The organism is Streptomyces sp. NBC_01197, from assembly GCF_036010505.1.
Taxonomy (GTDB): Bacteria; Actinomycetota; Actinomycetes; order Streptomycetales; family Streptomycetaceae; genus Streptomyces.
This window is the reverse complement of sequence record NZ_CP108569.1, coordinates 689,226-746,393: the sequence shown is the minus strand read 5'-3', so window position 1 is coordinate 746,393 and position 57,168 is coordinate 689,226. Positions and strand designations below refer to the sequence as shown.

50 protein-coding genes and 2 pseudogenes are annotated in these 57,168 nt (G+C 69.8%); 30 read left to right on the top strand and 22 right to left on the bottom strand.

The features are described from left to right. Nucleotides 1-59 precede the first annotated feature (59 nt). A complete protein-coding gene (locus OG452_RS03410) occupies nt 60-1,058 on the top strand; it encodes a LacI family DNA-binding transcriptional regulator (protein WP_327294106.1) in 999 nt (332 codons plus the stop codon). A gap of 72 nt (nt 1,059-1,130) precedes the next feature. On the opposite strand, the gene hisD is transcribed toward OG452_RS03410, so the two are convergent. Further along, a complete protein-coding gene (hisD, locus tag OG452_RS03405) occupies nt 1,131-2,492 on the bottom strand; it encodes a histidinol dehydrogenase (RefSeq protein ID WP_327294105.1) in 1,362 nt (453 codons plus the stop codon). A gap of 109 nt (nt 2,493-2,601) precedes the next feature. After that, nucleotides 2,602-3,513, bottom strand: coding sequence for a LysR family transcriptional regulator (locus OG452_RS03400; RefSeq protein ID WP_327294104.1), 912 nt, complete (start codon nt 3,511-3,513; stop codon nt 2,602-2,604). A 237-nt stretch (nt 3,514-3,750) separates the two neighbouring features. Here OG452_RS03400 and OG452_RS03395 point away from each other — a divergent pair, with 237 nt between their 5' ends. From OG452_RS03395 to OG452_RS03380, 3 genes are all read left to right on the top strand, one after another. Beyond that, the gene (locus OG452_RS03395) at nt 3,751-4,626 is read left to right on the top strand and encodes a carbon-nitrogen hydrolase family protein (RefSeq protein WP_327294103.1); all 876 of its coding nucleotides are present in this window, start codon (nt 3,751-3,753) and stop codon (nt 4,624-4,626) included. A gap of 445 nt (nt 4,627-5,071) precedes the next feature. Next, nucleotides 5,072-5,305, top strand: a complete 234-nt coding sequence (locus OG452_RS03385; protein ID WP_327294102.1) for a hypothetical protein — start codon at nt 5,072-5,074, stop codon at nt 5,303-5,305. Between the two features lie 328 nt (nt 5,306-5,633). Continuing rightward, on the top strand, nt 5,634-6,650 hold the full coding sequence (locus OG452_RS03380; protein WP_327294101.1) for a YihY/virulence factor BrkB family protein: 1,017 nt from the start codon (nt 5,634-5,636) through the stop codon (nt 6,648-6,650). Nucleotides 6,651-6,831: 181 nt separating this feature from the next. Here OG452_RS03380 and OG452_RS03375 read toward each other — a convergent pair whose 3' ends face one another. Together OG452_RS03375 and OG452_RS35330 are read right to left on the bottom strand one after the other, a co-directional pair. Continuing rightward, entirely contained in the window at nt 6,832-8,025 is a 1,194-nt protein-coding gene (locus OG452_RS03375; RefSeq protein ID WP_327294100.1) for an FUSC family protein, read from the bottom strand. Nucleotides 8,026-8,127: 102 nt separating this feature from the next. Further along, nucleotides 8,128-9,194, bottom strand: a protein-coding gene (locus tag OG452_RS35330; protein WP_442809945.1) for an IS630 family transposase whose coding sequence is annotated in 2 segments (ribosomal slippage) — nt 8,128-8,745 and nt 8,748-9,194 — 1,065 coding nt in all. Because the reading frame shifts where the segments join, the coding sequence is not laid out codon by codon here. Nucleotides 9,195-9,445: 251 nt separating this feature from the next. Between OG452_RS35330 and OG452_RS03360 the strand changes: the two genes are divergently transcribed. Together OG452_RS03360 and OG452_RS03355 are read left to right on the top strand one after the other, a co-directional pair. Beyond that, entirely contained in the window at nt 9,446-10,012 is a 567-nt protein-coding gene (locus tag OG452_RS03360) for a type 1 glutamine amidotransferase domain-containing protein (RefSeq protein ID WP_327294098.1), read from the top strand. A gap of 244 nt (nt 10,013-10,256) precedes the next feature. Continuing rightward, on the top strand, nt 10,257-10,706 hold the full coding sequence (locus OG452_RS03355; protein ID WP_327294097.1) for a spore-associated protein: 450 nt from the start codon (nt 10,257-10,259) through the stop codon (nt 10,704-10,706). Between the two features lie 342 nt (nt 10,707-11,048). On the opposite strand, the gene OG452_RS03350 is transcribed toward OG452_RS03355, so the two are convergent. Then, nucleotides 11,049-12,224: an epoxide hydrolase family protein gene (locus OG452_RS03350; protein ID WP_327294096.1), complete on the bottom strand. Its 1,176-nt coding sequence runs from the start codon at nt 12,222-12,224 to the stop codon at nt 11,049-11,051. A gap of 105 nt (nt 12,225-12,329) precedes the next feature. Here OG452_RS03350 and OG452_RS03345 point away from each other — a divergent pair, with 105 nt between their 5' ends. After that, a complete protein-coding gene (locus OG452_RS03345; RefSeq protein WP_327294095.1) occupies nt 12,330-12,905 on the top strand; it encodes a CGNR zinc finger domain-containing protein in 576 nt (191 codons plus the stop codon). Nucleotides 12,906-13,093: 188 nt separating this feature from the next. On the opposite strand, the gene efeB is transcribed toward OG452_RS03345, so the two are convergent. The 5 genes from efeB to OG452_RS03320 form a co-directional block, all read right to left on the bottom strand. After that, a complete protein-coding gene (gene efeB / locus OG452_RS03340) occupies nt 13,094-14,326 on the bottom strand; it encodes an iron uptake transporter deferrochelatase/peroxidase subunit (RefSeq protein WP_327294094.1) in 1,233 nt (410 codons plus the stop codon). A 96-nt stretch (nt 14,327-14,422) separates the two neighbouring features. Beyond that, complete coding sequence (efeU, locus tag OG452_RS03335) at nt 14,423-16,573, bottom strand: iron uptake transporter permease EfeU (RefSeq protein ID WP_327294093.1); 2,151 nt, start codon at nt 16,571-16,573, stop codon at nt 14,423-14,425. 82 nt (nt 16,574-16,655) lie between these two features. Continuing rightward, a complete protein-coding gene (locus OG452_RS03330; RefSeq protein ID WP_327294092.1) occupies nt 16,656-17,738 on the bottom strand; it encodes a phosphotriesterase family protein in 1,083 nt (360 codons plus the stop codon). Continuing rightward, on the bottom strand, nt 17,735-18,748 hold the full coding sequence (locus OG452_RS03325) for a DMT family transporter (RefSeq protein ID WP_327294091.1): 1,014 nt from the start codon (nt 18,746-18,748) through the stop codon (nt 17,735-17,737). Before OG452_RS03325 ends, OG452_RS03330 begins: the two co-directional genes overlap by 4 nt. A 142-nt stretch (nt 18,749-18,890) precedes the next feature. Continuing rightward, on the bottom strand, nt 18,891-19,643 hold the full coding sequence (locus tag OG452_RS03320) for a glutamine amidotransferase (RefSeq protein ID WP_327294090.1): 753 nt from the start codon (nt 19,641-19,643) through the stop codon (nt 18,891-18,893). Between the two features lie 144 nt (nt 19,644-19,787). Between OG452_RS03320 and OG452_RS03315 the strand changes: the two genes are divergently transcribed. From OG452_RS03315 to OG452_RS03275, 9 genes and pseudogenes are all read left to right on the top strand, one after another. Continuing rightward, nucleotides 19,788-20,795, top strand: coding sequence for a LacI family DNA-binding transcriptional regulator (locus OG452_RS03315; protein WP_327294089.1), 1,008 nt, complete (start codon nt 19,788-19,790; stop codon nt 20,793-20,795). 40 nt (nt 20,796-20,835) lie between these two features. Then, a complete protein-coding gene (locus OG452_RS03310) occupies nt 20,836-21,927 on the top strand; it encodes a M20 family metallopeptidase (protein WP_327294088.1) in 1,092 nt (363 codons plus the stop codon). A gap of 260 nt (nt 21,928-22,187) precedes the next feature. After that, on the top strand, nt 22,188-24,176 hold the full coding sequence (locus tag OG452_RS03305) for a choice-of-anchor P family protein (RefSeq protein ID WP_327294087.1): 1,989 nt from the start codon (nt 22,188-22,190) through the stop codon (nt 24,174-24,176). 11 nt (nt 24,177-24,187) lie between these two features. Continuing rightward, the gene (locus OG452_RS03300; RefSeq protein ID WP_327294086.1) at nt 24,188-24,517 is read left to right on the top strand and encodes a hypothetical protein; all 330 of its coding nucleotides are present in this window, start codon (nt 24,188-24,190) and stop codon (nt 24,515-24,517) included. A gap of 344 nt (nt 24,518-24,861) precedes the next feature. After that, a pseudogene (locus OG452_RS03295) lies at nt 24,862-24,975 on the top strand (carboxymuconolactone decarboxylase family protein); the annotation flags it as partial. 267 nt (nt 24,976-25,242) lie between these two features. Further along, nucleotides 25,243-26,457 carry an IS110 family transposase gene (locus OG452_RS03290; RefSeq protein ID WP_327294085.1) on the top strand — a complete coding sequence of 405 codons (1,215 nt, stop codon included), beginning with the start codon at nt 25,243-25,245 and terminating at the stop codon, nt 26,455-26,457. 60 nt (nt 26,458-26,517) lie between these two features. Next, nucleotides 26,518-26,730 (top strand): annotated as a pseudogene (locus tag OG452_RS03285) (carboxymuconolactone decarboxylase family protein); the annotation flags it as partial. Nucleotides 26,731-26,779: 49 nt separating this feature from the next. Continuing rightward, a complete protein-coding gene (locus OG452_RS03280) occupies nt 26,780-27,193 on the top strand; it encodes a (R)-mandelonitrile lyase (RefSeq protein WP_327294084.1) in 414 nt (137 codons plus the stop codon). Between the two features lie 185 nt (nt 27,194-27,378). Further along, complete coding sequence (locus OG452_RS03275) at nt 27,379-27,663, top strand: cupin domain-containing protein (protein ID WP_327294083.1); 285 nt, start codon at nt 27,379-27,381, stop codon at nt 27,661-27,663. A gap of 51 nt (nt 27,664-27,714) precedes the next feature. On the opposite strand, the gene OG452_RS03270 is transcribed toward OG452_RS03275, so the two are convergent. Both OG452_RS03270 and OG452_RS03265 read right to left on the bottom strand, forming a co-directional pair. After that, nucleotides 27,715-27,984 (bottom strand): hypothetical protein, encoded by a 270-nt coding sequence (locus tag OG452_RS03270; RefSeq protein ID WP_327294082.1) that lies wholly within the window; start codon nt 27,982-27,984, stop codon nt 27,715-27,717. A gap of 4 nt (nt 27,985-27,988) precedes the next feature. After that, nucleotides 27,989-28,549 (bottom strand): cysteine hydrolase family protein, encoded by a 561-nt coding sequence (locus OG452_RS03265; RefSeq protein ID WP_327294081.1) that lies wholly within the window; start codon nt 28,547-28,549, stop codon nt 27,989-27,991. A 266-nt stretch (nt 28,550-28,815) separates the two neighbouring features. Here OG452_RS03265 and OG452_RS03260 point away from each other — a divergent pair, with 266 nt between their 5' ends. From OG452_RS03260 to OG452_RS03235, 6 genes are all read left to right on the top strand, one after another. Then, nucleotides 28,816-29,136, top strand: a complete 321-nt coding sequence (locus tag OG452_RS03260; RefSeq protein ID WP_327299492.1) for a hypothetical protein — start codon at nt 28,816-28,818, stop codon at nt 29,134-29,136. A 169-nt stretch (nt 29,137-29,305) separates the two neighbouring features. Next, nucleotides 29,306-31,330 carry a CocE/NonD family hydrolase gene (locus OG452_RS03255; protein WP_327294080.1) on the top strand — a complete coding sequence of 675 codons (2,025 nt, stop codon included), beginning with the start codon at nt 29,306-29,308 and terminating at the stop codon, nt 31,328-31,330. Nucleotides 31,331-31,523: 193 nt separating this feature from the next. Further along, nucleotides 31,524-32,324, top strand: coding sequence for an ABC transporter substrate-binding protein (locus tag OG452_RS03250; RefSeq protein WP_327294079.1), 801 nt, complete (start codon nt 31,524-31,526; stop codon nt 32,322-32,324). A gap of 86 nt (nt 32,325-32,410) precedes the next feature. Then, nucleotides 32,411-33,403, top strand: a complete 993-nt coding sequence (locus OG452_RS03245; RefSeq protein ID WP_327294078.1) for an ABC transporter ATP-binding protein — start codon at nt 32,411-32,413, stop codon at nt 33,401-33,403. Further along, nucleotides 33,400-34,110, top strand: coding sequence for an ABC transporter permease (locus OG452_RS03240; RefSeq protein ID WP_327294077.1), 711 nt, complete (start codon nt 33,400-33,402; stop codon nt 34,108-34,110). Before OG452_RS03245 ends, OG452_RS03240 begins: the two co-directional genes overlap by 4 nt. Further along, on the top strand, nt 34,111-34,764 hold the full coding sequence (locus tag OG452_RS03235; protein WP_327294076.1) for an ABC transporter permease: 654 nt from the start codon (nt 34,111-34,113) through the stop codon (nt 34,762-34,764). It abuts the gene before it with no gap. Nucleotides 34,765-34,861: 97 nt separating this feature from the next. On the opposite strand, the gene OG452_RS03230 is transcribed toward OG452_RS03235, so the two are convergent. The 3 genes from OG452_RS03230 to OG452_RS03220 form a co-directional block, all read right to left on the bottom strand. After that, nucleotides 34,862-35,110, bottom strand: coding sequence for a hypothetical protein (locus tag OG452_RS03230; protein ID WP_327294075.1), 249 nt, complete (start codon nt 35,108-35,110; stop codon nt 34,862-34,864). A 232-nt stretch (nt 35,111-35,342) separates the two neighbouring features. Then, nucleotides 35,343-35,951, bottom strand: coding sequence for a hypothetical protein (locus OG452_RS03225; protein WP_327294074.1), 609 nt, complete (start codon nt 35,949-35,951; stop codon nt 35,343-35,345). Nucleotides 35,952-36,028: 77 nt separating this feature from the next. Further along, on the bottom strand, nt 36,029-36,955 hold the full coding sequence (locus OG452_RS03220; RefSeq protein ID WP_327294073.1) for an SGNH/GDSL hydrolase family protein: 927 nt from the start codon (nt 36,953-36,955) through the stop codon (nt 36,029-36,031). A gap of 250 nt (nt 36,956-37,205) precedes the next feature. Between OG452_RS03220 and OG452_RS03215 the strand changes: the two genes are divergently transcribed. After that, complete coding sequence (locus tag OG452_RS03215; RefSeq protein WP_327294072.1) at nt 37,206-37,928, top strand: CDP-alcohol phosphatidyltransferase family protein; 723 nt, start codon at nt 37,206-37,208, stop codon at nt 37,926-37,928. Here the strand turns inward: OG452_RS03215 and OG452_RS03210 are convergent. Continuing rightward, complete coding sequence (locus tag OG452_RS03210; RefSeq protein WP_327294071.1) at nt 37,888-38,373, bottom strand: adenylyltransferase/cytidyltransferase family protein; 486 nt, start codon at nt 38,371-38,373, stop codon at nt 37,888-37,890. The genes OG452_RS03215 and OG452_RS03210 overlap by 41 nt on opposite strands. A 185-nt stretch (nt 38,374-38,558) precedes the next feature. Here OG452_RS03210 and OG452_RS03205 point away from each other — a divergent pair, with 185 nt between their 5' ends. The 3 genes from OG452_RS03205 to OG452_RS03195 are packed head-to-tail and all read left to right on the top strand — an operon-like array spanning nt 38,559 to nt 42,711. After that, nucleotides 38,559-39,764 carry a glycosyltransferase family 4 protein gene (locus tag OG452_RS03205; protein ID WP_327299491.1) on the top strand — a complete coding sequence of 402 codons (1,206 nt, stop codon included), beginning with the start codon at nt 38,559-38,561 and terminating at the stop codon, nt 39,762-39,764. Next, nucleotides 39,761-41,470, top strand: coding sequence for a lipopolysaccharide biosynthesis protein (locus OG452_RS03200; protein WP_327294070.1), 1,710 nt, complete (start codon nt 39,761-39,763; stop codon nt 41,468-41,470). Before OG452_RS03205 ends, OG452_RS03200 begins: the two co-directional genes overlap by 4 nt. Beyond that, nucleotides 41,467-42,711 (top strand): hypothetical protein, encoded by a 1,245-nt coding sequence (locus OG452_RS03195; RefSeq protein ID WP_327294069.1) that lies wholly within the window; start codon nt 41,467-41,469, stop codon nt 42,709-42,711. Before OG452_RS03200 ends, OG452_RS03195 begins: the two co-directional genes overlap by 4 nt. Here the strand turns inward: OG452_RS03195 and OG452_RS03190 are convergent. Continuing rightward, on the bottom strand, nt 42,684-44,225 hold the full coding sequence (locus OG452_RS03190) for a hypothetical protein (RefSeq protein WP_327294068.1): 1,542 nt from the start codon (nt 44,223-44,225) through the stop codon (nt 42,684-42,686). The two genes, OG452_RS03195 and OG452_RS03190, sit on opposite strands and share 28 nt — an antisense overlap. A 176-nt stretch (nt 44,226-44,401) precedes the next feature. On the opposite strand from OG452_RS03190, the gene OG452_RS03185 reads away from it, so the two are divergent. Continuing rightward, entirely contained in the window at nt 44,402-44,938 is a 537-nt protein-coding gene (locus tag OG452_RS03185) for a WcaF family extracellular polysaccharide biosynthesis acetyltransferase (protein WP_327294067.1), read from the top strand. Beyond that, on the top strand, nt 44,935-46,068 hold the full coding sequence (locus OG452_RS03180) for a glycosyltransferase (protein WP_327294066.1): 1,134 nt from the start codon (nt 44,935-44,937) through the stop codon (nt 46,066-46,068). The genes OG452_RS03185 and OG452_RS03180 overlap by 4 nt, the downstream gene beginning before the upstream one ends. Here the strand turns inward: OG452_RS03180 and OG452_RS03175 are convergent. The 3 genes from OG452_RS03175 to gmd all read right to left on the bottom strand — a co-directional run bounded on the left by OG452_RS03175 (nt 46,047) and on the right by gmd (nt 50,570). After that, a complete protein-coding gene (locus tag OG452_RS03175) occupies nt 46,047-46,721 on the bottom strand; it encodes a hypothetical protein (RefSeq protein ID WP_327294065.1) in 675 nt (224 codons plus the stop codon). The two genes, OG452_RS03180 and OG452_RS03175, sit on opposite strands and share 22 nt — an antisense overlap. An 83-nt stretch (nt 46,722-46,804) precedes the next feature. Further along, the gene (locus OG452_RS03170) at nt 46,805-49,525 is read right to left on the bottom strand and encodes a CBM96 family carbohydrate-binding protein (protein WP_327294064.1); all 2,721 of its coding nucleotides are present in this window, start codon (nt 49,523-49,525) and stop codon (nt 46,805-46,807) included. Between the two features lie 31 nt (nt 49,526-49,556). Beyond that, a complete protein-coding gene (gene gmd / locus OG452_RS03165; RefSeq protein ID WP_327294063.1) occupies nt 49,557-50,570 on the bottom strand; it encodes a GDP-mannose 4,6-dehydratase in 1,014 nt (337 codons plus the stop codon). Between the two features lie 125 nt (nt 50,571-50,695). On the opposite strand from gmd, the gene OG452_RS03160 reads away from it, so the two are divergent. Then, nucleotides 50,696-51,634, top strand: coding sequence for a GDP-L-fucose synthase family protein (locus OG452_RS03160; protein WP_327294062.1), 939 nt, complete (start codon nt 50,696-50,698; stop codon nt 51,632-51,634). Between the two features lie 43 nt (nt 51,635-51,677). On the opposite strand, the gene OG452_RS03155 is transcribed toward OG452_RS03160, so the two are convergent. Beyond that, entirely contained in the window at nt 51,678-53,081 is a 1,404-nt protein-coding gene (locus OG452_RS03155) for a sugar transferase (RefSeq protein ID WP_327294061.1), read from the bottom strand. Between the two features lie 383 nt (nt 53,082-53,464). Between OG452_RS03155 and OG452_RS03150 the strand changes: the two genes are divergently transcribed. Further along, nucleotides 53,465-55,075 (top strand): endo-1,3-alpha-glucanase family glycosylhydrolase, encoded by a 1,611-nt coding sequence (locus tag OG452_RS03150; protein ID WP_327294060.1) that lies wholly within the window; start codon nt 53,465-53,467, stop codon nt 55,073-55,075. Between the two features lie 10 nt (nt 55,076-55,085). On the opposite strand, the gene OG452_RS03145 is transcribed toward OG452_RS03150, so the two are convergent. After that, nucleotides 55,086-56,840 carry a coagulation factor 5/8 type domain-containing protein gene (locus OG452_RS03145; protein ID WP_405564547.1) on the bottom strand — a complete coding sequence of 585 codons (1,755 nt, stop codon included), beginning with the start codon at nt 56,838-56,840 and terminating at the stop codon, nt 55,086-55,088. Between the last annotated feature and the right edge of the window lie 328 nt (nt 56,841-57,168).

Sequence of the window (57,168 nt, the reverse complement as noted above, 5' to 3'; positions counted from 1 at the left end):
GTATACTGATCAGGGGTGCGCCATCGGGGGGTGCCGACGGCGACGAGAAGAGAGCGCTGATGGGGATCACCAGTCACGACGTGGCCAGACTGGCCGGGGTCTCGCAGCCCACGGTCTCCCGCGCGTTGCGCGACGACCCCCGCGTCTCCCAGGTCACTCGCGAGAAGGTCAAGCGCGCCGCCCAGGTGCTGAACTACGTGCCGAGCGAGGCCGGACGCACCCTCTCGACGAGTGCCACGCGGCGGGTCGGAGTCATCGTCACCGACCTGACGAACCCGTTCTACCCGCACATCATCGCCCCGCTCCACGACGAACTGAGCAGCCTCGGCTACCGCATGATGCTGATCATGGAGCGGTCTGACGAGGCAGTCGCCGAGGAGAGGCTGCTGGACCAGTCGATGGACGGCGTTGTCCTCGCGACGGCAACCACCGACTCCCGTCTGCCCGCCCAGCTGGAGCGGCGCGGCATGCCTTACGTCTTCCTCAACCGCGACACCGGCCGGGCCGGCGACTTCGCCTCCGTCGTCGACAACGAGGGCGGCGGGCGGCTCGTCGCACGGGAGCTCGTCGCCCTCGGGCACCGGCATATCGCCGGCGTCTTCGGCGCCGCCAACACCACCACGGGGCGCGAGCGCGAAATGGGCTTTCGGCTGGCTCTCGCCGAGAGTGGCATCGGACTGCGGGAGGACCAGGTGGTGCGCGGAGCGTTCGAGTACGACACCGGCTACCGGGCGCTGCCCGCCCTGCTCGAGGCGGACAGGCCACCCACGGCGGTGTTCTGCGGCAACGACGTCGTCGCCATCGGAGTCCTGAACGCGGCGCTCGCGGCCGGCGTCAAGGTCCCCGACGACCTCACCGTCATCGGCTTCGACGACCTTCCGATGGCCGCCTGGGAGGTGTTCCGGCTCACCACCGTCCGGCACGATCTGCGGGAGCTGTCTCGTCAGGCAGCGCGCATCCTGGTCCGGCGGATCGCCAAGGACGTCGACCCGGCGGGGGAACGCGTGGTCATCGGGACCGAGTTCATCCCCCGCGCCACCCACGCCCACGCCGGCTGATCCGTCGCGGCCCGGGCGCCGTTGGCTCCGGCGCCCGCTCCATGTTCCGGCGAGGGTGAGATGGGCCCCCTGTCAGAGCTGGTCGCGGAATGCGGCCGGAACCGCGTCGAACGCGCTGGACGTCCGCCCGACCCTGTCGATGCGGAGTGTCGCCGTGGCACCGTGGGCCGCCAGCCCCTCGAACGCCGAGATGCGCTCGACGGCGGGTGCCAGGGACGCGGTCCCCTCCTTTGACGCGCGCTGGTACGTGAGCGGCTTCAGGAACCGGGAGACGGAGAGCCCCGCGTTGTATCGGGCGGTCTTGCCTGTGGGCAGCACGTGGTTGGTGCCGGCGATGCCCTTGTCGGAATAGGCGACCGTCGACCACGACCCGATGAACAGCGATCCGTAGTTGGAGAGGTTTTCCAGGTAGTGGTCGTCGTCCTCGGTCTGGATCTCCAGGTGCTCGGGAGCGATCACGTCGGCGACGGCGACGGCGCCGGCCCGGTCATCCACCAGGATGACGGACCCGAAGTCGCGCCACGCCGGGCCGGCGATGTCCCGGGTGGTCAGGGACTCGAGTTGGCGCTCGATCTCCGCGATCACGGCGCGTCCCTGCTTCTCGGACGTGGTGATCAGGGCTGCGGGGGAGTTGGGGCCGTGCTCGGCCTGGCCCAGTAGGTCCGCCGCGACCCACACCGGGTCGGCGCTGGCGTCGGCGATGACGGCGACCTCGGACGGGCCGGCCAGCAGGTCGATGCCGACCCGGCCGAACAACTGCCGCTTCGCCTCGGTGACGAACGCGTTGCCTGCACCTACCAGCATGTCGACCGGGGCCTCGCCGAGCAGACCGAAGGCCATCGCTCCGAGCGCCTGGACGCCACCGAGCGCGAACACCCGATCGGCGCGCGACAGATAGGCGCCGTACAGCACGGCAGGGTGCGCGCCGTGCTCCCCGGACGGGGGAGTGCACGCCAGCACGGTGGGCACCCCGGCGGTCTTCGCCACGTTCACCGTCATGAAGGCGCTGGCGAGCAGCGGAAAGCGACCGGCCGGCAGGTACGCGCCGACGCGGGAGACGGGGACGTAGCGCTGGCCGCCGGCGACACCGGGTGCGACCTCGGTCTCGAAGTCCGTCAGGTGCTCGCGCTGCGCGGCGGCGAACCGGTGGGTGCGCTCGTAGCCCATCTCCAGAGCGATGCGGACGTCCGGGGGCAGGGCGTCTCCCGACTTCTTCAGTTCGGCGGCCTCGATCTCCAGGGCACCGGACCAGCCGTCCAGCTCCTGGGCGTAGGAGCGCACTGCGTCCATGCCCTTGCTTTCGATCTCCTTCAGCATCTGCGAGACCCGCTCGACCACCGAGGGGTCGCGCTGGGCGGGGGGGCCGTCCACGGACGGCTTCTTGAGCCACTGGAACGGAGGAAGAGCTTGTGCTTCGTCGTGCGTGATCTGCATGAGAACGACGCTAGACGCCACGCGTCCACAGGACCAGAGGGCTATTACCTGTCCAAACCACAGGGTTTCCCTGTCGGAGAGTGCCCGCACGGGCCCCGAGCTGTCCGGCTCAGAGGCCGAGCTCGCTGCGGATCTCGCGCAAGGTGTCCTCGGCGTTCTGGGCCAGCTCCCTCGTGGCCCGCGACAGCTGATGCCCCCTCCGTCTGACCAGGGCGATGGTGTCGTAGAGGGGGTCGGCGAACGGAGCGGTGTGCAGCCCGGCGGGAAAGGCAGGGCCGGTAACCACCGCCCGGCTCGCGATCGTGTCGCCCACCCCGGCGGCCACCAGGCCCAGTGCGGCCTCGACGTGTTCCAACTCGATCAGCGGATCGATGGAGACCCCGGCGAACTGGGCCCGCTCCGCAAGCTGCCGCCGGGTGGGGTCCTGCCACCCATAATGCGCGTCGTAGAGGACAAGGGGCGCCCGGGCGAAGTCCTCCATCGTCACCGGTGTGCGGGTTCGCTCCTCGCTCGCGCTGACGAAGAACACCTCGTCGCGCAGCAGAGGGCGCACGACCAGCCCGTCGTCGTCGATCGGCAGGACGACCAGGCCAGCCTCGATGCGTCCCGCGGCCACGGCTGCCGCGGTTTCGGCCGAGTTCTGCCCCACGAGCCGGACCCGGACGGACGGATACCGGGCGTGGAACTTCTGGACGAGGTCGGACAACAGGTAGTAGTCCGCGTTGCGGAGCACGCCGAACGTGGCGGTCCCGCCGCCCAGCGAGCCCAGCGAACGCACCGCGCGGGTCCCGCTCTCGGCGGCCTCCAGTGTCTGCTGGGCGTACGGCAGCAGTTCCTGGCCGGCCGAGGTCAGGGTCAGGGTGCGGCTGCCGCGCGCGAACAGCTCGGCGTCCAGTTCCGCCTCGAGACGGCGCACTAGTTCGGAGGCCGACGCCTGGGCGATGCCCATGGCCAGCGCCGCTGCGGTGAACGAACCGAGCCGCTCCGCCTCGACGAAGGCCCTCAGTTGGTTGAGGGTCATGCGTTGCCTGTCCTGTCGAGTCGGTGATCCGCGTCGTTGACGCGCTGATGCTCGTTCTACCACGGGGTTTCGGGGGGTGGGGGTCGTGCGGGCAACCGTGCGGCCCCCGGGTTCTTCCTGTGGATACCGCTGGAAGAAGGGAGCTTGTCCCGTGGGCGACTCGATGATTGGCTCGACTGGACCCCCGGACCCCCCAGATTCCCCGGACGCCACCGAGCGCGGAAGGCTACCCCAGCGATGACGACCCCCTTGTCGATCGGTCTCGTCCAGACGGCCGCACGGCACCACGCCGCCGACGACCTGGACGCGTTCGCGGCGGACGTACGGCGCGTCACCGAGGCGCACCCCGGCGTCCGGCTGCTCGCGTACCCGGAGCTGCACCTGTGCGGTCACAGAACCGGTGCGGACCCCGAAACGGTCATGACCGCGGCGGCCCAGCCGCTGAACGGACCGCGTGGCACCCGGCTGGCGGCCCTCGCACACGAACTGAATATCTGGCTCGTGCCGGGCAGCGTCTACGAGCAGAGCGCGGACGGCCGGATCTACAACACGGCTCCCGTCTACTCACCGGCGGGCGAAAGGGTCGCGGAATACCGCAAGATCTTCCCGTGGCGGCCCTACGAGACTACGGCGTCCGGCGGCAGTTTCGTGGTCTTCGACATGGAGGAGCACGGGCGTGTGGGCCTGACAATCTGCTACGACGCATGGTTCCCCGAGACCACCCGCCACCTGGCGTGGCAGGGCGCAGACCTCGTGTTGAACCTGGTGCGCACGCCCACCGTCGACCGTGCTCAGGAAGTCGTGCTCGCGCAGGCCAATGCGATCGTGAACCAGGTGTTCATGGCAAGCGTCAACGCGGCGGCGCCGGACGGCGTCGGGCGCAGCGTCGTGGTGGACCCCGAGGGGCACACGCGCTGCGAGGCCGGCCCCGGCTCGGAAGAGGTCTTGACGGACGTGCTCGACCTTGCGGAGGCCCGCCGGGTGCGCGCGCGGGGAACTGCGGACCTCGCCCGAGTGTGGGACCCGTTCGAGGACGCCCGACGGCCGATCGAACTCCCCCTGTACGCAGGCCGGATCGACCCCGAGCGCTGGCGCCGCGGAGCCCGCCCGTGAGTAGGCGGCTTTCGCGGTGACCGCCTGACCGGCCCGGCCCCTCCCGATGCGAGGGGCCGGGCCGGTCCAGGGGCGACCGGCGCATCGCCTACCTGGAGTCGGCGGACGTCTCGGGTTTCGCCTGGAGCAACAGGGCCCGCCGAGACGGTTACCGCACGGCCCTGGCGGAGACGGGCATGGCCCGGACGATGACCCCCGGCCGCGCCCACGGGGAGGCTCCGAGTCTGAAAGTGGCGGCGAGGCAGTGGAGTCGGCCCCTCGCATGAGCTACGACCCCGAGGCTCACCGGGACGCTGAGCGCGCAGGGTCACGAGGTGCAGTTCGCGGCCAACCACCTCGGCGCCTTCACGCTCTCCAGCCTGCTGCTCGACACCCTCGGGGCCGGGGGCGGCCCAAGGCGGTTGAAGACGTCGTCCAGTTGTCGGGTGCGCCCGGCGAACGGGAGATGTGCACCAAGAAGAGCGGCGCCAAGTCGGCGCTGGGAGGCGCGTATCCGGGCGCGAGCGTGCTCGCCCGCAGCGACCGGGTGCCCTCGCACAAGGACTCCGTGCAGAAGGTCGTCGACGCGCTCGTCGCCGCCATGCACTGGATCAACAAACACAGCGCGGCCCAGATCACACCGCCAAGCTGCCCGCGTCGTTCGTACAGAACCAGCTGGTCACCAAGGCCGACTACATAAAGGCCCTGGACGAGGACAAGGATCAGTTCAAGGCCAACAAGAAGGAGGGCTTCACCGCCACCACGTCCCCGGCCGGTGCCGGCGGCTGACCCACCCGCGCTCACGGTGCCGCCCCGGCGAACGAAGCCCGGGCGGCAACGGGTCTGTTCACCGGAGGGCCGGAAGTCGGTGCCCACCTGACGGAACGTACTCTCCTGGCGAAGTCGCGGGTTCAGATGGCTCGGGTCGGTTCATAACCAATGCCCGTGAATAAAGCTCTCCATTCCGTTTTATTGGTAGAACGGGTCCATGCGCTGGGAGGCAGCGTTTGATCGAGAGTGGGAGAGATATGTCCGACGCGCAGCATCGTGGTGAGGGCGGTCTTCATCGTCACGAGGGGAAGAATTCCGGTCGACGACCGGATGGTCCACCGCACGGGAAGAAAGAGGGACTGGCGCAGACCGTCAAACGCACTCTGGCGGAGTTCAAGGAGGATAACCTCCCCGACTATGCGGCGGCGTTGACCTACTATTCGGTCCTCTCTGTTTTCCCTGCCTTGATCGCGCTGATCTCCATCGTGGGTCTCGTCATGGATCCCAAGACCATCATCGACAAGGCCACGAACCTCATCAGCTCGATCGGCCCGGCCTCCGCGGTGAACACATTCAAGGGGCCGATCAAGGGGCTTGCCTCGAACCGGGGCACGGGCACCGTCATGCTGATCGTGGGCCTGGCCGGGGCGCTGTGGACGGCCTCCGGGTATGTGGGCGCCTTTATGCGAGCCTCCAACCATATCTACGAGGTGGAGGAGGGGCGCCCCTTTCTGAAACTGCGCCCACTGCAGCTGCTCGTGACGCTGATCCTGGTTCTTCTGCAGGCCATCGTGCTTGTCGCGCTGGTCGTGACGGGCCCGCTCGCGAGGAAGGTGGGCTCTGCGATCGGTGCCGGCGACGCTGCGGTGACGGCATGGAACTATGCCAAATGGCCTGTGCTGATTGTCGTCGTCGTGCTGATCTTCAGCATTCTTTACTACGCCTCACCCAATGCTCGCCTGCGGGGGTTCAAGACTGTTCTCCCGGGTGCTGGGCTCGCCCTGGTCCTCTGGCTGATCGCCTCCGTCGGATTCGCCTTCTACGTGGCCAACTTCGGCTCGTACAACAAGACGTACGGGGCGCTCGGCGGCGTCATCGTTTTCCTTGTGTGGCTGTGGATCACCAACCTTGCCATTCTGCTGGGGGCCGAGTTCAACGCGGAGCGAGAGCGCGGCCGTCAGCTCGCTGAGGGTGTTCCGGGCGCGGAACGTGAACTCCAGGTGGACGAACGTGACAAGCCCAAGCGCGATAAGGACTCCGGCACCGCGCAGTAGCCAACCACCCGTGCGGGGCCCGCGGTGGGCCGGTCACAGGACTGTCAGGACTGGCAGAACTGTCATGGGGCAGCGGGCCAACGGGCTCATTCGCCGCGCCCCGTCAGGCCGGTGCCGTTCGAGATATTCATGCTGCGTCGCAATTCGGTGGGCGGGCCGCCGGAAAAGGAGAGCGCCCCGCTCAGTCCTCGACCCAGCTGTGGAGGGTGTCGCTGGTGTACTGGACTTCCTCCATGAGGCGGGCGGCCTCGATGACGAGTACTCCGTAGGGCCGGGTGGGGTCGGTGAGCGGCAGAGCCTGGGCGTCGGCTTCGTCAGCGACTTCCCGGCGCCGTTCCTGAGCATCGCGGGTCAGGCCGGCCAGACGGTCGGTCTGCTGGGGCAGCGTGGTCTCGTCCAGGCTGCTCAGCGCGAGAGCAATCTCCGAGACGGCTTCCAGGAAAGCCGCGTACCGGTCCAGGAAGTGACGGTAACGGTAGTACTTCTCTTCTTCCTGCCACTGGTCGAGACTGCGCGTCAGGGAGGCCAGTTGGTACAGGGTCCTTTCGAGGGCATCGAGTACCGACTCGTATCCCTGGAAGCTGAGGTGCCGGCGGTGGCGCTTCAAGAAGCGTCGCGGGTTGTAGTGGAGGCTCTCCTTGGCGGTGTTGAGGCCGGCCCTGGCCTGGGCGATCAGACCGTCTGTGCGGGCCGACCGCTCGCGCCAGCGAGCCGTGGTGTCGGCGTCCAGTGTGCCGTCGCGCAGGGCAGGGTATATGTCGGCGGTCAGGTCGTAGAGGGTGTGCGCGAGGACACGGACGCTGTACTCGGCGCTGCGGTACCGCATCGGCGGGGCGACGGTGATGTTGACCGCGGTGCCGATGGCACAGCCGATGAGGACCATCAGGACGATCTGACCCAGTTGCGTGATCCGGGTCGTGGTGTCGGTGGCGCTGCTGTACGTGGAGAACGCGAAGAACGCAGCGGTGGCCACCTGCGACCCCTGTGTCCCCAGCACCCGTGACCGGCCGATGGACAACGCGATCAGTGCCACCAGCACGAATGCCAGCAGATCGGGTCCGGCGAGGAAGCCGAGCGCGGCCTGAACGGCTACTCCTGCCGCGACGGCGCCGACGTAACGCAGGGACTGCACCACGGACTGGTAGATGGTGACGTACATGATCATCACTGCGGAGAACGGCGCGAACGCCGGTGACTGCGCGTTCAGCCCGTAGAAGGAGACCATCCAGGCCAGCGAGGCCGCCAAGGTGCTTTTACCGATGAGAAGCAGAGTGTGCCGTTCGGAACCCGCGTACCGGAAGGCCCGTCCCCACCACTGCCCCGCCCGCGTGAACCACCCAGGTGGCCCCTTCGCGGCCGCCCCCTCAATCGTCATACCGAGTGCACCCTCTTCCTGTTTCTGCCCCGATTCCAAGAGGCGCGTTGCGGCCGCGAGCGGGCCGTTACTGAGGTTGAACTCGGGATGTCGTGCTGATGGTCAGGCGGGGCGGATGGTCAGGCCGGTCTCGGTGAGACAGCCGTCGATGAGGTGGCTGCGGTACTGGATGTGCCGCAGGCCGCGCCGGACGGTCTGGACGAGGTGTTCGGGGGTGCTGAAGGCGACGTTCGAGAGCCATCCGCGCCGTAGGAGTGACCAGATGCCCTCGACGGGGTTGAGGTCGGGTGCGTAGGGCGGCAGGTAGTAGATGGTCAGCCAGTCGCGGGTTTCGGCGAACTCTCTCAGGCCGGCTGCTTTGTGGACGTTGAGGTTGTCCCAGATGAGCACGATGGGGCCGTCGAGCTGCTGGTGGGCGGAGATCAGCAGGTCGCGGTAGTCGCGCCAGGAGAAGCTCTTGCGCCCGTCACGGTTGCCGTCGTCGCGGCGGGGCCGGTAGACCAGCCTCGACCGGTGGCCGGGTTTGTAGCAGGTCAGCGCTGCGATGGATATGCGCCTGCGGGAACGGCCGCGGACGCGGACCACCGGGGTGCGGCCGCGTGGCGACCATGTCTTTGCGTGCGGCGGCGTCATGGAGAAGCCGGCTTCGTCTTCGAAGACGAGCCAGGCTCCATGGGCCGCCGCGAGCCTTCCGCGCAGGGCCACACCTCCTTGACCCACCCCGCGACCGCGTCGTCGTCCCGCTCCATCGCTCTGCGGGCCGGTACCTGGCAAGACCAGCCGTTGCGCACCAGCAGCTTGCGCACGCCCTGGATCGTGTATGTCAGGTGAAAGCGTCGGCCGATCACCGTCGTGACCCGGGCAAGCGTCCAGCGCTGGTCCTGCCAGCCATGCGCGGCCGGGCCTTTGGCCAGCTCCGCTTCAAGCTGCGTGAACTGCTGATCGCTCAGTTTCGGCAGCGACGCTGGCCCCTGCGACCGCAAGGATCGCGGGCCGCCCTCGGCCCACGCGTGACGCCATCGCTGGACCGAGCGGACACTGACCCGCAGATCTCTGGCGATCGCTGTACTACCCTCGCCCAGGGCGAACCGCTCGGCCGCCTTGAGCCGTAACTCTTCGCGAAACTGCTGTCGTTCGGCGGTCAGCCCGCCCCCTTGTGGATACCGCATGACTCCGGTGATACCGCAGCCACCGACCAGTCGTCACCCCTTACGACACCACGAGTTCAGCCTCAGTAGGCCGCCCGGGGGCAGCCGGCGGGAATAAGACCAGGAATGCGGGTAACCCCCTGACTAGACCATAAACACTCTGTTCCAGCGCGACCGGGCGCCGCCGTCGCAGAGCCGCGCGGGTATCAGGACCCGGATGGCTCTTCCATCCGGGCACTCCGGTCGACGGACCACCCACAGAAAGGCGCATCATGTCCGACAAGCCGCTCAATGGTCACCGTGTCCTGGCGCTCGTCACCAATTACGGTGTCGAGCAGGACGAATTGCTCGTGCCCTTCACGCGGCTGCGTGAGGATGGCGCGGACGTCACTGTCGCCGCCGCCTCGGCGGAGCCCATCCAGACCCTGGTGGGGGACAAGGACGCCGGCGAGACCGTACAGCCCACCGCCACTTTCGATACGGTGGATCCCCGCGCTCACCAGCTGCTGCTGATCCCCGGCGGCACCATCAACGCCGACAACCTCCGGCTGAATGACAAGGCCATCGGTATCGTCAAGGCTTTCGCGGCATCCGGCCGCCCCATCGCCGCGATCTGCCACGGCCCCTGGGCTCTGGTGGAAGCGGGAGTCCTGCGGGACAAGACACTCACTTCCTACCCCTCGCTGCGGACCGACATCCGCAACGCGGGAGCGAAGGCATGGGTGGATGAACCGGCGGTGAGTGACTCCGAAGGCGGCTACGCCCTGGTCACCTCACGGACACCGAAGGACCTCGACGACTTCCTCGACGCGATTCACAAGGCTCTCGTCGGGTCTTGAACTTTTCTCCGCGGCCGGCGCAGCCGCTGCTCGTTGTCAGCGGCGGTTGCGACCAACCAGCGGACCTGGGCCCGCACGGTGCCCCCGGTGGCTTCGGCCCCCCCATGTGATCCGTCGCGTACGGCCCTGACGGGCCATCAACTCCCTCTCGCGGGACCCAGCGTGAATACGGCACAACTATCCGTGCCGCTCGCGGGTCACATCAAGTGGGAGCAGACCGCTCTCAGGGACGCAAGGGGGAAATATGAGAATCGCACGCAATATCGCGGCCGCCGGGGCGCTGACCGCACTGGCGGTGGGCGCCACGACCGCGCTCGGCACGACCGCCTCCGCCGCACCCAACATCACACCCCAGGGCGCCTGCGGCAGCGCCTACAAGACCGTGAACTCGGCGCCCATCGGCTCGCGGGGCACCGTCTACCTCACGTACAACTCCTCGAACGGCAAGAACTGTGTCGTGACCATCCGCTCCGCCCCGGGCAAGGCGACGTACATGTCCACGTACATCTACGTCCCCTCCACCGAGACGTCGGCCGACGACTCCGGCAACTACACGTCCTACGCGGGGCCGGCCTACGCCTACGGCAAGGGCTACTGCGTGAGCTGGGGCGGCGCCATCGACAACGTGTCCGTGTCGGTGGAGCACTCCAACTGCGCCGCCCTGAAGGAGCGCCGGGTCACCGAAGTCCGCTGACCCGCACCGTTCCCCGACCGCCCGGGGCACCGGGCGACCGCACCCCAGCCCGCGCCGCGCATCCAGCCGTCCGGGCGGAAGTCTCATACCTGCTTCACGCCGAAGCGGCGGCGGTGGCCGGCGACAAGCCGGGAGCGCTCCACCGGCGCCGCTTCGGTATGTCCGGTGGCGCTCACCGGCGTATCGGCCACGGACCTCGGGCACCGAAGTTCTGCCGCCGGATCGCGATCGGCTCGCCGCGCCCTGTCCGACCGCGTTCTACGTCTGGACGTACTCGGTCCGGAAGCCTCGGGCACGCCTTGATCGGATCAGCGGTGATCGAGTGTCGGCACCCTGCCGCGCTCACCGATCAGCGGCCAGCACTGCCGCGAGGCCTTCTTGCAGATCTTTGACGAAATACTCGGGAACCTCCAGCGACGGGAAATGCCCTCCGGTTTCGGGTGACCTCCATCGGACGATCTGTCGGTATCGCTCCTGTGCCCAGACGTGCGGGCACTTCTCGATGTCGTGGGGATACACGGTGAGTGCTGACGGGACGTCGACCCGAAGTCCGGGATCGAGCGAGTCGTGGCTTTCGTAGTAAATGCGGGCCGACGACGCTCCGGTCCGGGTCAGCCAATACAGGGTGACGTTGTCAAGAATGCTGTCTATGGAAACCGTCTCGAAGGGGCTGTCATCGGTATCTGTCCACTCAGCGAACTTGTCAAGGATCCAGGCGAGAAGCCCGACTGGTGAGTCGACGAGCGAGTAACCGATGGTCTGCGGTCGGGCCGCCTGCTGCTTCGCGAACGCCGCGCGCGGGCCGTCCCAGAAAGCGCGGGTCTCCTCGGTCCATTTACGCTCGGCCGCCGTCAGCCCCTGCGTTGTCAACCCGGGCGGTGCCTGCGGGGTCAGTGTGTGGATGCCGAGAACGTGCGCCGGGAACCTGCCGCCGATGACGGTGGTGATCACACCTCCCCAGTCGCCGCCGTGGGCTGCGAACTTGCTGTAGCCGAGTCTTTCCATCAGCTCCACCCATGCGGCCGCGATCTTCTCGATCCCCCACCCGGTGGTGGCCGGCTTCTCGCTGTAGCCAAAGCCTGGTAGCGAAGGGGCCACGACGTGGAACGCCGGCGCGTCCGCATCTTCCGGATCTGCCAACTCGTCTATTACCTCGCTGAACTCGGCAATGCTGCCCGGCCAGCCGTGCGTCATGATCAGAGGAGTGGCATCTGCGCGTGCGGACCGGCGGTGCAGGAAGTGGATTCCCAGGCCGTCAATAGTCGTGCTGAACTGGCCGATCCGGTCAAGGCGCGCTTCGAACGACCGCCAGTCGTACCCGGTGCGCCAGTAGTTCACGACACCGACGAGGTCGACGAGAGGAACGCCCTGTTCCCATCGGCGAGGGCCGGGCGCGGCGCGACAGACCGTCTCAGCCTCCGGTAGTCGCGCCGAGGCCAGCCGCGCGCGCAGATCGTCGAGGTCAGCGTCAGTTGCGTGGGCTTCAAATGCTTGCACGTCGCTGGTTGGGCGGGGCATGAGAACCTCCTGGCCATCGTGGAACCGGCAACGACCTACCGGCGAACCGGCTAAGGCGGTTCTACCGCGTCCTCATGGCAGCGCGCAACCGGCTAAGGTGGTTCCATGCGTACTGGGTTCCCTGACTTCCGCCTCGGTAGCGTGCTGGCGACCAGCTTCACGGGGACTCTGTCGGAGCGTCATGGCGACGCTGTGGAGCGCATTCCCACGCCGCACCGACTCGTCGACTGGCTGGCAGTGAACGGCCTCGCCGTGGCGTCCTGCACCGCTGCCCAGCTCGACCTCGCGCGGGAACTGAGGGAGTCGATTCACGCCGCCGCGACAGCGGCCGCGATCCAGGACGCTCTCCCTGTGTCTGCTGTCCAAGTGATCAATGACCGCAGCGCTCAGGGGCGGGCCGCGGCTTTTCTGACGCCCGAGGGTAATCGGCGATGGCTGCTCGGCTCGGCTTCCTGTGTGGAAGATGCCCTCGGCGTGATCGCCGCCGACGCGGTGAGCATCATCGCGGGCGAACGAGACGGAAAGTTGGCCTTGTGCGCATCACCGACCTGCCAAGCCGCCTTCTTCGACACCAGCCGGAGTCGCACCCGCAAATGGTGTGACATGAACACGTGCGGGAATCGTCAGAAGAAGACGCGCTTCCATGCCAACCAGCGCAAGAACGCCAGATCAGCGGGGTGATCGTTACCTCGGTACCTTCAAGCGGGCCCCACGGCCCCACGCCCGCGACACATGTGTCGCGTTGGGGCGCACCCCGACGGCACGACCAACTGGTCGTTTCAGGGCCGTAGTCGACGCGGTCACCAGCGGCCTGCTTCGCGCGACGGACGCCGGGGCCGGGCGGTTCCCCCGGAGTCCGTACGGCTCCGTCAGGTGAGCAGGCGACGCGCGTACCAGTCCCGGGAGTTGAGCACTCCGGGGAGGGTGAAGAAGTAGCCGCCGCCGAATGGCTGGACGTAGTCCACGAGGGGTTCGTCGATGAGGCGCTGCTGGACCTGTTCGAACTGGCGGTGCAGATCCTGCTGGTAGCACGCGAAGATGTGCCCGCACTGCAAGTTGCCGTTCTCGTCCATTCCCAGGTCGTAGTTGTACGAGCGGCGCAGCAGGCGCTGGCTGTTCGTCGCGTGTGTACGCGGGTTCGCCAGCCGGATGTGGGAGTTGAGCGGAATCACCTGGCCGTGGGGGTCCTTGGCGTAGTCGGGGATGTCGGTCTCCGCGTTGCCGTCCAGCGGGGCGCCGCTGTCGCGGCGGCGGCCGAACATCATCTCCTGCTCGTTGATCGAGACCCGGTCCCAGAACTCCACGAGCATCCGGATCAACCGCACGACCTGGTAGGTACCGCCCTGCGCCCAGGCGGGCTCGGCCGGGTCGTCCACCCATACCAGGCCCTGAGCCGTCCCGGGGGCGGGGTTCGCGGTGCCGTCCTTGAAACCGAGCAGGTTGCGGGGGGCGCCGGAGGGGCGCGGCGGCGATCCGTACCCTTCCATCCTCCAGCGCAGCTGCATGCCGCCCCGGGTGTGCTTGGTCAGGTCGCGGATCGCGTGGTGGAGGGTGTCAGGGTGGTTCGCGCAGAGCTGGAGCAGCAGGTCACCGTGGCTCCAGCGGGCCTCGGGCGCATCGTTGGGGAAGGTCCGCATCGGGGTCAGGCGGAGCGGCTTGGCATGTGAAAGGCCGTACCGGTCGTCGAAGAGGCTCGACCCGACGGCGAGGGTGACGGTCAGGCCGTCGGCGGGGACATCGGGCCCCAGCACGTCGCTGTCCGAAGGAGGCTGGCTGACGCCCAGATCCGGTGGGGTCCCGCCGGAGGTGAGGAAGCGGGCCCGCTCCGTGAGGGTATGCATCAGGTCGACCAGTTCCGTGCGCTTCGCCGCTGTCGCGTCGAACGCGGCGAAGGCGGAGAAGCGCTGCTGGTGCGGGGGGCCCGGGGTGAGGATGCCCGACTGGTGGGCGCCGTGGAAGGGGTAGGACGACGCCTCGTGGGAGCTGTGGCCGCCGCTGTTCGCGTCGGCGCGGGCACCCGCGGCGAGAAGTCCGCCCGTCAGGGCGGTGCCGGCGGCTCCGGCGGCGCCGCCCTGTATGAACGTGCGTCGGCTGACGCCCATGGCAAGTCTCCTTGATCGGTCGTGACGACGGAGCGGATAGAGGTGGGGACACCCGGCGGTTTGGGTCCGGTTTCGTCCGGCGCGCACGCGCGCACATCAGCGGGAGATGGGCACCTCAAGGAGGTCGGGGACCGAGGCAAGGGTCTCCAGCACGCTGCCGATACGGGCATCGACCTGCTGGCGCCGGGCCAGGGGAACGTCCTGGAAAGACTGCCGGCCGCTGCCGGTACGGATCGCCCGCAGCGCCGATTCCAGCGAGTCGAGCTGGGTGGCGGCGGTCGGCAGCAGCTTGGGTGAACGGGGCTTGATGAGTGGTGCCAGCTCGGCCAGGACCACCCTGGTCCCCTTGATGTCGGCCTCGGTCTCCGCGTACATGGCGCCGGAGCCCTGGTCGGCCGCGCCGGTCAGACGGTCCCGCAGGGCGTCCTCAAGGATTTCGTGGGAGCGCACCGGGAGGTCGGTCGGATCGACTGTGACCTGGGGAAGATTCTTGCGCAACGTCGCGACGTCCGTCTCCAGCCGGTCGGCGACGGGCAGGAGTTCGCCGGTGCTGCCGTTGTGCCACAAGCCGTACTCCAGGCGGTGCAGGCCGGTGAAGTCCTTGTCGTGGACGCCACCGGGCAGACCTTGCGGCAGCCCGTCGATGGCATCTCCCAGGTCCCCGAAGCTCCCGTAGGCGGCGCCGATTTCGTCCCAGGTGAGCTGGGCGGGCAGCCAGTCCTTGCGCGCGGCGTCCAGGTGGGGGCCGGCGATGTCGTGCCGGACCGCTGCGACCTGCTTGGCCAGGGTGGCCAGCTTGGGCGCGACGTAGGCGCGGTACTGAGCTGCCGCGGGCTTGAGGTCGGCCACGGACACCCGCTTGACGGCGACCGGGGCCTTGCCTCCGGAGCCCGGGCCGGCGCCTATGGTCACGGTCTGTGAACTCTTCGTCCCCTGGCCCGACATCAGGCATTTGAAGGTGTACTCACCGGCGCCGAGTGTGGCGCTCATCGAGCCGGTGGTGGCCGGCCCGAGCGTCTCGATCTCGGCGACGATGGCCCCCGAGGAGTCGTCCAGGTTGATCTCGCCCGCCCGCCCGGACCGGTTGACCACCTGGAAGGTCTGCGCACCGCTGTGCGCGGTGGACCACCCAGTCGCGCAGCCGGACGATGTCACGGTGACCTTCGTGCCGGCCGCCGCGCTGCCGCCCGACGGCAGGAACACCACGGCGCCCGTCGCCAGCAGAGCCGGCACCATCACGATCACGGCGCCGACCGCCCACGGACTGCGGCGGCTCAGGAAGCCGGCGCGGTCCGGCGGGGCGGAGGAGGCGCCCGCAGGGGCGGTCTGTGCCTGCGGGACCGGGGCGCCGGGGGCCTGGGTGCCCGCCGGCTGTCCAGCCGCGGGAGAGGATTTCGACTCCGGCTTGGAGGGGGCTGTGGCGGGCGAACGCGAGGCTCTGACGAACAGAGTGACGGCGACGGCCAGGTACACGGCCCACGCGACGACCTGGAGCACCGTCATCCGTGTGGTGAGCTCGGTCACGCCCGTGATGAGAGTGACCCACCACGAACTGGTCGGGATCGTCCCGCTGACGTCGAACGCCAGCCAGGTGCGGCCGGGGAGCAGGCCGGCGTTCTGCAGCTCGCCGAGGCCGTACGCCAGCACGCCCGCGGTGATCACGAGCAGTGCGAGGGCGGTACGGGAGAAGAACACGCCCAGGTTGATGCGGATCGCCCGGCGGAACAGCAGCCAGCACACCAGGCAGGCGAGCGCCAGCCCGAGTCCGGCTCCGACGAGAGGGGACACCGTCTCACCGGAGGCCCGGGCGGCCGTCCACAGGAACAGAGTGGTCTCCAGACCCTCCCTGCCCACGGCGAGGAAGGCCGTGGCGGCGAGCGCGCCCGCCCCCACCTGTGAGGCGGCCGCCACCTTGGAGCGCAGTTCGCCCGACAGGCTCGCGGCGGTCTTCCGCATCCAGAAGACCATCCCGGTCACCAGGATCACCGCCAGGACACTGAGCAGGCCGCCCACCGTCTCCTGGCCGCTGCTGGAGAGCACATCGGTGGAGAACGTCAGCACCGTCGCGAAGCTTGCGGCGACGGCGACCGCCCCGACCACGCCCAGCCACACGGGCGCGGTGGACACACGGCGGCCCTCGCCCGCGGTACGGCGCAGCGCGGCCAGCAGGATGCTGATCACCAGTCCTGCTTCAAGTCCCTCCCGCAACCCGATCAGCAGGTTGGGGAACGCGTCAGCCCAAGTCATAGAAGTAAGGTAAGCCATGCCTCAGACTTGATGGTCTTGGCCCCCTCGTACGTGGGCACGGCCCCTGCCGAGTGGCCCGGTCTCACGCCCGGTCGTGTCGGCGCTGCGAGGGGCCGGCGAGCATACGGACCGGGTTCTGCCGGGTGAGGGTGTCGATCAGATCGCGGTTGATACCCCGAGAGACGAGCATTTCGGCGAAGACGGTGGGCACATGGATAAGCCCGTTGCCACCATGCTGGGTCCACATCTGCTTGAGGAAGAGGTCGTGGCTTAGCAGGAGTTGCCGAGCGTGGCCGTCGTTGATGTGGCGGGCGACGGCGTCCGCGGTGGCGGTGGACGCGGGCGACTCGCCCTCCTTGGGGAACGTGACGTCCATGCCGATCATGTCGAATTCGAGCCATACACCGCGATCCGCCACCGAGCGCTGGTAGTCGACGTCGGCGCCGGAGGGATCCATGTGCGCGAGGACGACCTTCGCCGGTTCGACGCCGATCTCGCCGAGCACGACGTCGAGCACCTCGTGCGCCCGCCGTTGCCAGCCGGGCAGGTGGATCATCAGCGGAACGGAAGGGTGGTCGAGCTGGGCGAGGGCCGCCGCACGGAGCGATCCGTGCTCCGCCGCGGTGAACTGGGGGGACACCCCGATCTCGCCGATGACGCCAGGCCGGATGCCGGAGTCCCCGACACCGTGAGTGAGCTCGTTCCCGATCGCGGCCGCCTGCTCGTCGACCGTACCAGCCGGGTTCCGCGTGGCCTCGAACTTCTCCAGGTAGGCGCCGCAGCCCATGACGATGTTGAGGCCGCTGCGTCGCGCGAGGTCGAGGAGGCGTTGCGGGTCGCGTCCGATGGCGGAGCTGGACGTCACGTCGACGATCGTGCGCCCGCCGACGGCCTGGAAGGCAGCCACCTCACGGTGCACGTCCTCGACCGGCTTGGCGGCGATGTTGTCGGCGCAGCAGTAGGGGTCGTGGCGCAGCGCCCAGGCGGACGAGGCGCTGACCTGCTCGTCCTTGAGTGCCGCTGAGAACGGGTAGCTCGGTTTGTCCAGAACGCCCGACAGGTTGTTGAACAGGTGCTCGTGGGGCAGGACGAGGCCCAGTCCGGCCGCGGGCACGGCTCCGGCCACAGTCTGCACGTACGGGTCCGCGCCCGTGCCCCCGGTCATGATGTCCGCACCGAGGACGCGGAGCGGGAGGGGATCATGCCGATACCCGCGGCGACGAGGGCGATGACGGTGCCCAGGACGGTCACGGCGTGCAGGGGCTGGCCGACGGACGGGCTGATCACGTCGAGAATCAGCGAACCGGTCAACTGGCCCGCGATCGAGGCCAGTCCGAGCAGAAGCAGGCCGAGGCCCCGTACGAGCAGTGCCATGAGAGCGATGGAGAGCAGGCCGAGCACACCGCCCGTGTACATCCACCAGGTGCTGGGGAGCGTGAACCTCACCGAGCCGGTGGAGGCGCGCACCAGCAGGCCGATCCCGAGGACGACGAATCCTACGAGGAAGTTGAGGCCGATCGAGACCAGCATGGATCCGCTGCCCGTAGCCACGGCCGAGTTGCCCGCGGGCTGCCAGCCGGCGAGCAGTCCGGCGGCGAACGGCAGGACCGCGAGCGCGATGGTTCCGGGTACCTGGAAGTTCGGCGATATCGCGACGGCCGTCGCGACGATGGCAAGCAGGGCGCCCAGTCCGCGAGGAAGCGTGATCGGCTGCTTGACCGTGGACGTCGCTCCGACGCGGTCGCAGACCACGCCCGAGATGACCAGCCCGGAGATCAGCGCGATCTGGAAGACGGCGACGCCGAGGGTGCCCACCGTGACGCCTTCGGAGAGCACGACGGCGGCGCCGCACAGGCCGGCGACACAGTTCCACCAGGGAATGGTGCCGTCGCGGAGCAGGCGGGGGAGGCTGAGCGCCTGCCGGCGGGTGGCGTGGCGGGCGAACACGATGACGGCCATCAGGATCAGGCCGGTCCCGAAGGAGATGACGGCCGCGGCGTTTCCGTCGTTGATGTTCTTGCCCAGAGCGCCGTTGACGGTGGATTGCAGGGGGCTGAGCAGCCCGGCCAGCACGGTGGCCAGGACCAGTACCGCCGTGGTGGTGCGGCGGGAGGTCCGCGCGGGCGCTGCGGACACGGTGTCCGGTTCGGGTCCTGCGGTGTTGAGGCTTGTCATCGTGTATTCGCTCTCCTTTGAGCCAGTATGTCCGACGGGACCGATGCAATCTCTGGGCGTGTGGGCTGTTTCATAGCGGCCGTTGCGGCCTTGTCGGCCCGACGGGCGGTGGAGCCCGGCGGGCCCGGCACATGGGGTGGGTTCAATCCTGGGCGCCGGCGAGCCAGGTGACGGCCTGGTCGAAGAGCGGCTGGTAGCCCTTCCACTCGATGAACTCGGCCGGCGCCCAGTGCGGTGAGATGTCCGACGCGAAGGCGAGCGTGCGCCCGGCGCCTTCTTCGCGGACCGCGAGCAGGGGGCGCGATTCGATCGTGGCGAGCACGCGCGCGTCCGGCTTCGCGGTGAGCCGCTGATAGCCGAGGAGGATCGGCCACTCCGGCTCCAGCCCGGCCGTGATCTCGTGCGTTTCCCGGGTGAGCTCACCGCTTACGCCCTCGGGGCACTCCACGCGGTCGTCGTACGGGAGGATCTGCACCGGCAGGATGTCCTCGATCGGAGTGCCGTGGTAGTTGGCCTTGGCCTGGAACCCCTGAAAGCTCAGGTATCCACCGGCCATGGCGAGGCCACCGCCCTGCCGGACCCACTGCGCGAGGAGCTTGAGCCGGTTGGGGAACTGGCGGCCCTGTGCGAACACCTGCGGGTGGAGCAGCAGCGAGTTGGCGCCGATGTCCGAAAGGATCACCACGTCGTAGGCGTCGAGCTTCTCCAGGGTCTCCGGGAACTGGGTCGCCACATCGTGCGAGAGCAGATGCGTGACCTCGTGGCCCGCACCCCGCAGGGCCTGGAGCAGCGGGGTGACGCCCACCTCCAGCTGGGCGTGGGGGAAGGCGTCGTAGCCCTTGAAGTCGGTGGATGCGTTGATCCAGGACTCGCCTGCGATGAGTACGCGGCTCACACGTACCTCCTTCTGGTGATCTCACACAATATGAAACTTGCGCAATGTTTGCGCTGATGTTGCGCAACAATAGAAGCGGGTCGATGCGCCGTCAATGCTCTGCCGGTCGCGCACTAGACTGCGAACAAGGCGAGGGAGGTTCAGATGACGTTGACCAGCGTTGCGCAACGTGCGCAGGTGTCGGCCTCGACGGTGTCGCGGTACTTGCGCGGGCAGCTGAAGGTGCAGCCGGACACAGCGGCTCGGATCGATGCCGCCGTACGTGAGCTGAACTACGAGGTGCCGGTCGCGGCCCCGTCCGGCCCACACGCCGGCCGCCCGGTGATCGCACTGGTCGTGCCGGACCTGATCAACCCCTTCTTCGCGGAACTCGCCGAAGAGGTCGCCGCCGCGGCTGCCGTCAGCGGAGTGGGGCTCGTCGTGGGGATCACCGGCCAGCAGGCCCGGCGCGAGTCGCTCTTCAGTGACTTCGCCGCCTCGACCGAGGCCATCGACGGGCTGATCTACGTCGGGATGCACCGCCAGAACCCCCGGCTGACCCGGGCGATCGCCGAAGGGCTGCCCGTGGTCCTCCTGGACGAGGAGGTGGCCAGCCCCTCCGAGGTCGACACCATCGCCGTGGACAACTACAGCGGCGCCTACCAGGCGACGACCTATCTCGTGCAGCTCGGGCACCGGCGCATCATGCACATCGCCGGACCGCGAGAGCTGTCCACCACCCGTGACCGGCTGCGCGGCTACCGGGATGCCATGGACCACGCAGGACTGGACATCGACGAGGACCTCGTCCTGCACGGCCCCTACACCGAGCAGTTCGGCGCCAGTACGTTCCCCTACCTCCCGCGCGCCGCACAACCGCCGACGGCGGCCTTCGTGGGCAGTGACATCGTCGCGGTCGGCATCCTCGGTGCGGCCGAACTGCACGGGCTGCGCATCCCGGAAGACCTCTCCGTCATCGGCTGCGACGGCATCCGGGTCGGGGAGTGGCTGCGCCCCAAACTCACCACTCTGCAGCAGCCCGTCGCCGATCTCGCGCGCACGGCGCTGGAAGTGGTCCAGAACCGGATCGAAGCCCCGGACGGCGCCCGGGTGGCGAAGTCCTTCCCCCTGCACCTCGTGATCCGCGGCTCCGCGGTTCCCCCGCAGCACTGACATCCGCGGTTCCCCGCGCAGCACTGACAGGAGTCCCCGCGTGCTCGACCCCGTATCGCTGACACAGCAGCTCGTCCGACTGGACACCAGGGCCGGGAACGAGAAGTCCGCTGCCGGAATTCTCGCTCCGATCCTCGCCGGCGCCGGCTTCAGCGTGCGGACCGACGAGCCGGAGCCGGGCCGGGCCAATCTCGTCGCCCGCTTCGGTAGCCGCACCCCGGTCACCCTGACCGGGCATCTGGACACCGTCCCCGCAGACGCGTCCGGCTGGTCCTTCGACCCGCTGAGCGGCGACATCCACGGTGGTCGGCTCCGCGGGCGCGGCAGCAGCGACATGAAGGCGGGTGTGGCGTGCATGGTGGCCGCCGCGGCCCACCGGGTCTCGACCCATCCCGCCGACACCGACGTACAACTCGTCCTCACCTTCGGCGAGGAGACCGGCTGCGAGGGGGCAGCCCGGCTGGAAGGCCTGACGCCGAGTCCGGTGCTGCTGGTCGCCGAACCCACCGCGAACAAGATCGTCCTCGGGCACAAGGGCGTTCTGTGGCTGCGGCTCACGGCCGAAGGCCGCAGCGCTCACGGGTCCCGGCCCGAACTCGGCGACAACGCACTGGCCAGGCTCGCCGCGGCGGCGGTCCGGATCCACGAGCACAAGGACTGGCCGCGCAGTGCGACACACGGTGCGGCCACTGTCAACGTGGGCACCTTCCACGCCGGGGTCCAGCCCAATCTCGTCCCCGACCACGCCGAGTTGATGCTCGATATCCGCACCATTCCGGGGTTCGGCTCCGACGACGCGCTCCTGGCGATCGAGCGGCTCGCCGGCCCGGGTACCGGGATCGAGCGAGTGCTCGATCTGAACGGCGTGGCCACCGATCCCGCCACCGCCCTCGTCCGTGACCTCGCCGATGCCCTGCGCCCCGCGGATGCCGACGGGCGAGCGGAGTACGCGACGTACTTCACCGACGCGTCGGTGCTGGCCGGGAAGCTGGACGCCCGTGCGGTCGTCATCTACGGTCCGGGCGACCCCGACCAGGCGCACGTCACGGACGAGACCTGTGCCGTGGCCGCGATCCCCGAGGCGGCCGAGGCCATCCACCGACTGCTCGCGTCCTGGCGCCAAATCGGCTGACGCCGCGTCATGTTCCCGCTGGGGAGCTTCGTTCGGACACCGTGTGGCAAGTCCGGTGGGTCACGCCGCCGAACTGCGGTGCCCGTACCGGTCGAAGGTGAGGCGCGCCGCGTACGGCAGCCCCTGGGCAGTGCGGGGGGCTGCGGCTAGACTGCCGTGTTGGCATGTACAGCACTGGAGCTGTGCACCACTGGCCTTCTACACCACGACGGTTCCGCGCTGTCCACCGTGCGCGGCCGCCGGTCCTCGGGGGGATTCGGGTGAAGCGTCCGACCACATGGCTGCGCGAAAAAATCTTCGCGGCCCTTCTCTGCCTCGTCGCCGGACTGCTCGGCGTGGGCGCGGCCGCGAGTACGGCCTACGCCGCGACGACCAACCCGAACCCGATCGACTGGAAGGTGGAGAAGCTCTTCTACGACCAGTACGGTCACGACGTCCCGCTCCGTACCGGCCAGGAGGACTACAACGATCCGTCCGACCCGCCGCCGCTCGACGGCTTCGGCCGGGTGCACATCGAGGCGTCCGACGGTGGCCACGGCGCGGTCCCGCCCTCCACGGACATCCAGGACACCATCGGCACCCCGGCGAACTGCATACCCGGCGCCGACGCCCGGGTGCGCTGCCTGAACCCGGAAACCAACCTCTTCGTGGTGTACAGCCCGGTCCTCGATCCCCGCTCCGGTGACGCGTACGCCTTCGGCATCATCACCGCCTTCTACATGCTGCCGTGCATCGCGCCGTCGGACGCCGGACCCCGGCTCAAGTGCGGCGGCGGCCCGCCCGTACCGGCCGCGGCGACGACCCTCACGTACACCGGGCCCCGCCACGGCACCAACGGCAGCCCGCTGACGCTCTCCGCCCGCCTCGTCGACGATCTCGGGGTTCCGGTCGCGGGCAAGACCCTGCACTTCCGGGTCGGGTCGGACGGCGGTGCGCAGACCTGCGAAGGCACGACCAGTGCGGCGGGTACGGCCGACTGTGCCATCGGCCAACTGCACCAGCCCACCGGGCCGGTCGCGGTGACGGTGAGTTTCGCGGGCGACGACGGATTCAAGGCCTCGTGGGCCTCCTCCACGGTGGTGCCCACCTCGCCGACGAAGCTCTCGTACACCGGGCCCACGCACGGCATCAACGGCAGCCCGCTGGAGCTGTCCGCCACGCTCTCCGACTACGCGGGCAGCCCCGTCACCGGCCGGACCGTCCACTTCCGTATCGGCTCTGGCGACGCCGCACAGTCCTGCGACGGCACGACGAGTACGACCGGGGGCGCCCGCTGCGCGATCAACTCCCTGCGCCAGCCGCCCACTTCGGTCCCGGTCGCGGTGAGCTTCGCGGGTGACTCCGGTTACGAGGCGTCATCGGCCGCCGCCACGGTGGCGGTCCAGTCGCCGACGACGCTCAAGTACACCGGGCCCGCCCGCATCGCCAACGGCAAGGAGGTCCGCCTCTCGGGTGAGCTCGACGACTACCTCGGCGCACCCGTCACCGGCAGGTCCGTCCACTTCGCCCTCGGTACGGGGGCCACCGCGCAGTCCTGCGACGCCACCACGGACAGCGCCGGAGCAGCGCGGTGCGCCATCAGCGTGACCGGCCAGCCGCTCAACGCCGCGGCGACCGTGCCGCTGCACGCGGCGTTCGCCGGGGACGCCAACTACCTGAAGTCGAGCGCCGACGCGTCCCTGCTCCTCCAGTACTACACCGGCCGCGCCTTCGGCCTTTCGGCCCAGCTGGAGCTGCCGCTCCTGCCGCCGGTCCACCTGCCAGGTCGGCCGGACACCGGCCAGGTCAGGACAGCGGGCGCGACCACCGTGGCGCCGCCCTGCACGGCCGCCGTCTCAGCGGTCGTCCTCGACGTACACGCGCTCTGCTCCGGTGTGACGACGACCCTCGGCCCGGGCACCGCCACCGCCACCACCCGCGTCGAATCGGCCTCGATCGGCCTCCCCGGAGTCCCCGTGATCGGCATCTCCGGGCTGACCGCCAAGGCATCCGCCCGCTGCGACGGCGCGACGGGCAGCGCCACACTGACGGCCCTCACGATCGGCGGCGCGACCGTCACCGTACCGACCGCGCCGAACAGCACGATCAGCCTGCCCGGCGGCAACCGACTCGTGATCGACGAGCAGACGCCGGTGGCCGGGGCCGACCACGGGCTCACCGTCAACGCCGTTCATCTCGTGGTCGCCGGGAGCCTCGGGGATATCGTCATCGGATCGAGCACGAGCGCCGTCCACAACTGCGCCGAGTGAGGACGGGAGCCATGGAGGCCGAGGAGACGCGGGACGCGTACGTGGAGCGTTTCCGCGTCCTCGCGCACGAGGGAATCGCCGAACTCTTCGTGCCGGGAAGCATCGCCGGCCTGGCGGGCGGGCGCCTTGAGCGCTTCGCCCTGGTGGAGAAGGGCGAGGAGGTACAGGCCGAGACGTCCTTCTCCTACCGCGGCCTCCGCTTCCACTACACCCGCCGGGTCTGGCCCCCGGACTTCCCGCTGGAGATCAAAGTCGCGCTCTACGTCGAGCACTTGCGGGAACGCGTCCTCACCCGCCGCTACACAACGGGGGCGGGCGGCGGGACCGCGGTCGTGCTGTAGCGGGCGGGGAATCCTTCAGAAGGCAGGTCGGTCGGATGAGGGTACGTGGGTGGCCCGCGGCCCGCGAGGTCGAGGAACTGGAAGCGGGGCGACGTTGACCGGCCGAGGTGATGTCGTAGGCGGTGTCCATACCGCCGGGCCGGGTCCGTTTCGCCGGGCCGAGGGGGCCTGTCAGTACCTGTAACGGCACCTTCCGCGCGCGGGTGACCTGCGGTTTCCTCGTCAGCGAAGGCAGCCGCCCCCCCCCGGCTTTGATCCCGGAGTGGCTGCGGCTGCCGGGCGGGCCGCTCTCACGGAGAGTGGATCTGTCGTGTACGAGTTCACACATCGCAAGGAGTCATCGCATGGCGAAGCAGTCCGCACCCCAGGAACTGACACGGATCGCGCCCAAGCTGGTCGAGGTCACGAACGACGTGCTCTTCGGCGACGTGTGGGAGCGCCCGGGACTGTCCCCCCGTTATGTTTTTCGCGGTCCTGCAATGGGACCGCTGGCCTCCGGGTCCGGCATGACTGTTGCCCCCTGTCGAAGGCATGACCTGGGGGGTGGTGTCACCGGGCCCGGGAGGTGTTGTCGGAGACGCTGATGAGAGGTCCGGCCACCGCCCGGTCCGGCGCAATGCCGGACAGTTCGCGGGCGGCAGGTCTGCATAACGTGGATGCGCGCGTACGACACCCATGCCGAGGCCGGCACCGTGAACACCCCCTTGAGGAGAGGGAGAACAACGATGCTCGACACCACTGAGGTGGGCGTCTTCCTGGGCCTGGACGTCGGCAAGAGTGCCCATCACGGACACGGGCTGACCCCGGCCGGGAAGAAGGTCTTCGACAAGCAGCTGCCCAACAGCGAGCCGAAGCTGCGGGCCGTCTTCGAGAAGCTGGCCACGAAGTTCGGCATGGTGCTGGTGATCGTGGACCAGCCCGCCTCCATCGGCGCCCTGCCCCTGGCCGTCGCCCGGGACACCGGTTGCAAAGTCGCCTACCTGCCAGGACTCGCGATGCGCCGGATCGCTGACCTGTATCCCGGCGAGGCGAAGACCGACGCCAGGGACGCGGCAGTGATCGCGGATGCCGCCCGCACCCTGCCCCACACCCTGCGCTCGCTCGAACTCGCCGACGAGATCACCGCCGAGCTCACCGTCCTGACCGGCTTCGACCAGGACCTCGCCGCCGAGGCCACCCGCACCAGCAACCGGATACGCGGCCTGCTCACCCAGTTCCACCCGTCGCTGGAGCGTGTCCTGGGCCCCCGCCTGGACCACCAGGCCGTCACCTGGCTCCTGGAACGCCACGGCTCCCCGGCCGCCCTGCGCAAAGCCGGCCGACGCCGCCTCGTCGAACTCATCCGGCCCAAGGCCCCGCGCATGGCCGCCCGGCTGATCGACGACGTCTTCGACGCCCTGGACGAGCAGACCGTGACCGTTCCCGGCACCGGCACCCTCGACATCGTGGTCCCGTCCCTGGCCCGCTCGCTCGCCGCCGTCCACGCACAGCGCCGGGCCCTGGAAGCCCAGATCAACACCCTGCTGGAGGCCCACCCTCTTTCCCCGGTCCTGACCTCGATGCCCGGCGTCGGCGTCAGGACCGCCGCAGTCCTGCTGACCACCGTCGGCGACGGCACCAACTTCCCCACCGCCGCCCACCTCGCCTCCTACGCGGGCCTCGCCCCGACAACAAAGTCGTCGGGAACCTCCATCCACGGCGAACACGCCCCACGAGGCGGAAACCGCCAGCTCAAACGGGCCATGTTCCTGTCCGCCTTCGCCTGCATGAACGCCGATCCCGCCTCCCGGACCTACTACGACAAGCAACGCGCCCGCGGAAAGACCCACACCCAAGCCCTCCTCCGCCTCGCCCGCCAACGCATCAGCGTCCTGTTCGCCATGCTCCGCGACGGAACCTTCTACGAACCCCGAACACCCACCGTTGCCCTCGCCGCATAAACCAGACCAACACCCCCGAAACCGGCAGCGCGGAATTGACGAACGACATAGAGGCACCCCCCCCGCGACCGGAGCCTGGTCACGGTGAGTGTGCTGGCCGCGCTCTACCGCAGCGAGCAGCTCCCGTACCACCTGGACAAGGCTCTGGAGAACGGGCTGAGCGTCGAGGAGCTGTCCGAGACCATCACGCACTTGGCGTTCTACGCCGGATGGCCCAACGCGATGACCGCGATCACGCTGCTGAAGAAGATCGCCGACGAGCAGTCCGCCTGACCGGCCCCGCCCGCCCGCACCTCCCCATCTGGATCAAGGAAAAGCTGCCATGGAACACATCACCTCCACCCCCACCGCCAAGGCCCCGGCCGAGCGCTTCACCGGCGACGTCTACCTCAACCCGATCGAGACGCCGTCCGACCCGGCCCGCCTGGTCGCCGCCCTGGTCCGCTTCACGCCCGGCGCCCGCACCAACTGGCACTCCCACGCCAAGGGCCAGACCCTCTACATCACCGACGGCATCGGCCTGGTCGGCACCCGTGACGGCGATGTAGCGCTGGCCACCGCCGGAGAGACGGTCAAATGCCAGGCCGGTGAGGAGCACTGGCACGGCGCCACCGACACCACCCTCATGGCTCACATCGCCATGCTCGTCGGTGACGCGAACGGCGACGGCACGAACTGGCTGGAGCCGGTCACCGACGAGCAGTACACCGCGGCACTGAAGTCGGCCGGCCGCTGACCACCCTGGTGGAGGCTGCCGGCGGGGGCTGCATCGTCGCCGGGCCATCGCCCGGCACTGCGGCGAATGGACGGTCACCCATCCCCGCCCCGCTGCCGCAGAGGCCGGCGGTTAGCCTGCCACCTGGGATGTTGCGGCCCAGCTGACCGCAGCATCACTGGCAGCCGATGATGAGGAGATACGCCATGACGACCACCGCCCGCGCGACACTGCAGCACGAGGACGAGCGGGTACGCGTGACCCGCTGGGACTTCGAGCCGGGCGAGAGCACCGGTCGCCACGTGCACGGACACGACTACGTCGTCGTGCCGGTCGTCGATGGCCGGACCAGCGTGATCGCCCCCGACGGCACCGCCACCGCCTCGCAACTGCGGGCGGGGGAGTCCTACGCACGTCCGGCCGGCGGCGAACACGAAGTGGTCAACGCCGGAACCTCACCACTGGCCTTCGTGGAGATCGAGCTGAAGTAACCCCGTCAAGAGCTGGCACTCGAAAGCCCGTTGACCGCTGAGTCGGCAGCCTCACCCGCCGGGTTTGCGCAGCCCGAGGCGGTAGCGGACCGTGGACCCCTCGTGCTGCGTACTGAATACCCCGCGCTCCTGGAGCAGCGGCGCCACCGTGTCGGCGGAACCCTTCCAGGCGACCGGGGGCCAGATGCGGGTCAGGAGAAGCCGTCGGATGCCTCCCTCCGTACGGCGGGTCGTCTGCGCACCAACGGCACGAAGCGTTGCCGTTTCGCTGCGCGCCGGACGACAGCCGGCCTGCGGCCTGCTCCCATGGCTGCGGCTCAAGCCGTCAGGATGTGCCGCCGAAGACGACGTCCTTGGTCGGGACCGCCCCAGCCGTCCGCCCCGGCGCCGTCTGGTAGGTCCAGTACAGGTTCGTGTGTGCGATGACCTGATCCGGAGACGGCGCGCCCCATGCTGTCTTGTCGCCTGTCGTGTGAGCGTCGCTGACCAGGTCCGCGTCGTACCCCCTGGTGAACGCGCCGTGGAGCGTCGAGCGGATGCACGCGTCGGTCTCCGCACCGACGACGACGAGCCGTCCGACACCGAGTCCCGACAGTACGGTCTCCAGAGTGGTGTCCTCGAAGGAGTCGCCGTAGCTTTTCTCGACGAGCGGCTCGGCGTCCTCCGGAGTGAGCTCCGGGACGATCCGCCAGTCGTCACTCCCCCTCGTGAGCTCCTCGTCGCAGTGCTGGACCCAGACGACCGGAATCCCCTCCTGCCGCGCCCGTCCGACGAGGCCAGCGACGTTCGCGACGACCACGTCGCGCTGGTGGGCCCCTTCGACCACGCCGTTCTGCACGTCGACGACGAGGAGCGCGGTCCTAGGCCGGTTCTCCAATGTGGTCATGATCATCCCCTACTCGCGCTTGGCTCGTGTCTGCACACGGTAGCCCCACGCACCGACAGCGCCGCCGGGCATGCGGGCCGAAGTGCTCCCCGGGGTCTCGCACCACTCGCTGCCGCTCCGCGCGGCCGACGCCATCGTCAGGAGCCTCGCCGTTTGGAACCGTGAACAAGGCCGTACGGGTAGTCCGTTGCGCGCACGAGGCGCGGCGGCGCTAGGGTCACGGCATGTCTCTGCACAACCGTATGCGCCAAGCCCTGCCCGAAGCGATGCGCGCCCGTGAGAAGGCGGCGGTGAGCGCCCTGCGTTCGGCGCTCGCCGCGCTGGACAACGCCGGGGCGGTACCGATGGAGGGCGCAGGGCCGGGCAGTTCGGCTCTGGAGGGGTCGCCGGCCGGGGCCGGAGCCACGGATGTGGCGAGGCGTGAGCTGAGCGACCGGAACATGGCGGACATCGTGCGCTCCGAGGCCGACGAACGGCTCCGGGCCGCAGCGGAGTTGACCGCACCCGCACACGCCGACCGGGCCGTACGTCTCCGTGCGGAAGCGGCCGTGCTGCTCGGGTTCCTCGACGGGCCGGAGCCTGCGTAGGGGCGCAACGGGCATTACCCGCTGGTGCGTGCACACCAACGTGCAAATATAGGGGCTTTACCCATAATGAACCGACCTATGCCTGTGCTTTTGTTCACGATTGAACAAGCAAGGAATACACGGGCACTCAGGGCAAACGGAATGTGAGGCTCCTCTAAGGTGCCGAAACATGAGCACTGCCACCAACCACCGCACGCCCGCACAGCATCCCGTACGCGTCCTTCGCCATGTCTGGATTCCCCTTGAGGACGGCACCCGTCTCGCCGCCCGGATCTGGCTTCCCGCCGACGCGGAAGGACCGGTCCCAGCGGTCCTGGAGTACATCCCGTACCGGAAGAACGACGGGACAGCTCCCCGCGACGTGACGCTGCACGGCCAGTTCGCGCGGTCCGGTTACGCCGCGGTGCGGGTGGACTGCCGGGGCAGCGGTGACTCCAGCGGCATCATGCTCGACGAGTACCACGCCACCGAACTGTCCGACGCGCTCGAAGTCCTCGCCTGGCTCGAACGGCAGGACTGGTCGGACGGCCAGGTGGGCATCATCGGCAAGTCCTGGGGCGGCTTCAACGGCCTCCAGATAGCCGCCCTCCAGCCGCCCCAGCTGCGCTGCATCGTCACCGTCTGCTCGACCGACGACCGGTACGCCGACGACGTGCACTACGCGGGCGGCTCCCTGCTCGCCTCCGAGATGCTGCCCTGGGCCGCGACGATGCTCGCGTACAACGCCCGCCCGTCCGACCCCGCCGTGCTCGGCGACTCGTGGCGCGAGGAGTGGCTGGACCGGCTGGAGCGGACCGTCCCGTACGCCGAGGAGTGGCTGACCCACCAGCGCCGTGACGCCTTCTGGCAGCACGGCTCCGTCTGCGAGGACTACTCGGCCATCAAGGTGCCGGTCTATGCGGTCGGCGGCTGGCTCGACCCGTACCGCGGCGCCGTCTTCCGGCTCATGGAGAACCTGCGGGTACCGGCCAAGGCCATGCTCGGCCCCTGGGCGCACACCTACCCTCACCAGGCCGAACCCGGCCCCGCCATGGACTTCCAGGGCGAGTGCGTGCGCTGGTTCGACCACTGGATGGCCGGCGCCGACAACGGCATCATGGACGAACCCGCCCTGCGCGCCTGGATACCCGACCCGAGCCCGGTCGGAGCCGACCGCGATGAGCGCCCCGGCCGCTGGGTATCCGAACCCTCCTGGCCGGCCCCCGGCGTCGATGCATCCGTCATCCCGCTCAGCACGCTCGGCGGCGGCCCGGGCACGGCCGTCCTCCGTTCGCCGCTCGCGATCGGCGCATCCGGCGGCGACTTCCTCAAGTTCGGTGACATACCGGGGCAGTACGGGGACCAGGCCGCCGACGACGGCCGATCGCAGACCTTCACCGGTCCTGCCCTCACCGAGCGGCTGGAGATACTCGGCGCCCCCGAGGTGTCCCTGCGGGTCACCAGCGACCGGCCGCAGGCCCAGCTCGCCGTACGGCTCTGCGAGGTCTGGCCCGACGGCAGTTCCAAGCTGGTCACCGCGGGCTTCCTCAACCTCACCCACCGGGACGGGCACAGCGACCCGCGCCCGCTGGAGCCGGGCCGCGCCTACGAGGTGGTGGTACCGCTGTTCGCCATCGGCCACGCCTTCGCGGCCGGCAACCGCATCCGGGTCTCCGTCTCCGCCTCGCTGTGGCCCTGGGTCTGGCCGTCGCCCGAGCAGGTGGCGCTGGAGCTCGACACGGCACACGGCGAACTGACCCTGCCGGTGCGCGCACCCCGCACCGCAGAGGAGGCCGGGCTGCGCCCGTACGGACCGCCGCTCGATGTCCCGCCGCACAGCATCGAGCTGACCGCGATACCCGGTGACAGGCACGTCAGTTACGACTACGAGACCGGGGAGCAGGTCATCGTCACCACACCGGCCGACGGCACCATGACCGACCGGGCCGACGGGCTCACCCGTACCGGCCGAGACCTCAACCGCTTCCGGCTGGTCGAGGGCGACCCGCTCTCCGCTTCGGTGGAGAGCGAGCGCGAGGAGTCCATCAGCCGGGGCGACTGGGCGACGCGCATCAGCACCCGGTCCAGGATGACCGCCGACGCCACGGACTTCTGCGTGGTCAACCAGCTGTCCGCGTTCGAGGGCTCGGGCGACGACGAGCGTGAGGTCTTCAGCCGTACCTGGTCCTTCAGCGTCCCCCGGGACCAGGTGTGAGGGGCCTGCGCCGCACGCCTGCGGCACGCACCCCGGCTCCGACGGCGAACGCGGCCCCGGCGGCCGGCCGCCGGCCGCTGCGGCGCCCGCCGGCCCACCGCTCCTCTCGGGTCCTGGCCGGCTGTCTGGCCTTCGTGTCCCTCGCCGCCCCGTCGGGCTGCGGCGCCGTCCCCGAGACCACCGGCAAGCCTCCGTGGTCATCGGTGCGAAGGAGTTCACCGAGCAGTGGATCATCGGTGAGCTGTACAAGCAGGCACTGACCAAGGCTGGCTACAACGTCGAGCTGAAGTCGAACATCGGCAGCACCACCGTCATCGACGGGGCGCTCACCTCGGGTCAGATCGACCTGTACCCCGAGTACACCGGGGTCATCCTCCAGGTCCTGGCCCGCAGCAGGACGATGCCGCACTCCGCCGCCGAGACCTTCCGCGCCGCCAAGGCCTACGAGGAGACCCGCGGGCTGACGATGCTGCCCCCGACCCCCTTCCAGAATCGCGACGCGGTCGCAGTCAAGCCCGCCTTCGCCAAGAAGCACGGGCTCAGGACCATCAGCGATCTGAAGAAGGCGGGCCATGTCGTCTTCGCCGAGTACCCGGACAACATGGAGGGTGCGCTCGGCTACCGCGAGATGGTGAAGGCGTACGGACTGCGCAACACCGAGGTGAAGACCCTGAACATCGGTCTGCAGTACTCCGCCCTCGACCACGGGCAGGTCAATGCCGCGGACGTCTTCACCACCGACCCGCAGCTCGCCCGCGGCGGCTACACCCTTCTCGACGACACGAAGGGCTACTACGGCTTCCAGAACGTGGCCCCCGTCGTGCGCAAGGGCGTGCAGGAGAAGCAGGGACCGGAATTCGCCAGGACGCTGAACAAGGTGGACGCGCTCCTCACTGACCAGGCGGTACGCGAGATGAACCGCGCGGTCGACACCGTACGGCTCGCCCCCTCCGAAGTCGCGGCCAAGTTCCTGAAGGCCAACGACATCAGCTGACGCAGGCAGCCGCCCCGCGACGGACGCGGCGGCGCCCCGCCATCCATCCGCGACCTTCCGTCGCCCTCCAGGAGAAAAAGCCCCCAATGAGCCAGGAAAGCCATAAAATCTCCACCTCCGCGCAGGAGATCGTCTTCGACCACGTGGTCAAGACGTACCCCGACTCGGCATCGCCCGCGGTCGACGACCTGTCGCTGACCGTGCCCGCGGGGGAGATCTGCGTGCTGCTCGGCCCGTCCGGCAGCGGCAAGACCACCGCGCTGATGATGGTGAACCGGCTCGCCGAGCCGACCGGCGGCGACATACGTATCGGCGGTCGCTCCATCCGCGATCTCGACCCCATCCAGCTGCGCCGCTCGATCGGGTACGTCATCCAGCAGACGGGGCTCTTCCCCCATCTGTCGATCGCGGCGAACATCGCCACGGTCCCCAAAGTCCTCGGCTGGGACAGGAAACGCACCAAGGACCGGGTGGCCGAGCTGCTCGACCTGGTCGGCCTGCCGGTCGGCGAGTACGGCTCGCGCTACCCCACCCAGCTCTCCGGCGGCCAGCGCCAGCGTGTCGGCATCGCCCGCGCCCTCGCCGCCGACCCGCCGGTCATGCTGATGGACGAGCCGTTCGGCGCGCTCGACCCCATCACCCGTGAGCATGTCCAGGACGAGTTCCTGGCCCTGCACGAGCGCATCCGCAAGACCGTGATCTTCGTGAGCCACGACATCGACGAGGCCGTGAAGATGGGCGACCGGGTCGCGATCCTCCGCGAGGGCGGCAGGCTCGCGCAGTACGACTCGCCCCGGGCCCTGCTGAAGAAGCCGGCCGACGAGTTCGTCGCCCGTTTCCTCGGCGCCGACCGCGGACTGAAACGGCTGTCCCTGGTACGGCTCAGCGATCTGGAGCTCACCCCGGCCCCGGACGCCGGCACCGGCGAGCTGCCCGTCCTCCCGGGTGAGGCCACGCTCCGCTCCGCGCTCTCCCTGATGGTGGCCGAGGGCGCCGACGCCGTACGGGTCACCGGAGACGGCGGAACGGTACTCGGCACCGCGTCGATGGACGCCGTACGGAAGGCGGGCGCGGCATGAGCGCAGCACCCGTCATCCCGGACTACGGGAGCCCCAGCGCCTGTGTGGCGAACAACTCCACCTTCTGCATGGACTGGTTCACCGCGCACTGGTCGAATCTCTTCTGGCCCGCGCTGGTCCAGCACATCGAACTCACCGTGATCGCGGTCGTGGCCGGCTTCGTCATCGCCTTCCTGATGGCCGTACTCGCCCACTTCCAGGGGTGGTTCGCGATGCCGGCCTCCGCACTCTCGTCGTTCCTCTACACGGTGCCGCCGCTGGCGCTCTTCCAACTGCTGGTCCCCGTCACCGGGTTCTCCGTGCTCACCGTGGAGATAGCGCTCATCGCGTACAGCCTCTATCTGCTCTTCACCACCATCCTCACCGGGCTGCGCGAAGTACCCGAGGACGCGGTGCGCGCGGCGCGGGGCATGGGGCTGACCCGGCGGCAGATCCTGTTCAAGGTCGAGCTGCCGATGTCCCTGCCGTCCCTCGTCTCCGGGCTGCGGGTCACGACGGTGATGACCATCGGGACGGTCGCCATCGCGGCGTACGTCATCGACTCCGGCCTGGGCTCGCTCATCCTCAAGGCGCTGCAGTCGCCGTTCAACACCCAGTTCATCGGCGCGGGCGCACTCGCGGTCATCCTGGCGCTCGCCGCCGACGGACTGCTCGTACTCGCCGGACGGCTGCTCACTCCGTGGGCCCGGAGCAGGAAGGCCGCGTAAATGGACACCTTCGTCGGATCGTTCACCTTCATGCATGAGCGACTGTCGCTGATGCTGGAGAAGACGGGGCAGCACGTCTGGATGTGCGCGATCGTGATCGCGGTCTCGCTCGTGGTCGCGGTACCCGTCGGGCTGTGGCTCGGGCATCTGCACCGCGGTGAGTTCGTCACCACCAGCATCTCCAACGTGGGCCGCGCCCTGCCCAACCTCGCGGTCATCGCGATCGGCCTCGGCATCTTCGGCCTCAACTTCGTCAACATCGCCGTCGCGCTGCTGATCACGGCCATCCCCCCGATCCTCAGCCAGGCGTATCTGGCCGTGGACCAGGTCGACCCGGACATGGTCCGCGCCGCACGCGGTATGGGCCTCACCCCCCTCCAGGTCCTGCTCAAGGTCGAGCTGCCGCTGGCCCTCCCGCTGCTCTTCTCCGGGATCCGGATCGCGGTGGTGTACGTCATCTCCGCCGCGACCCTGGCCACCGTGGCCGGAGGCGGCGGACTGGGGGACATCGTTCTCGGCCAGGCCAACTACGGGCTGGAAGGGGTGATCGCCGCCGCACTGTGGGTGGCGGCCCTGGCTCTCGCCGCCGACGGGCTGATCGCGCTGATCCAGCGGCTGCTGGTGCCCAAGGGCCTGCGCGTGGCGCGCGCCTAGAACCTCTCGTTCGGATCAGCCCGCGCCGCTGCCGTCCGGACAGACCGCCGCCCCCGGCACCGCGACTCTGCGGTACCGGGGGCGGCGAGGACTCGGATCAGTGAGCCATGAACGCGAACCAGCCCTCGCGCTCGTCCTTGAAGGCGCCCGCGTGCGTGATTCCCGCCGGGCCACCGATGTTGTGGTAGAAGACGCCGCTCTTCTCCTCGTGGAAGGCGCCGGCGCCGGCGATGCCGTGGTGGTGGTGGTGCTCGTGACCGTAGTCGAGGGCCGACGCGGACGCGGCGCCGCCCAGCACGGCGGAGGCGGCGAAGGCGCTGGCGACGAGCATGCTGCGAAGACGCATGAAGACTCCTAATTCGACAACTACATGGACAAGAACATGCATATCGGTTAAGAGGTGCATCTGGAAGGCGCCCCGCCCCGGTCACAGCCGAACGGACGCACCTGTCCGGGGGGCGGGGCAGGAAACACGCTCCGACGTGCTGACACGGGCGCGGTTCTCGTACGTGCAAACGGCACGGGGACGCGGGCGCGAGAGGCGCGGGCGGGGCCCTGCTCGCCCCTCGAAGCCCGGCTCACTCCTCGAAATACGCGTCCAGGACCGTGTCAAGCCGCGCCGACCATTCCTTGAGCTCGTCCCGGCCGGACGCCGTGACATCGGTCTGGTAGCTGTGGCGGTTGGGCATATGGACGAAGATGGTCAGACGGCGCCCGTACTTGGCGGTCTCGAACTCGACGGCGCCGATCTCGCTCCAGTCGAACTCGGCCTCCTGGTCGTCGAGCCGGAGCACGATACCCGCACGGTTCGCGATGATCGCCGAACGGCGGTCGGCGACCTCGAATGACGGATCGCCCCCGGCCTCGCCCCCGGAGTCCTCCGGTCCGGAGCTCTCGTGTTCCGCGGCGTCGGCACCGGCCTCCGCCGGTTCCGTGGGCGCCGCGGCGCTCTGCGGCGCCGAGTCGTCCGGCACGCCGGCCTCGGCCGTGTCCTGCGGCGCCGCGTTGGCGGGCGCCGCGGCATCGGCGGGACCCTCCGCACTCTCGGAGGCTTCACCGTCGGCGGGTTCCGGCGACTCGGCGGCCTGCGTCCCGAAGCGCGGCGGCATGAGGCCGGGGACGTACGCCGGATCGATCGCGGCGGCGTGCACGGGAAGCGGGCTCTTAGGACCTATGTGCTGTTCCACGGTGCGCAGTATGGACGATGGACCTGTGTGACAGCCAGTGGCCCGAGGTCACGGCCGGCGCTCCTCACCCGGCGCTGTCAATCCGCCATCCGGGCATGGATGACGTCCGCATAAGCCTGCTCGCCCCGCGCGTTGGGGTGCAGCGGCGCCGCCGGCGCGGTGGGCAGGAAGCCCTCCACCCACTTGGCGCGGGGCGCCCGGCAGGCGTCGTGCCCCTCGCTCGGGGTGCGGACGTCGACGTACTCGGCGCCGTGCGCGGCGGACGTCGCGGCGATCACCCGGTTCATCCGGTCGATACTGCCCTGCAGCCAGTCCGCGTCGCTGCCGAGCAGCGGGACGGCCGGCCAGCAGCCGCCCGCCCTGAGGTAGTCCCCGTACCCGGTGACCAGCACCCTGGCCGCCGGAGAGCGGCGGTGAATGGTGTCAAGTACGGCGGCGAGCTTCGGGCCCAGGCCGTCGATACGGGCCGCCTCCTCGTCCACCCCGGACCTGACGTACGTGTCCTGGCAGTACCCGCCGAGCGAGCTGAGCCGGACGCAGCTGCCCGCCACGCCGACCAGACCGGCGTCGTTCCCGCCGATGGTCAAGGTCACCAGCGTGGTGCCGGCGCTCAGGGCGTCGACCTGGGGTGGCGCGGTGCCCGCGGCCACGCCGAGCACGGAGAGCCGCTGGGGTGCGGTCATGTCGCCGGTCTCCGCGCCGCTGCAGGTGACGTCACGGAAGACGGCGGCCCTGACCCTGGCTGCCAGCCGGTGCGGGTAGTTGCGGGTCGAGCGTCCGCAGGCGACAGGGCCCGTGCGGCGCGGTACGAAAGGCCCCGCTGCCATCGAGTCGCCCAGCGCCACATACACCTGGCGGGCCCCGTTCGTCGTGCCTCCGCCGTCCGCTGCCGCGGGTGTGAGCCCGGCTGCGGTGGCCGACGCGGCGAGGGCGGCAGCGGCGAGCGCGGCCCCGGTCAGCCGTCGTACTCCACGGCAAGCGCCTGTGCGGCGTGCTGAGTTCACTGGGGCTCCCGGCTGCTGGTTGTGCGGTGACGCTGGGTGGTGACACTGTGCGGTGGACAGCTGTGCGCCGGCGGGCGGCACCGCCCACCACAAGTTCCGTCACTTCACCGGCGTTGTCGAGCACCGACGCGGTGCGGCGGTGGCCGCTCAACGCCGCTTTCCCGGGACGGTGTTCGCCCGCCCCGTATTGCAGGCAGCCGTACACCTGCAATGATGTTCACACTTTGTGCACAGATGACCTGGGGGGGCCATGGGATCGGTGAGTACCGCGCTGCTCGAACTGCGGACGGCGCAGAAGTCCGCCAAGGGAGTGTCGCTCTACTCCCGCTATGTGAACCGCCCGGTGGGCCGCTACCTTGCGGCCGCATCGCACGCCCTGGGGCTGAGCCCCAATCAAGTGACGCTGGTGAGCGCCGTGTTCAGCTTCGCCGCAGTGGCCGTTGTGGCGCTGGGCGAACCGTCCTGGGGGCAGGGCGCCGCCGTGTGGGCCGGTCTCGCCGTGGGGTTCGCGTTCGACTCGGCCGACGGACAGCTGGCCCGGCTGCGCGGCGGCGGCAGCGCGGCGGGGGAGTGGCTGGACCATGTCGTGGACTGCGCGAAGATCACCGCGCTGCACTCCGCCGTACTCATCACCTTCTACCGTCACCCCGGCCACTTCGGGATGACGGGCGACGCCTGGCTGCTGGTACCGCTGGGCTTCCAGTTCGCCGCCGTCGTCACCTTCTTCGGCGGACTGCTCACCGAGAAACTCACCCCCCGGCCGGCCCCCGGCAGCCCGGCCGCGGCACCGTCGCGACTGCGCGCGGTCGTGCTGCTCCCCGTCGACCACGGGATCTTCTGCCTGGTCTTCCTGCTGCTCGGCGCCGGGGCGGGCTTCCGCTGGGCCTACACGGTGCTCGGTGCGGTCAGCGCGCTGTTCCTGGCCGCCTTCCTCACGAAGTGGTTCCGGGAACTGAACGCAGTTCGGCGCTGAACTGCGGTCCGGGCTGCGCCAGTACGTCGAGTGCGCGGCGCAACTGGGTACTCGATGTGTGCACCGTGTACGGGAAGTAGACGATCTCCACGCCCACCGCGGCGAAATCCCGCTCCAGCTTCTCGCCCTTCGCGGTACCCCGCCAGTCGTCGCCCTTGAACAGGACGTCGAAACGCACCTGTCTCCAGGTCTCGACCTTGTCCGCGACGGTCTCCACGAACGCCGCGTCCACGTACTTGACGCTGCGGACGATCTCCAGCCGCTCCACGAGCGGGATCATCGGGCGGCGCCCCTTGGCCCGCTCGGCCATCTCGTCGGAGACCACTCCGGCGACCAGGTAGTCGCACTGACTGCGTGCGTGACGAAGGATATTGAGATGCCCGATGTGGAAGAGATCGTAAGCACCGGGTGCGTATCCGACCCGGTGCGGTCTGCCTGCCGTCATGACTCAACCCCCCAGCGAACCACACCCCCCGGTGTGGTGGAAGGTACTGACGATAGCGTGCACATTCCGTTCAGGTTGAGTGAACGATCAGGGCTGACCCATGGGTTCACCTCCGGGGAAGGGACCGCCGCGTGACACAGACGCGACGAAACGATGAACCAGCCGCGGGCCGCCGCAGGCTGCTGCTGGTTTCCACCAACTACGCGCCGGAGCACGCGGGGATCGGCCCGTACGCGACCCAGATAGCCGAGCACTGGGCGCGGAGCGGCCACGAGACCCATGTGCTGACCGGGATGCCGCACTACCCGTCCTGGTCGACGGACCCGGCGTACGCCGGTGTCTGGCGCCGGTCCGAGGAGCGCGAGGGCGTACGGGTGCACCGCAGACGGCACACCGTGCCGCCGCGGCAGACCGCAGCCCGCCGGGCGCTCTTCGAGGGCACGATCCTGCTGCACGGCCTCGCCGCGCCGCCCCGGACCGGCCGCCCGGACGCCGTGCTGGCGCAGATGCCCAGTCTGGCGGGCGGCGTGCTCGGGGCCCGGCTCGCGGCGCGCTGGAGGGCGCCGTACGTCCCCGTGGTTCAGGACCTGATGGGGGCGGCGGCCGCGCAGAGCGGGATACGCGGCGGGGACCGCGCCGCCGCGCTGGCCGAGCGCGCCGAGTCGTACGCCCTGCGCCGCGCCACGCTGGTGGGCGTCATCCACGAGACCTTCGTCGAGAAGGTACGGGCGATGGGTGTCGACCCCGGCCGGATCCGGCTGGTGCCCAACTGGAACCACATACCGGGCCCTTCGCGCCCGCGCGAGGAGAGCCGGGCCCGGCTCGGCTGGCGAAAGGGCGACACCGTCGTCCTGCACTCCGGGAACATGGGGCTCAAGCAGGGGCTCGATGTCCTGGTCGAGGCGGCCAGACGGGATCCGGCCCTGCGTGTGGTGCTGATGGGCGACGGCAACCAGCGGGAGGCCCTGGCCGCGCTCGCCGCAGGCATACCCAATCTGCTGTTCCTGCCGCCCGCCGATGACGGCGAGTTCCCGGACATCCTCGCGGCGGCCGATGTCCTCGCGGTCACCCAGCGGGCCTCGGTGCTCGACATGAGCGTCCCATCCAAGCTGACCTCGTACTTCGCCTCGGGACGGCCGGTGGTCGCCTCCGTCGCAGCCGAGGGCGGCACCGCCCAGGAAGTGCTCCGCTCGGGAGCCGGGGTGCTCGTATCCCCGGAGGATCCGGACGCACTGCTGGCCGCGGTGCGTAGACTCGCCGCAGATCCGGTGACCGCCGATGCTCTGGGGGCTGAGGGGCCGCGTCATGTGGCGTCCCACTTGTCGAGGGACGCGGGACTGGCGCGGATCGACGCACTGATCGAAGAGGCCTTGGGGGGTCCACACACGTGACGGACACGCATGCTTCCGCGGCGCGCGACGACGAACCGGACCTGCTGAGGGACCAGTTCAGACAACTGCTGCGCTACCGCCGTCTCATCGGCCTGGGAATCGGGGTCGGCCTGCTCGGCGGTGCCTGGCTCGGGGTGACATCGGCCGAGAGCTATGCGGCGGCCAGTGACATCAGGCTGCGCGCCCCCACCAACGACCCCTTCAACCCCGCCCTTTCGGTCGACAAGACCATCAACATGGGCACCGAGCGGCAGACCGCGGTCAGCAGCAGCGTCGCCGAGGTCGCCGTCAAGGCCCTGGGCCTGCCCGACAGCCAACTGGCCGCCTTCCAGCGCGGACTCCAGGTCACCAACCCGCCGCAGACCATGGTGCTCCACTTCACCTACACGGCGACCTCGCCCGGGGAGGCGGCCCGCCGGGCCAACGCCGTCACCAAGGCATACCTCGATCTGCGGAAGAAGCAGTGGGGCGATCTCCGGGACAGCATGGTCACGAAATCCCAGAACCAACTGAACCCGATCGCCAAGGAGCAGAACGACCTGGCCAAGCAGCTGGCGGCCGAGGGCAGCTCGGCCCCCGACTCCTCACGGGCCCGCAATGACGACCTGCTCAGCAAGGTCGGCACGCTCAACAGCCAGATAGCCAGTCTCAAGGCGCTCGACATGACGGCCGGCACCGTCATCGTCAAGGCCGTGCCGCCGACCGCCTCCAGCGGTCTGGGGCTGATCGTCTCGCTCGGCGTCGGCGGCGCCGTCGGTATCGCACTCGGGCTGCTCGCCGCCTGGGTCCGGCTGGTCTTCGACCCGTCGCCCCGCTCGGCCGGTGACGTCGCCCGTGCGGTGCGGGCCCCCGTACTCGGCACCCTGCCCCGCGTCGGCGACGGCGGCCCGCTGCTCGCCGTGGACCAGTCGGACTCCCGGCTCGCCGAGGAGTACCGCTCCGTCGCCTTCCGGCTCGCCTACGACCAGCGGTTCGCCGACCGCCGCCGGCTGCTCGTCGCGGCCCCGCGCGGCGGCAACAGCGAAGCGGCGGCGGCCGTGGCGGCCAACCTGGCCGCGTCGTTCGCCGAGACCGGCAAGGACGTGCTGCTCGTCGAGGCGGACCTGCGCACACCGTCCCTCACCGCCCGGCTGCGCGCCAACTCCCCCAGCCGCCCGGGGTGGAGCCTGCCGCCCGACTTCGACGAGTCCGGCTGGCCGGGCCCGCGGCAACTCCAGGTCGACGCGGGCGAGTCGGGGGCCTTCGACCTGATACCGGGGGAGCGCGTACGTAATGTGGCGCGTGCCCTCACATCGGCCCGGGTGACCCGGCTGATCGAGGAGGCCGACTCGCCGAACGCGACGGTCGTCGTGCTGGCCCCGCCCGTACTCGCCTACGCCGACGCGCTGGCCCTGGTCGACCGGGTCGACGGGGTACTGATCGTCTGCGATCCGCGTGCCGTGCACCGGGCGGACCTGGTCCGCATCCGGGAGCTGATCACCGGCGCCGGGGGCACCGTACTGGGCGCAGTCACCCACTCGGCCTCCCGCAGGGGCCGCCGCACCGCCGCCAAGTCCGGGCACCGGGGCGGAGGCGGCCGGGCATCGGGCAGACCCGCGCCGCCGGGCGCGGCGGCGCAGCCTCCGGCACCGTCCCCGGTGGCACCACGCGTCCCCGCAGGGGACGACACCGTCGCCCTCGGCACCATCCGGACCGGAGACCGGTGAGACGCTCGGCCGTCGTCGCCGCGTCGGTGCTGGACCAGGCGGCTTCCAGCCTGACCAACATCCTCGTCCTGGTGATGGCGGCCCGGGTCTCCAGCACGGCCGGGTTCGCCGCGTTCTCGATGGTCTATCTGACGTTCACGGTGCTGCTCGGCCTCAACATGTCGTACGTCGGACAGGCCGTCGTACTGGAGCGCGGCGACCGTACGGCGCTCGCCTCCGCGTGCCGCTCGGCCGCCGCCTTCACCGGCTGCGCCTCGCTCGCCGCGGGCGCGCTGCTGGCTGCGGGCGGGGCGGCCGTCGGCGGCCGGCTGGGGCACACCTTCCTGGCTCTTGGCCTCGTCCTGCCCTTCGTGCTGCTCCAGGACGGCCTGCGCTACTCCTTCTCCGCGCTCCAGCAGCCGCAGCGCGCACTCGCCGCCGATGTACTGCGGCTGCTCTGCGTGGTGCCGGCGCTGCTCCTCCAGCCCCACCACGCGGGCCCCGCCCGGCTGGTGGCCGTCTGGGGGCTCTCCGCCGTACCGGCGCTCCTGACCGGCCTGCTGCTGCTGCGGCCCCTGGTGCGCGGGGCCGGCACCGAGGTGCGGCGCTATCTTCGGCGCGGTCACCTCGGGAGGCGGTTCGTCGTCGAGTTCGCCGTCGGCAACGCCTCCAGCCAGCTGGCGGTCCTCGGCCTCGGCCTGTTCGCCAGCCCGCTGGCCGTCGGCGCGCTGCGCGGCGCCACCACCCTCTTCGGCCCGCTCAACGTGCTGTTCAACTCGGTCAGCGCCTTCGGCCCGCCGGTACTCGGCAGACTGGGCGGCCGGCGCGCCACCGCGCGCGCCGCCGCGGTCCTGGGCTGCGTACTGGCCGGGGTGGGCTTCGGCTGGGCCGCGGTCCTGTACGCCCTGCCCGACCGGGTGGGGCGCCAGCTCCTCGGCGCCACCTGGCAGTCGGCATCGGCCCTGCTGCCCGCCACCGGCAGCCAGTACGCGGTCATGGCGCTGGGGACCTGCGCCCTGGTCACGCTCCGGGTGCTCAGCCCACGTGCCACCCTGTCGCTCCAGGTGGTCTTCTCGCTGGTCTCCGTGGCGCTGATGCTCGGCGGCTATCCGCTCGGCGGCGCCACCGGTGCGGCCTGGGGACTCGCGGCGGGTTCCGCGCTCAAGGCCGTCGCCGCCTGGGCACGGGTCGTACGGCTGGGCCCGGCGGCCGAACCGGCCGCCGACGGGGACGCTCAGCGCAGCGCCGCGCCCCTGTCCTGACGGTAAGTGGTGACCATCGCGATGCAGATGACCGCGATGGCCACCCGCCCGGACGCCTGGAGCAGCGGACCGCGCAGCAGGATGAACGAGTAGCCAGCGACGAGTGGCACCACGAGCGAGATCAGGCTCCCGGGAGGCGTACGCCGGATCGCGCGGCGGGCGTATCTCCGGTCCACCCGGGCGGCCGCGTAGCCCATCGCGAGCAGTCCCAGCGTCATTCCGGCAGGGCCGAAGTCGATCCACAGCTCCGCCCAGACCGGCGATGAGAGGTTGGTGTTGACCGCGTCCATCCACTCACCGACCATCACCCCGGTGTCGTGGGGCTTGCCGGGCCACACCGAGCGCGGGACGGCGAACAGGATGGATCCGGCCAGCTGCTTGCCGTAGAGGTGCCCCACCCCGGACCGCTCGAAGGTGATGGTGTTGGCGAACATCCCGATCTGGTCGTAGTCCTTGAGCGCCAGCGGCTCCAGAACCGAAGTGGTCTCCATGGGGTGGTAGTTCTGCTCGTCGTAGCGGAAGCGGTCGGCGAACGGGAAGATCACCAGCGCCACCACCACCCCCAGGCTCAGCGCCGAGCGGTACATCACCGCGCTGACCGGGAACAGTGTGAACAGCAACGCGAGCAGCACGGTCAGGAACCAGTAACGCGGGTTGGAGATCGGGTTGTTGACCACTGTGTTCAGCGCGGCCAGGGCGATCCAGACGGCGATCACCGCGGGGGACCTGCGGGCCCGCCGCGATGTGACGAGCCAGCGGGTGTACGCGAGCAGCGCGAAAAGCGCGGGGACCGTACCGAAGCCGCGCAGCAGGGCCTGACCTGCCTGCGAGTCGGCCTGCGAGATCCCGGCCTCCTCGATACCGGCGATGATCTCCTGGCGGCTGCTGAAGAAGACGGCGGGCCCGCCCAGTTTGAGAATGAGCGCCGCGCTGCACACGAAGGCCACCACGACCAGCAGATACAGCCGCCGGCGGTGCACCAGCGCGGGCCGGGACTCACCGCGCCCCCTGCCGCCGGGCCGGTGCCGGGCCAGCAGCGCGCCCACGTCGAAGGCCGCGCAGCCGATGAGGACGAGCGCCACGCCCTCCGTCACGTCCGAGCGCGGCCCCACCACCGGAGTGGGGACCTTGCCGAGCACCGCCTGGGCCAGCGGCGCCACCCCCATCGCCATATAGACGAAGAGCCAGAACGATCCCTGGAGCAGCTTGCGGTGGCTGGTCAGCACCATGCCGGACAGCCTCGCCCCCGCGTACACGGTCAGGGTGAGCTGGAGCCAGTACGCGGCGTCGTGGACCCCGTCACCCGGCTGTACGGCGACGAGCAGCGGCAGCACGAGCGAGAGCCCGAGCGCGAGCGGCACCGAAAGGGCCCGGGAGAGCAGCGTGCGCGGGGACACGGCGGGTGCGAAGCGGATGGCGGTCGCGCGGGTACGGACAGGGCCGGGAAGCGGACCGCGCCCGGCGGCGGTGGCCGGAGGCTCCGGACGGGCGCCCTCGCTGGTGTCCGTCGCCATGGATGGCCCCCGCCCCTGTTGAACTGCCCCGGGTTGAACGCCCTTGGTGAACGCCCCTGGTTGAACGCCCCGCTTCACTTCCCCGCCCGCAGTCTACCGACGCCGCGCCGTCCCCCCGTATCAACCACTAGGCTGAGCGCTCAGGCGTCTGGGGAGGCGCCAGTGGGGGTGAAGTGATGCGGAATCTACCGGCGTTCACGCTGGCCGGATACGACAAGGGCCGGGGGCGGCTGACGCAGGCGCTGTGGTTCGCCGTGCTGAACACCGTCTTCATGGCGTGGTTCTGCCCCGCCAGGCTGCGTGTCGCGCTGCTGCGGGCCTTCGGCGCCACGGTCGGTGAAGGGGTGCTGATACGGCACCGGGTGCGGGTCCTGTGGCCATGGAAGCTGACAGTGGGGGACCACACCTGGATCGGCGAGGGGGCCTGGCTGCTCAACCTGGAACCGGTCACCCTGGGTTCGCATGTCTGTGTCTCCCAGGAGGCGCTGCTCTGCACCGGCAGCCATGACCATCGCGCCGCGGACTTCCGCTACCGCAATGCCTCGATCGTGGTCAAGGACGGCGCCTGGGTCGCCGCCCGCGCCACCGTGCTCGCCGGCGTCACCATCGGCGCGCAGGCAGTCGTCGCGGCGGGCACGGTCGTGCACCGGGACCTCCCGGATCTCACACTGCACACGGCCGATGGCCGGCGTCCGGTTCAGGAGCCCGTATGAGAGTCCTGCACACCGTGACTCTGCACAGCCCGACGCACGCCTTCGGCGGCCCGGTCCGGGTTGCGCTCAACCTCTCCCGCGGCCTGCGGGAGCGCGGTCACGAGGCGCGGCTCGTCGCACTCGGCGACGGCTTCGGCGGGACGCTCCCCACGGAGGTGGAGGGGGTACCCGCCCGGCTCTTCCGGGCCCGCAGAATGCTGCCGCTCGGCTTCAGCGGCATCACGTCGCCCGCCCTGATCGCGGCAGCCGGGCGCCTGGTACGCGGCGCCGACCTCGTCCATGTGCACCTCGCACGTGACCTGGTGACCCTGCCAGTCGCCCTGGCGGCGCTGCGCGCGGGCAAGCCGCTCGTACTCCAGACCCACGGCATGGTCGACCCCAGCGACCGGCTCCTCGCGAAGGCGCTCGACGCGCTGGCTGTCCGCAGAGTGCTCCGCCGCGCCTCCGCCGTGCTGTATCTGACCGGCCACGAGCGGCGGGGCCTCGAAGCCGTGGCCCCGGCCGGCTCCGGGCGCCCGCTCCACCTCACCCGCCTGGTGAACGGGGTGCCGGCCCAGGAGGCGCGGCCCACCCCGCCAGGACCCCCGCGCGTGCTGTACGCGGCCAGGCTCCAGGCCAGGAAGCGGCCGCAGGACTTCGTGGCCGCGGTCCCGGAGATCCTGCGCCACCACCCCGAGGCCGAGTTCGTCGTGGCCGGGCCCGACGAGGGCGAACTCGCCTCCGTACAGGCCCTCATCAGCGAGCTCGGCCTCGACGGGCGCGTGCACTGCCCCGGTTCGCTCTCGGCCGCCGAGATGCTCGCCGAACTCCGGCAGGCCCATGTCTATGTGCTTCCCTCGGTGGACGAGCCGTTCCCGATGTCGGTCCTGGAAGCGCTCGCCGCCGGGACGCCCGCTGTCGTCACGCACTCCAACGGGCTCGCCAGGGACATCGCGGACGCCGGGGCCGGACGCGTGGTCGCCGGCGCGGCGGAGCTGGCCGCCGGGGTGCTGGAGCTGCTGGACCCCGGCGCCAACGGAGCGGCCTCCGCCGCGGCCCGGAAGCTGGCGGCGGAGGCGTTCTCGATGGATGCCGTGCTCGACATCCTCATCGGGGTGTACGAGGGGTGCTACGCGGGGACCCAGGCGTAACAGCCGGACGAGGTGAACTCGGCCGCGCCCGCCGGGACCCGGGCCTTCACCGTTCCCTCGGCGCCGGTGCCCGGCCCGGAGGCGAGCACCTTGCCGCCGCTGCCCGAGACCCGCCAGGTGCAGTCGGCGGCGGTCGTCAGGGCGCGGTAGGTGCCCGCCCGCGGGTTCTTCCGGGTGCCGTCGGGGAAGCCCGCGTCCGCGGCCTTGAGTACCGGCTCCTGATCCGGGCAGAGCAGCGTGATGGCGGCCTTCGCGTCGGGGATGTCGCCCGCGATGACCGCGCCGACCGCCGCGTTCTTGTCATGTGCGGCGGTCCTGGCCACCCGCTGGCAGCTCTCCTGGCCCGTCTGCAGCACAGCGGACGGGTCCATGTTCTGCGGCACCCGACCGCTCAGATACTTCTTGTCCTTCTTGCTGAACGAGCCGGTGACAGGGGTGAGCCGGGAGTCCGGCAGCACCGGCTCCTTCGCCGAAGGGGACGGCGTGGCACCGGCCCCGGTCTGCGGGTCCGGGATGCTCGCCGCCGGGGCCGGGCTGTGCTGGGCGCCGGCTCCGCCGTCGTGCGAGGAACCGGACGAACCGCAGGCGGACACGGAGACGAGCACGGCCAGCGCGGCCGTCGCGGCCGCCGCACGCCGGTGGAGTGGACGCATGGGGATGCTCCTGTGGTACGGACGCTGCGGGGTCCGGCGGACCGGGCCCCGCACGCTGTCATTGAGGTGGCGTCACCGACGGATCACGGAGCGCCGAAGGTCAGCACGAGCTGCGGAGTGCCCTCGGCCGCTGTGGCCTCGCGAGACCACAGCCAGAGCGGGTCCGTGCCCGTACTCGTGAGCGCCAGGCTGTAGGGACTGCCCAGCGCCGGGGTGAGCGCGGTCGTGTCGAGCGGGACCGAGTAGACGGTGGACCCGTCCGTCGCACCGCTCAGTGTGCCGAGTGTGCCAGGACCCGGTGCGGGCCGGTTGCCGTACGTCAGAGCAGACTCCGTCCAGTCCCCGGTGACCGGTACGACGGACTGGCTGTCCGCGGAACCCGCTCCGGTCTGGGTCGAGGTCTTCACCGACAGCCTGGCGCTCTTCAGCGCCGTGCCCGCGGGGGCGGACGGCAGGGTGAAGCGCAGATAGGACGCGTACGCCGATGTGCCGCGCACGGCCAGCGAGGACGACGTGCCGTAGTTCGTGCCCGGCGCACCCGCGTTGACGTAGCTGTCCTCGGTCGCGCGGACGGTGGAGACGGTGTCCGCGGGGGCGCTCGCCAGCTTCTGGTGGTCGGCCACCTGCTGCGCGGTCAGCACCGAGGGGTAGATGGCCGTCTCGTCGATCTGGCCCGCGAAGAAGTTGCTCGTGGGCTGCTGAGGCCAGCCGTTGAGCTGGTCACCACCGACCCGCCAGTAGCCGGAGTACGCCTGGTTGCCCGTCACCTTCGACGACGCCTTGAGGGCGCCGTCGACATAGAGCGCCATACCGGACGCGCCCTGGGTGGCGACCACCTGGTGCCAGGCGCCGTTGTTGTAGGTGCCCGGCGCCGTGACGGTCTGCGCAGCCCCCGGGTACACACCGAAGACCAGATGGCCGTCGTCGGTCAGGTAGATCTGCTTGTCGTAGTTGCTGCTGGTCTTCGTGGTGTTGTTGCCGAACCCGACGAGCTTCCCGCCGCGGTCGGTGGTCGTTCTGAACCAGGTCTCGATGGAGTAGTCACCGTCCACGGTCGTCCTGCGATCGCTGTACACCACCTGGTCGGTTCCGTCGAAACTTATCGCCGTACTGGGGCCGTTGACCGCGGCGGGAGTCTGGCGGAGCGACGGCCCGTTGAGCTGGATGCCGCTGCTGTCGGACGGGGACGAGTCGCCGGTGAAAGGTGAACTGGCCTCGTCGTAGCGCCAGTACTGGGTGGCGCCGTCGTTGAGGACGGCCGTCGGGTAGGCCTCGGCCGACGCGGGGACGGTGACCGTCGCAGTGGGCGAAAGACCGCTGGCGTTGCCCGCCGCGTCCGTCGCCGTAACCCGGTAGGTGTAGGTCTGGCCCGCCTTCACACTGGTGTCCCGGAACGACATCTGAGGCCGCGACCACGGCAGCGAATCGCCGTCCGCCGTGTAGACCGGGGCCGACGCGCCGTTGCGGTACACCTTGTACGTCAGCTTGCTGTCGTCCAGATCGGTGCTGGAGCGCCAGCGCACCTGCACCTCACCGGGCTTGATGCTCGACGCGCCGGCCTGCGGCACACCCGGCACCCCGGTGTCGGGGCTCGCCGCGAACCGGGTGAGCCCCTGGGCGGGGGCGGCGTTGACCGTGGTGAACTCGCCGCCGACCCAGAGGTACTTGTTGGACCCGGTGTCCGCCACGGCCAGCGCGCGCGGGCCGATGCCCTCGCCAAGACCGTCGTTGGTGTTCGGGAACCAGCCGAGCTTGCCCACACCGGTGGTCGGCTGGGCCAGCAGATGGTTGCGCGGGCCGTCGGGAAACTCGCCGACGCTGGAGCAGTCATGGGCGTGCGACGCGCTGTAGAGGACGTTCTCGTACGGCAGCACGGCCTGGGTGGCACCCAGGCAGGTGTCGCGCCAGCGCTGGCCGAGATCGCTGAGGTTCAGCGCGATGCGCCCGTCGAACACACCGCCGCCCGTCCCCTCGTTACCGGTGTAGAAACCGGTCGCGTCGGTCCCGATGGTCTTGACGACCGAGTTGGTCTCGATGAAGCCCGGGTACGTCTTCACGTTGTCGCCCGACGTGGCGTCGACCACGGCGAGCGCGTGCGAGTCGGCGCCGTTGACGGTGAAGAAGTCACCGCCGAGCAGGACGTCGTGCCCGTCGGGTGTGACCGCGACCGCGCGGCCCGGCAGGTCGGCGTCCGCACGGAACGGCCGCAGCGCCCCGGTGGCGCTGTCCACCGCGGCGAACCGCTTGCGGGTCTCGCCCGCGACGGTCCCGAAGTCGCCGCCGGCGTACACCGTGTCGTCGGTGACGGCCAGTGCCCGCACGGTCGCGGGGAAACTCGGGTGGAAGTCCGCCTTCGGGGCGCAGGTGGCGATGTCGATCGCCGCGAGGCTGCTGGCCTGTACGCCGTTGACGGCGCCGAAGTAGCCGCCCGCGTACAGGGTCTTCTTGTCGGGCGAGACCGCGAGCGTACGCACGGTCGCGGTGCCGCTGCCGACGGTGAACGACAGCTTGCAGGACGTGGGCGCCCCGGTTGCTGCGTTCATCGCTACGAAGTTGACGGCGTCCTGCGGTGTCCCGCTCGCCCCCTCCGGCGGCCGGACCTGCGAGAACGTACCGCCGACGAAGACGGTTCCCTGCGCCTCGGCCAGTGCCCAGACGATTCCGTTGGTCTGCCAGGTCGGCAGGTCGTCCGCGGTGAACGCCACCGGAGGGGTGACCGCCGTGGCCGGCGCCGCCGCTGTCACCCCCAGACCTGCTGTCACAGTGAGGACGAGGGCGGCCGAAAGCCCTCTGGATCTACGCATGTACATACCCCCAGGCATGAAGTCGTTCATTTCAGCGGTCGATACGGACGTTCGCACCGGCCAGCTGGTCCTCCACCTGGCGCACATCGGCGTCCACCATGATCCGGGCCAGCTCTTCCACGAGCACCTCCGGCTTCCAGCCGAGCAGTTCGTTCGCCCTGGCCGGGTCGCCGATCAGCGCGTCCACCTCACTGGGGCGCTCGTACTTCGGGTCGTAGCGGACGTACTTGTCCCAGTCCAGACCCGCGTGCGCGAACGCCGTCTCCACGAACTCCCGTACCGTCGCGGCCACTCCCGTCGCCACCACGAAGTCGGTCGGCTCGCCGTGCTGGAGCATCCGCCACATGGCGTCCACGTACTCCGGGGCGTACCCCCAGTCCCGTACGGCGTCCAGATTCCCCAGGTAGAGCCGGTCCTGAAGCCCCGCCTTGATGCGGGCCACCGCGCGGGTCACCTTGCGGGTCACGAAGGTCTCGCCCCGGCGCGGCGACTCGTGGTTGAAGAGAATGCCGTTCACCGCGTACATGCCGTACGCCTCGCGGTAGTTGACCGTGGTCCAGTACCCGAAGACCTTGGCCGCGCCGTACGGGCTGCGCGGATGGAACGGCGTGCCCTCGTGCTGCGGGGGCGGGGTGGCCCCGAACATCTCGGAGGACGACGCCTGGTAGTAGCGGGTCTCGATACCGCTCGCCCGGATGGCCTCAAGGAGGCGCAGGGCCCCGAGACCCGTCACATCTCCCGTGTACAGCGGAGCGTCGAAGGAGACCCTGACATGTGACTGGGCCCCGAGGTTGTAGACCTCGTCCGGTCTCAGCTCGCGCAGCAGGTTCACCAGCGCCACCCCGTCGGCCAGGTCCGCGTGGTGCAGTACGAAGGACCGGTGGGGCTGCTGCGGGTCCTGGTAGATGTGGTCGACGCGCTCCGTGTTGAAGCTCGACGAACGCCGGAGGAGCCCGTGGACCGTGTACCCCTTGGAGAGCAGCAGCTCGGCCAGATAGGAACCGTCCTGACCGGTGACTCCGGTGATCAGTGCGGACTTGCTCATATGGGATGTCCCTCTCTGGCGGACCGGCCCGGGACCCGCCCGGACCCCGCGGTTATGTTGTGGTTCAGGAAATAAGTCAGCATCTTGGCCACGGTGACGGGCTTCGTCCTGGCATGATCCGGCGCATGACTGAATCGCTGTTCCTGCCGGCCCGCGCCCGTATATTCGTCGCCGGCCACCGCGGCCTCGTCGGATCGGCAGTGGCCCGCCGGCTCACCGCCGACGGTTACCAGGTCCTCACCCGCACCCGTACCGAGCTGGATCTGCGCGACGCCGACGGCACCGCGCGCTACCTCGCTGAGACCCGCCCCGACGCGGTCGTCCTGGCCGCGGCCAAGGTCGGCGGCATCATGGCGAACAGCACGTACCCCGTCCAGTTCATCGAGGAGAACCTGCAGATCCAGCTGAGCGTGATCGCCGGGGCGCACGCGGCGGGCGTCGGCAGGCTGCTCTTCCTGGGCTCGTCCTGCATCTACCCGAAGCTCGCCCCGCAGCCGATCAGCGAGGACTCCCTGCTGACCGGAGCGCTGGAGCCCACCAACCAGGCGTACGCTCTGGCCAAGATCGCCGGAATCGTGCAGATCCAGTCGTACCGGCGGCAGTACGGGGCGGCCTACATCTCCGCCATGCCGACGAACCTCTACGGACCCGGGGACAACTTCGACCTGGAGACCTCGCACGTCCTGCCGGCGCTGATCCGCCGCTTTCACGAGGCCCGCGCGGAAGGCCGCGACGAGGTGGTGCTCTGGGGCTCGGGCACCCCGCGCCGTGAGTTCCTCCACGTCGACGACCTGGCCTCCGCCTGCGCGCTGCTGCTCCGCTCGTACGACGGCGACGCACCTGTCAACGTCGGCTGCGGCACCGACCTGACGATCCGTGAACTCGCCGCCGCCGTGGCCGAAGTGACCGGATTCCAGGGGCGGATCGGCTGGGACACCTCCAATCCCGACGGCACACCGCGCAAGCTGCTCGACATCACCCGGCTGAGTTCGCTCGGCTGGAAACCGGGCGTCGCGCTGCGCGACGGGATCGCCGACACGTACGCCGCGTGGCAGCGCGGCTGACGCCCGGTACACCGGGGCTCCGGTCCGCATGGACGGCGGCCGGTCAGTACGCACCGCGGCCGTCGACGACGGCGCGGAGCGTACGGGCCATCACATCGACATCACTGGTGAACGACCAGTTGTCGACGTACTGGAGATCGAGCTGGATGGCCTCGTCCCAGGAGAGGTCGGACCGGCCGCTGACCTGCCAGAGGCCGGTCATCCCGGGCCGCACGGCCAGCCGCCTGGCCTCCGTCTCGTTGTAGAGCGCGACCTCTTCTGGCAGCGGCGGGCGTGGGCCGACCAGGGACATGACACCAAGCAACACGTTGATCAGCTGGGGCAGTTCGTCGAGGGACGTCCGGCGCAGCAGCCGCCCGGCCCGGGTGACCCGCGGGTCCCGGCGGATCTTGAACATCGGCCCGTCGGTCTCGTTCGCCGACGCCAGCTCGGCCTTGCGGGCGTCCGCGCCCAGCCGCATCGTGCGGAACTTCCACATGACGAACGGCGTGCCGCCCTGGCCGATCCGCTGCTGCCGGTAGAAGACCGGACCCGCCGAACTCAGCCGCACCGCAAGGGCTATCACCAGGAACAGCGGCGACAGAAAGAGCAGCCCCAGGCCCGCGCCCGCCCGGTCCATGACGGATTTCAGCACCGGCTGGGCGCCCCGGCGCACCGGCGGCACGATCCGCAGCAGAGCCATCCCGGCGGCCGACGCGGGCTCCATCCGCTTGACGGAGATCTCCACCAGGCCCGGGGCCAGGGCCAGTTCGACCCCGGCGTCGTGCAGCGCCCAGGACAGCCTCCGCAGCCGCTCGCCCGACATGCCCGCACCGGGTGCGACCAGGACGACGTCGGCGGACAGTTCGCGTGCGGCACCCAGCAGCGGCACGGTGTCGTCGGCGGTGGCGGCCGGGGCGCGCCGGGCCAGCCGCCCCGCGAGCCGCGAGCCGCTGTCCACCGTGCCCACGCCGACCGCCACGATGCCGACCACGACGTACGGGTGGTCGGTGCGGCCCGCCAGATGGCCGGCGACCTCGTCGGCGGCGGCCGGTTCGCCGACCACCAGTACCCGGGTCACGACCTGCGCCTTGCGCCGGGCCGCCGCCAGATGCCGGTAGGTCGCCCGGCGGCAGACGAGCGTGGCCAGCAGGGACGGGATCAGCACCAACAGGCACAGCAGCGGCGGGTGGTGCAGTTCGGCCGCGCTGCGGACCACGGCCAGTACACCCAGCAGGATCAGCCAGTCGTGCAGGACGGGCAGCGCACCCCGGGACTCGCCCAGGGCGCGCTTGGCGTAACGGTGCCGGAGCGACTGCACCCCGAGCCAGGCGAGCGCTGTCACGGCCGCCGACCGGAGTGCGTACGGCTGCCCCTGGGCGCGGAACGTGAGAGCTACCGGCAGCGCTGTCGCCGCGATGTCGGCGAGCAGCGCCGTCGGCAGGTACCACGGTGCTTTCAGGCGCATCCCATGCGGGACCGCGCCTGATGAAGTGCTGATGTCGGACGCACTGGTCTCAGGCGTTCGGACATGCCACATGTACCCCCCCGGCACGTGTTGACTGGTTCGTCCGGTTCGTCGATTCCCCGATCGACGAACTGGAGTCGCAACAGGGAACAGTACGACAAACTTCAGGTCGCACAATGCCGTTTACGTAAACGTTGCGACCGATTGGCCCCCGCGTGTATCGGGAGGCCCTGTGTCGAAGCGGTGTTGGCCTCGTGTCATTCGGCCCGAACGGCTACGTACTGCCCCGTTCTGGACGGACCCCCGGTTGTCCCGGAGCCGCATTTCCGCTCTACTACTGCCCAACCCCCGCAGTGCGGGCGGCCTTCCGGGAAGGAACGACGATGGCCGAAGCGCCGGAACGACCGTTGGCGCCCCACCGCCGCAGAGCCACCGGGCGGCGCGTCCTGCTGCCGGGAGGCGGTCTGGTGCTCGGCCTGCTGCTGATCTGCCTGCTGGCCGGGAGCGGTATGGCCTGGTCGCCCTTCGGGGCGGACGGGAAGCCCGCCGGCGGAGCACCCGCAGACGCACCCTCCGCGCAGGGCCCGGCAGGGCGTGCAGGGACGCTCACTCCACGGCCGGAGCGCGTCACCGGTAAGGAGCTGCCCTTCGACCTGCCTTCGTCCGCGACACTGCGAACCGGCCACCACCTGGTGTTCGCCCACTACTTCACGCCGTATCCGCTGTCCCTGGACAACGAGCCGGCCGGGCAGGACTACTACAGCCGCAACTATCTGACCGCGCGGGGCGAAAACGGCAAACACGCCCCGTACGGCGGCCTGTTGCGGGACCGGCCGCTGCCCGTCGCGCCCCGGAGCGGCGACTGGCAGCTCGGCAACCTCCAACAGGAGGTGCGCACCGCCAGGGCTGCGGGCATCGACGGGTTCAGCGTCGACATCCTCTCGCTGACCGGCCCGAACTGGGAGCGGGTCAACCTCCTGCTCGAAGCGGCAGCTTCGGCCGCGCCCGGGTTCCGCATCATGCTGATGCCGGACATGACGTCGCTGCACACCGACCCCACGACGCTCGCGGACGCCCTGGCCGGTCTCGCCGCCTCACCGGCCGCCCACCGGCTCGGCGACGGACGGCTGGTGATCTCCCCCTTCAAGGCGGAGGCGCACGATCCCGGCTGGTGGTCGCAGCTGACCACGCGGCTCCGGACACACCACGCCGTCCGGACGGCCCTGGTCCCGCTGTTCCTCGACTTCACCGCGAACGCCGAGCGGTTCGCCCCGATCAGCTACGGCTTCTCGGAGTGGGGAAACCGCAGCTACACCGCGCAGGCGGGCGCCACCGCCGATGTCGCTCTGGCCCACCGGCTGGGCAAGACCTGGATGCAGCCGGTCTCGGTCCAGGACGCCAGGCCCAACCAGGGGGTGTACGACGAGGCAGGCAACACCGCGACACTGCGGTCCGGCTGGGGCCATGCGATCGACGACGGCGCCGACTGGGTCCAGCTCACCACCTGGAACGACTACTCCGAGGGCAGCCAGTTCGCACCGTCGCTGCACAACGGTTACGTATATCTCGACCTGTCCTCGTACTACCTCACCCGCTTCAAGACGGGGCAGTGGCCCAGGATCGTGCGCGACACGGTCTATCTGACCTCACGGGTCCAGTTCGCCGGGACCCAGCCGTCGCCCGGGGTGCAGCAGAAGCTGATGAGCCCGCGCCCCGGTACCGCCGCACCCCGCGACACGGTCGAAGCGCTGACCTTCCTGACCGCGCCCGCCGTCCTGGACACCGTGGTCGGCACCGACCGGCAGAGCCGCCCGGTGCCGGCCGGTGTGCGGTCCACCCTGGCGCCGCTGCACACGGGGTGGAGCGCGGCCACCGTGCGCCGGGACGGCCGGACGGTGGCGGAAGTGACCTCGCGCCACCCGGTGCGGAGCCAGGTCCAGGTCCAGGATCTCCAGTACTACGCGGAGAGCAGCGGCCGCCCGGACACTCCCTGAGCTTCGGCGCTCACGGGTACGAGACGACGGTGGACGGCACGGTCGAGCTCCCCGAGGTCGCGGAGCCGGTGTTGTTGATGACGTGGTTGTACTGGCCCTTCCCGCCCAGTGACACGACCAGCAGATCGTGGAACTTCACGCCCGTCTTGTCGGGGGCGGCGAAGCCGTGGTCCTGCTGGATGGAAGGATCCGCCGTGAAGTTGCAGTAGCTGCCGAGACCCCAGCCCTCATGGGTGTTCACCGAGTCGGCGACCTTGTAGGCGGCGTACCCCTTGGTGGCACCGTCCTGGACGGCGGCCTGGTCGGGGGCGTCGTACGCCTTCTCGTTCTGGAAGAAGATCGTTCTGCCGTTCTCGCCGTTCCACTGGACGTCGTACTTGTTGAAGTGCTCGACGAACAGCCCGGTGGCCAGCACGTTGTCGCCGTTGACCGTGAGCCCGTAGTCGGCTCTGTTGGTCTCCCAGCCGACGCCGTCGCCGTGGTCGGCACGCCAGAGCCAGGTGTGGTCGACGATGGTGTCGTTGCTGTTGATCTCCATACTGGTGGTGGCCTTGCCCGGCCCCGCGCCGCCGATCCGGACGAAGACGTCCTGCACGGTGGTCGGGTTGGCCGAGTGGTCGGCGGACGAGCCCTCCGGCCCGACCTGGAGCAGCGTGTCCGAGTTGACCGTGCCCGCGTCGATGAGCAGACCGGCCAGCTTGACGCCGTCCACGTCGGCTACCTTCATCGCCGTCACCCCGTTGTCGGGGACGATCGTCGCGTATCCGAGACCCAGCACCACCGTGTTGGCCCGCTTCACGTCGATGGTCTGGTCGACGTGGTAAATGCCGGGCGTGAAGAGGAGGTTGAGCCCCTGGTCCAGCGCCTGGTTGATGGTCGCCGCGGTCGCGCCGGGCTTGACCACGTAGAACTGGTCCAGCGGGATCGAGTCACCCTTCGGCGTGCCGTTCTCCCACGTGGTGCCGCTGGCGTTGGTGCGCTTCTCCGGTGTGAAGACCTTGTAGTCGTCGCCGTCCAGATACAGGAACGGCTTCTCGCGGGAGACGGGAGTGGTGTCCAGGGTGGTGTACGTGGGGTCGGGGAAGCCCTGGGCCGGTGCGCCCTTCACGCCTGAGAACACCATGTTCCAGACGCCGTTGGCCCAGCCGCCGACCGAGCTGTCCCGGGTGTACCACTGCTGCTGCGAGTACGGGCTGACCGTCCCGTCGATCTTGCTGTCGGCGATGTAGCCGCCGCTGGCCCAGCCGTAGCCGTCGGGGGCCAGATTGAGTCCGCCCTTGACGTGCATCCGGCGGAACGGCGCGGCCTGGGCCACCGCCCAGCGGTCGGTGCCGTTCGCCGGCGTGAGCGCGAGGTTCTCCGCCGAGCGCCAGAAGTTCTGCGTGGCGTTGCCGTTGAACCAGCCCGCGTCCACGGTGACGTCGCCGTTGATGTCGGTGTCGTCGGGGGAGAGGCCAAGACCGGCGATCGAGGTGTAGAAGCCGAGCTGGGCGTTTATGTTGCTGTACTTACCCGGCTTGAAGAAGAAGGCATCCCTGCCGGTACCGAACTGCGCCGACTCCTGCCGTTTGAACACCGAGTCCAACTGGCCCTGGATATCGGGGGTGGACGGGTCGAATACATGCACATTCGGGCCGAGGTCGCCGCCGCCGGGCAGTTCGGCAGCGTGCGATTTCGACGGGGCGACGACGAGCAGGGCGGCAGCGAGCGCGGCCGCGGCCACCACCGACATCCTTCTCCTGCGTGCTGTGGGGGGAACAAGCATGGGGAAATCTCCCGCGGTTGGTGGCTCGACGCTGAGCCTTCAAGAAGTGAAGAGCGAATGGGGTTGGGAGCGCTCTCTGATGGGTTGGATCGTTCCTCCGCGCGTGTGCCACGTCAAGAGTTGTGCAAAAAGTGCTGACGGTGACCTTGGTTTCTCCAACTCTGTTGAATAAAGGGCCGTTTGAGGGAGGCGGTCCACGCTCCCCGGTCTCGGTGACCGGGGCGAGACCCGGGCCGGGGCCGCCTCGGACGAGGGGTGCGGATCGCGCCGAAACGTTGACATGTACTGACCGCAAGGTGAATTGTGATGCTCGAAATACCAGTGTTCC

Coding starts and splice junctions, on each gene's coding strand:
- OG452_RS03410 (WP_327294106.1), top strand. CDS start 60: ATGGGGATCACCAGTCACGACGTGGCCAGACTGGCCGGGGTCTCGCAG.
- hisD (WP_327294105.1), bottom strand. CDS start 2,492: ATGCAGATCACGCACGACGAAGCACAAGCTCTTCCTCCGTTCCAGTGG.
- OG452_RS03400 (WP_327294104.1), bottom strand. CDS start 3,513: ATGACCCTCAACCAACTGAGGGCCTTCGTCGAGGCGGAGCGGCTCGGT.
- OG452_RS03395 (WP_327294103.1), top strand. CDS start 3,751: ATGACGACCCCCTTGTCGATCGGTCTCGTCCAGACGGCCGCACGGCAC.
- OG452_RS03385 (WP_327294102.1), top strand. CDS start 5,072: ATGTGCACCAAGAAGAGCGGCGCCAAGTCGGCGCTGGGAGGCGCGTAT.
- OG452_RS03380 (WP_327294101.1), top strand. CDS start 5,634: ATGTCCGACGCGCAGCATCGTGGTGAGGGCGGTCTTCATCGTCACGAG.
- OG452_RS03375 (WP_327294100.1), bottom strand. CDS start 8,025: ATGACGATTGAGGGGGCGGCCGCGAAGGGGCCACCTGGGTGGTTCACG.
- OG452_RS03360 (WP_327294098.1), top strand. CDS start 9,446: ATGTCCGACAAGCCGCTCAATGGTCACCGTGTCCTGGCGCTCGTCACC.
- OG452_RS03355 (WP_327294097.1), top strand. CDS start 10,257: ATGAGAATCGCACGCAATATCGCGGCCGCCGGGGCGCTGACCGCACTG.
- OG452_RS03350 (WP_327294096.1), bottom strand. CDS start 12,224: ATGCCCCGCCCAACCAGCGACGTGCAAGCATTTGAAGCCCACGCAACT.
- OG452_RS03345 (WP_327294095.1), top strand. CDS start 12,330: ATGCGTACTGGGTTCCCTGACTTCCGCCTCGGTAGCGTGCTGGCGACC.
- efeB (WP_327294094.1), bottom strand. CDS start 14,326: ATGGGCGTCAGCCGACGCACGTTCATACAGGGCGGCGCCGCCGGAGCC.
- efeU (WP_327294093.1), bottom strand. CDS start 16,573: ATGACTTGGGCTGACGCGTTCCCCAACCTGCTGATCGGGTTGCGGGAG.
- OG452_RS03330 (WP_327294092.1), bottom strand. CDS start 17,738: ATGACCGGGGGCACGGGCGCGGACCCGTACGTGCAGACTGTGGCCGGA.
- OG452_RS03325 (WP_327294091.1), bottom strand. CDS start 18,748: ATGACAAGCCTCAACACCGCAGGACCCGAACCGGACACCGTGTCCGCA.
- OG452_RS03315 (WP_327294089.1), top strand. CDS start 19,788: ATGACGTTGACCAGCGTTGCGCAACGTGCGCAGGTGTCGGCCTCGACG.
- OG452_RS03300 (WP_327294086.1), top strand. CDS start 24,188: ATGGAGGCCGAGGAGACGCGGGACGCGTACGTGGAGCGTTTCCGCGTC.
- OG452_RS03290 (WP_327294085.1), top strand. CDS start 25,243: ATGCTCGACACCACTGAGGTGGGCGTCTTCCTGGGCCTGGACGTCGGC.
- OG452_RS03280 (WP_327294084.1), top strand. CDS start 26,780: ATGGAACACATCACCTCCACCCCCACCGCCAAGGCCCCGGCCGAGCGC.
- OG452_RS03275 (WP_327294083.1), top strand. CDS start 27,379: ATGACGACCACCGCCCGCGCGACACTGCAGCACGAGGACGAGCGGGTA.
- OG452_RS03265 (WP_327294081.1), bottom strand. CDS start 28,549: ATGACCACATTGGAGAACCGGCCTAGGACCGCGCTCCTCGTCGTCGAC.
- OG452_RS03260 (WP_327299492.1), top strand. CDS start 28,816: ATGCGCGCCCGTGAGAAGGCGGCGGTGAGCGCCCTGCGTTCGGCGCTC.
- OG452_RS03255 (WP_327294080.1), top strand. CDS start 29,306: ATGAGCACTGCCACCAACCACCGCACGCCCGCACAGCATCCCGTACGC.
- OG452_RS03245 (WP_327294078.1), top strand. CDS start 32,411: ATGAGCCAGGAAAGCCATAAAATCTCCACCTCCGCGCAGGAGATCGTC.
- OG452_RS03240 (WP_327294077.1), top strand. CDS start 33,400: ATGAGCGCAGCACCCGTCATCCCGGACTACGGGAGCCCCAGCGCCTGT.
- OG452_RS03235 (WP_327294076.1), top strand. CDS start 34,111: ATGGACACCTTCGTCGGATCGTTCACCTTCATGCATGAGCGACTGTCG.
- OG452_RS03230 (WP_327294075.1), bottom strand. CDS start 35,110: ATGCGTCTTCGCAGCATGCTCGTCGCCAGCGCCTTCGCCGCCTCCGCC.
- OG452_RS03215 (WP_327294072.1), top strand. CDS start 37,206: ATGGGATCGGTGAGTACCGCGCTGCTCGAACTGCGGACGGCGCAGAAG.
- OG452_RS03210 (WP_327294071.1), bottom strand. CDS start 38,373: ATGACGGCAGGCAGACCGCACCGGGTCGGATACGCACCCGGTGCTTAC.
- OG452_RS03190 (WP_327294068.1), bottom strand. CDS start 44,225: ATGGCGACGGACACCAGCGAGGGCGCCCGTCCGGAGCCTCCGGCCACC.
- OG452_RS03185 (WP_327294067.1), top strand. CDS start 44,402: ATGCGGAATCTACCGGCGTTCACGCTGGCCGGATACGACAAGGGCCGG.
- OG452_RS03180 (WP_327294066.1), top strand. CDS start 44,935: ATGAGAGTCCTGCACACCGTGACTCTGCACAGCCCGACGCACGCCTTC.
- OG452_RS03175 (WP_327294065.1), bottom strand. CDS start 46,721: ATGCGTCCACTCCACCGGCGTGCGGCGGCCGCGACGGCCGCGCTGGCC.
- OG452_RS03170 (WP_327294064.1), bottom strand. CDS start 49,525: ATGCGTAGATCCAGAGGGCTTTCGGCCGCCCTCGTCCTCACTGTGACA.
- gmd (WP_327294063.1), bottom strand. CDS start 50,570: ATGAGCAAGTCCGCACTGATCACCGGAGTCACCGGTCAGGACGGTTCC.
- OG452_RS03160 (WP_327294062.1), top strand. CDS start 50,696: ATGACTGAATCGCTGTTCCTGCCGGCCCGCGCCCGTATATTCGTCGCC.
- OG452_RS03155 (WP_327294061.1), bottom strand. CDS start 53,081: ATGCGCCTGAAAGCACCGTGGTACCTGCCGACGGCGCTGCTCGCCGAC.
- OG452_RS03150 (WP_327294060.1), top strand. CDS start 53,465: ATGGCCGAAGCGCCGGAACGACCGTTGGCGCCCCACCGCCGCAGAGCC.
- OG452_RS03145 (WP_405564547.1), bottom strand. CDS start 56,840: ATGCTTGTTCCCCCCACAGCACGCAGGAGAAGGATGTCGGTGGTGGCC.